59 protein-coding genes are annotated in these 55,040 nt (G+C 69.2%); 28 read left to right on the top strand and 31 right to left on the bottom strand.

The window, feature by feature from the left end:
- Window positions 1-45 precede the first annotated feature (45 nt).
- Together ACIBO2_RS32565 and ACIBO2_RS32560 are read left to right on the top strand one after the other, a co-directional pair.
- Complete coding sequence (locus ACIBO2_RS32565; protein ID WP_397301792.1) at window positions 46-459, top strand: hypothetical protein; 414 nt, start codon at window positions 46-48, stop codon at window positions 457-459.
- The gene (locus tag ACIBO2_RS32560) at window positions 456-1,049 is read left to right on the top strand and encodes a putative glycolipid-binding domain-containing protein (RefSeq protein WP_358543784.1); all 594 of its coding nucleotides are present in this window, start codon (window positions 456-458) and stop codon (window positions 1,047-1,049) included. The genes ACIBO2_RS32565 and ACIBO2_RS32560 overlap by 4 nt, the downstream gene beginning before the upstream one ends.
- 72 nt (window positions 1,050-1,121) lie before the next feature.
- On the opposite strand, the gene ACIBO2_RS32555 is transcribed toward ACIBO2_RS32560, so the two are convergent.
- Window positions 1,122-1,859: a VOC family protein gene (locus ACIBO2_RS32555; protein ID WP_358543786.1), complete on the bottom strand. Its 738-nt coding sequence runs from the start codon at window positions 1,857-1,859 to the stop codon at window positions 1,122-1,124.
- 288 nt (window positions 1,860-2,147) lie between these two features.
- On the opposite strand from ACIBO2_RS32555, the gene ACIBO2_RS32550 reads away from it, so the two are divergent.
- From ACIBO2_RS32550 to ACIBO2_RS32540, 3 genes are read left to right on the top strand one after another with little or no spacing between them, the layout of a single operon-like run.
- Window positions 2,148-3,110 (top strand): D-alanine--D-alanine ligase family protein, encoded by a 963-nt coding sequence (locus ACIBO2_RS32550; RefSeq protein ID WP_358543788.1) that lies wholly within the window; start codon window positions 2,148-2,150, stop codon window positions 3,108-3,110.
- Window positions 3,107-4,483 (top strand): UDP-N-acetylmuramoyl-tripeptide--D-alanyl-D-alanine ligase, encoded by a 1,377-nt coding sequence (gene murF / locus ACIBO2_RS32545; protein WP_358543791.1) that lies wholly within the window; start codon window positions 3,107-3,109, stop codon window positions 4,481-4,483. Before ACIBO2_RS32550 ends, murF begins: the two co-directional genes overlap by 4 nt.
- 24 nt (window positions 4,484-4,507) lie before the next feature.
- Window positions 4,508-5,203 carry an aspartate/glutamate racemase family protein gene (locus tag ACIBO2_RS32540; protein ID WP_358543793.1) on the top strand — a complete coding sequence of 232 codons (696 nt, stop codon included), beginning with the start codon at window positions 4,508-4,510 and terminating at the stop codon, window positions 5,201-5,203.
- An 8-nt stretch (window positions 5,204-5,211) separates the two neighbouring features.
- Here ACIBO2_RS32540 and ACIBO2_RS32535 read toward each other — a convergent pair whose 3' ends face one another.
- From ACIBO2_RS32535 to ACIBO2_RS32520, 4 genes are all read right to left on the bottom strand, one after another.
- The gene (locus tag ACIBO2_RS32535) at window positions 5,212-7,227 is read right to left on the bottom strand and encodes an ATP-binding protein (protein ID WP_397301787.1); all 2,016 of its coding nucleotides are present in this window, start codon (window positions 7,225-7,227) and stop codon (window positions 5,212-5,214) included.
- 47 nt (window positions 7,228-7,274) lie between these two features.
- Window positions 7,275-7,568, bottom strand: coding sequence for a hypothetical protein (locus ACIBO2_RS32530; RefSeq protein ID WP_397301785.1), 294 nt, complete (start codon window positions 7,566-7,568; stop codon window positions 7,275-7,277).
- Window positions 7,569-7,731: 163 nt separating this feature from the next.
- A complete protein-coding gene (locus tag ACIBO2_RS32525) occupies window positions 7,732-7,887 on the bottom strand; it encodes a hypothetical protein (RefSeq protein ID WP_397301782.1) in 156 nt (51 codons plus the stop codon).
- A gap of 66 nt (window positions 7,888-7,953) precedes the next feature.
- Window positions 7,954-8,655, bottom strand: coding sequence for a GntR family transcriptional regulator (locus tag ACIBO2_RS32520; protein ID WP_358543802.1), 702 nt, complete (start codon window positions 8,653-8,655; stop codon window positions 7,954-7,956).
- 120 nt (window positions 8,656-8,775) lie between these two features.
- On the opposite strand from ACIBO2_RS32520, the gene ACIBO2_RS32515 reads away from it, so the two are divergent.
- The 6 genes from ACIBO2_RS32515 (at window position 8,776) to ACIBO2_RS32490 (ending at window position 15,048) form a co-directional block, all read left to right on the top strand.
- A complete protein-coding gene (locus ACIBO2_RS32515) occupies window positions 8,776-10,065 on the top strand; it encodes an alpha-L-fucosidase (RefSeq protein WP_358543804.1) in 1,290 nt (429 codons plus the stop codon).
- Complete coding sequence (locus tag ACIBO2_RS32510; RefSeq protein ID WP_358543806.1) at window positions 10,052-11,404, top strand: extracellular solute-binding protein; 1,353 nt, start codon at window positions 10,052-10,054, stop codon at window positions 11,402-11,404. The genes ACIBO2_RS32515 and ACIBO2_RS32510 overlap by 14 nt, the downstream gene beginning before the upstream one ends.
- Window positions 11,404-12,327 (top strand): sugar ABC transporter permease, encoded by a 924-nt coding sequence (locus ACIBO2_RS32505; RefSeq protein ID WP_358543807.1) that lies wholly within the window; start codon window positions 11,404-11,406, stop codon window positions 12,325-12,327. Before ACIBO2_RS32510 ends, ACIBO2_RS32505 begins: the two co-directional genes overlap by 1 nt.
- Complete coding sequence (locus ACIBO2_RS32500) at window positions 12,324-13,196, top strand: carbohydrate ABC transporter permease (RefSeq protein WP_358543809.1); 873 nt, start codon at window positions 12,324-12,326, stop codon at window positions 13,194-13,196. The genes ACIBO2_RS32505 and ACIBO2_RS32500 overlap by 4 nt, the downstream gene beginning before the upstream one ends.
- Window positions 13,197-13,210: 14 nt before the next feature.
- A complete protein-coding gene (locus ACIBO2_RS32495; protein WP_358543811.1) occupies window positions 13,211-14,299 on the top strand; it encodes a mandelate racemase/muconate lactonizing enzyme family protein in 1,089 nt (362 codons plus the stop codon).
- A 224-nt stretch (window positions 14,300-14,523) separates the two neighbouring features.
- Complete coding sequence (locus ACIBO2_RS32490; RefSeq protein ID WP_358543814.1) at window positions 14,524-15,048, top strand: hypothetical protein; 525 nt, start codon at window positions 14,524-14,526, stop codon at window positions 15,046-15,048.
- 131 nt (window positions 15,049-15,179) lie between these two features.
- Here the strand turns inward: ACIBO2_RS32490 and ACIBO2_RS32485 are convergent, their stop codons facing one another.
- The 8 genes from ACIBO2_RS32485 to ACIBO2_RS32450 form a co-directional block, all read right to left on the bottom strand.
- On the bottom strand, window positions 15,180-15,866 hold the full coding sequence (locus ACIBO2_RS32485; protein ID WP_357956429.1) for an FCD domain-containing protein: 687 nt from the start codon (window positions 15,864-15,866) through the stop codon (window positions 15,180-15,182).
- 114 nt (window positions 15,867-15,980) lie between these two features.
- Window positions 15,981-16,586, bottom strand: coding sequence for a tripartite tricarboxylate transporter permease (locus tag ACIBO2_RS32480; protein ID WP_397301775.1), 606 nt, complete (start codon window positions 16,584-16,586; stop codon window positions 15,981-15,983).
- Window positions 16,472-16,900, bottom strand: a complete 429-nt coding sequence (locus ACIBO2_RS32475; RefSeq protein WP_397301773.1) for a tripartite tricarboxylate transporter permease — start codon at window positions 16,898-16,900, stop codon at window positions 16,472-16,474. Before ACIBO2_RS32475 ends, ACIBO2_RS32480 begins: the two co-directional genes overlap by 115 nt.
- Window positions 16,901-16,902: 2 nt before the next feature.
- A complete protein-coding gene (locus ACIBO2_RS32470) occupies window positions 16,903-17,373 on the bottom strand; it encodes a tripartite tricarboxylate transporter TctB family protein (protein WP_397301770.1) in 471 nt (156 codons plus the stop codon).
- 25 nt (window positions 17,374-17,398) lie between these two features.
- Complete coding sequence (locus ACIBO2_RS32465) at window positions 17,399-18,340, bottom strand: tripartite tricarboxylate transporter substrate binding protein (protein ID WP_397301767.1); 942 nt, start codon at window positions 18,338-18,340, stop codon at window positions 17,399-17,401.
- 50 nt (window positions 18,341-18,390) lie between these two features.
- Window positions 18,391-19,803 carry a sulfatase gene (locus ACIBO2_RS32460; RefSeq protein WP_397301764.1) on the bottom strand — a complete coding sequence of 471 codons (1,413 nt, stop codon included), beginning with the start codon at window positions 19,801-19,803 and terminating at the stop codon, window positions 18,391-18,393.
- 214 nt (window positions 19,804-20,017) lie between these two features.
- Window positions 20,018-21,292 carry an alkyl sulfatase dimerization domain-containing protein gene (locus ACIBO2_RS32455; RefSeq protein WP_358543824.1) on the bottom strand — a complete coding sequence of 425 codons (1,275 nt, stop codon included), beginning with the start codon at window positions 21,290-21,292 and terminating at the stop codon, window positions 20,018-20,020.
- Between the two features lie 12 nt (window positions 21,293-21,304).
- Window positions 21,305-21,877 (bottom strand): DUF3159 domain-containing protein, encoded by a 573-nt coding sequence (locus tag ACIBO2_RS32450; RefSeq protein ID WP_397302551.1) that lies wholly within the window; start codon window positions 21,875-21,877, stop codon window positions 21,305-21,307.
- Between ACIBO2_RS32450 and ACIBO2_RS32445 the strand changes: the two genes are divergently transcribed.
- The 4 genes from ACIBO2_RS32445 (at window position 21,796) to ACIBO2_RS32430 (ending at window position 25,095) form a co-directional block, all read left to right on the top strand.
- A complete protein-coding gene (locus tag ACIBO2_RS32445) occupies window positions 21,796-22,110 on the top strand; it encodes a hypothetical protein (RefSeq protein ID WP_397302570.1) in 315 nt (104 codons plus the stop codon). The genes ACIBO2_RS32450 and ACIBO2_RS32445 overlap by 82 nt on opposite strands.
- Window positions 22,111-22,142: 32 nt before the next feature.
- Window positions 22,143-22,517 carry a TetR/AcrR family transcriptional regulator gene (locus ACIBO2_RS32440; RefSeq protein ID WP_397301760.1) on the top strand — a complete coding sequence of 125 codons (375 nt, stop codon included), beginning with the start codon at window positions 22,143-22,145 and terminating at the stop codon, window positions 22,515-22,517.
- Between the two features lie 272 nt (window positions 22,518-22,789).
- Window positions 22,790-24,214: a rifampin monooxygenase gene (gene rox, locus ACIBO2_RS32435; RefSeq protein ID WP_358543939.1), complete on the top strand. Its 1,425-nt coding sequence runs from the start codon at window positions 22,790-22,792 to the stop codon at window positions 24,212-24,214.
- A 419-nt stretch (window positions 24,215-24,633) separates the two neighbouring features.
- Entirely contained in the window at window positions 24,634-25,095 is a 462-nt protein-coding gene (locus ACIBO2_RS32430; protein ID WP_358543830.1) for a hypothetical protein, read from the top strand.
- A 289-nt stretch (window positions 25,096-25,384) separates the two neighbouring features.
- On the opposite strand, the gene ACIBO2_RS32425 is transcribed toward ACIBO2_RS32430, so the two are convergent.
- Complete coding sequence (locus ACIBO2_RS32425; protein WP_358543832.1) at window positions 25,385-26,380, bottom strand: winged helix-turn-helix domain-containing protein; 996 nt, start codon at window positions 26,378-26,380, stop codon at window positions 25,385-25,387.
- Between the two features lie 252 nt (window positions 26,381-26,632).
- Here ACIBO2_RS32425 and ACIBO2_RS32420 point away from each other — a divergent pair, with 252 nt between their 5' ends.
- Entirely contained in the window at window positions 26,633-27,571 is a 939-nt protein-coding gene (locus ACIBO2_RS32420) for an ArsR/SmtB family transcription factor (protein WP_397301756.1), read from the top strand.
- Window positions 27,572-27,684: 113 nt separating this feature from the next.
- Here the strand turns inward: ACIBO2_RS32420 and ACIBO2_RS32415 are convergent, their stop codons facing one another.
- Entirely contained in the window at window positions 27,685-27,816 is a 132-nt protein-coding gene (locus ACIBO2_RS32415; protein WP_358543836.1) for a hypothetical protein, read from the bottom strand.
- 484 nt (window positions 27,817-28,300) lie between these two features.
- Between ACIBO2_RS32415 and ACIBO2_RS32410 the strand changes: the two genes are divergently transcribed.
- Together ACIBO2_RS32410 and ACIBO2_RS32405 are read left to right on the top strand one after the other, a co-directional pair.
- Window positions 28,301-28,792 carry a hypothetical protein gene (locus ACIBO2_RS32410; RefSeq protein WP_358543838.1) on the top strand — a complete coding sequence of 164 codons (492 nt, stop codon included), beginning with the start codon at window positions 28,301-28,303 and terminating at the stop codon, window positions 28,790-28,792.
- Between the two features lie 418 nt (window positions 28,793-29,210).
- The gene (locus tag ACIBO2_RS32405) at window positions 29,211-30,248 is read left to right on the top strand and encodes a hypothetical protein (protein ID WP_358543841.1); all 1,038 of its coding nucleotides are present in this window, start codon (window positions 29,211-29,213) and stop codon (window positions 30,246-30,248) included.
- A 1,065-nt stretch (window positions 30,249-31,313) separates the two neighbouring features.
- Here the strand turns inward: ACIBO2_RS32405 and ACIBO2_RS32400 are convergent.
- Entirely contained in the window at window positions 31,314-32,516 is a 1,203-nt protein-coding gene (locus tag ACIBO2_RS32400) for a ferritin-like protein (RefSeq protein WP_397301752.1), read from the bottom strand.
- A gap of 170 nt (window positions 32,517-32,686) precedes the next feature.
- On the opposite strand from ACIBO2_RS32400, the gene ACIBO2_RS32395 reads away from it, so the two are divergent.
- The 3 genes from ACIBO2_RS32395 to ACIBO2_RS32385 all read left to right on the top strand — a co-directional run bounded on the left by ACIBO2_RS32395 (window position 32,687) and on the right by ACIBO2_RS32385 (window position 34,734).
- Entirely contained in the window at window positions 32,687-32,890 is a 204-nt protein-coding gene (locus ACIBO2_RS32395; protein WP_358543851.1) for a hypothetical protein, read from the top strand.
- A gap of 6 nt (window positions 32,891-32,896) precedes the next feature.
- Window positions 32,897-33,139, top strand: a complete 243-nt coding sequence (locus tag ACIBO2_RS32390; protein ID WP_358543854.1) for a hypothetical protein — start codon at window positions 32,897-32,899, stop codon at window positions 33,137-33,139.
- A gap of 233 nt (window positions 33,140-33,372) precedes the next feature.
- A complete protein-coding gene (locus ACIBO2_RS32385; protein WP_397301748.1) occupies window positions 33,373-34,734 on the top strand; it encodes a hypothetical protein in 1,362 nt (453 codons plus the stop codon).
- Here the strand turns inward: ACIBO2_RS32385 and ACIBO2_RS32380 are convergent.
- A complete protein-coding gene (locus ACIBO2_RS32380; RefSeq protein WP_397301745.1) occupies window positions 34,710-36,074 on the bottom strand; it encodes a hypothetical protein in 1,365 nt (454 codons plus the stop codon). The two genes, ACIBO2_RS32385 and ACIBO2_RS32380, sit on opposite strands and share 25 nt — an antisense overlap.
- Window positions 36,044-36,313 (bottom strand): hypothetical protein, encoded by a 270-nt coding sequence (locus ACIBO2_RS32375; protein WP_397301743.1) that lies wholly within the window; start codon window positions 36,311-36,313, stop codon window positions 36,044-36,046. Before ACIBO2_RS32375 ends, ACIBO2_RS32380 begins: the two co-directional genes overlap by 31 nt.
- Window positions 36,314-36,481: 168 nt before the next feature.
- On the opposite strand from ACIBO2_RS32375, the gene ACIBO2_RS32370 reads away from it, so the two are divergent.
- A complete protein-coding gene (locus tag ACIBO2_RS32370) occupies window positions 36,482-36,940 on the top strand; it encodes a S26 family signal peptidase (protein ID WP_358543941.1) in 459 nt (152 codons plus the stop codon).
- Between the two features lie 48 nt (window positions 36,941-36,988).
- On the opposite strand, the gene ACIBO2_RS32365 is transcribed toward ACIBO2_RS32370, so the two are convergent.
- The 7 genes from ACIBO2_RS32365 to ACIBO2_RS32335 all read right to left on the bottom strand — a co-directional run bounded on the left by ACIBO2_RS32365 (window position 36,989) and on the right by ACIBO2_RS32335 (window position 43,578).
- Window positions 36,989-38,281, bottom strand: coding sequence for a cytochrome P450 (locus ACIBO2_RS32365; RefSeq protein WP_397301740.1), 1,293 nt, complete (start codon window positions 38,279-38,281; stop codon window positions 36,989-36,991).
- A 250-nt stretch (window positions 38,282-38,531) separates the two neighbouring features.
- Window positions 38,532-38,753 carry a hypothetical protein gene (locus ACIBO2_RS32360; RefSeq protein WP_358543868.1) on the bottom strand — a complete coding sequence of 74 codons (222 nt, stop codon included), beginning with the start codon at window positions 38,751-38,753 and terminating at the stop codon, window positions 38,532-38,534.
- Between the two features lie 28 nt (window positions 38,754-38,781).
- Entirely contained in the window at window positions 38,782-39,300 is a 519-nt protein-coding gene (locus ACIBO2_RS32355; protein ID WP_358543871.1) for a hypothetical protein, read from the bottom strand.
- 28 nt (window positions 39,301-39,328) lie between these two features.
- On the bottom strand, window positions 39,329-39,787 hold the full coding sequence (locus tag ACIBO2_RS32350) for a DUF6294 family protein (RefSeq protein WP_358543874.1): 459 nt from the start codon (window positions 39,785-39,787) through the stop codon (window positions 39,329-39,331).
- 126 nt (window positions 39,788-39,913) lie between these two features.
- A complete protein-coding gene (locus ACIBO2_RS32345; protein ID WP_358543876.1) occupies window positions 39,914-40,561 on the bottom strand; it encodes a response regulator transcription factor in 648 nt (215 codons plus the stop codon).
- Complete coding sequence (locus ACIBO2_RS32340; RefSeq protein ID WP_358543878.1) at window positions 40,558-42,822, bottom strand: GAF domain-containing sensor histidine kinase; 2,265 nt, start codon at window positions 42,820-42,822, stop codon at window positions 40,558-40,560. Before ACIBO2_RS32340 ends, ACIBO2_RS32345 begins: the two co-directional genes overlap by 4 nt.
- Before the next feature lie 132 nt (window positions 42,823-42,954).
- Window positions 42,955-43,578 (bottom strand): LysE family translocator, encoded by a 624-nt coding sequence (locus tag ACIBO2_RS32335; protein WP_358543881.1) that lies wholly within the window; start codon window positions 43,576-43,578, stop codon window positions 42,955-42,957.
- Between the two features lie 109 nt (window positions 43,579-43,687).
- On the opposite strand from ACIBO2_RS32335, the gene ACIBO2_RS32330 reads away from it, so the two are divergent.
- Window positions 43,688-44,647 (top strand): LysR family transcriptional regulator, encoded by a 960-nt coding sequence (locus ACIBO2_RS32330; protein ID WP_397301734.1) that lies wholly within the window; start codon window positions 43,688-43,690, stop codon window positions 44,645-44,647.
- Window positions 44,648-44,758: 111 nt separating this feature from the next.
- On the opposite strand, the gene ACIBO2_RS32325 is transcribed toward ACIBO2_RS32330, so the two are convergent.
- Window positions 44,759-45,427 carry a TetR/AcrR family transcriptional regulator gene (locus tag ACIBO2_RS32325; protein WP_397301731.1) on the bottom strand — a complete coding sequence of 223 codons (669 nt, stop codon included), beginning with the start codon at window positions 45,425-45,427 and terminating at the stop codon, window positions 44,759-44,761.
- A 124-nt stretch (window positions 45,428-45,551) separates the two neighbouring features.
- Here ACIBO2_RS32325 and ACIBO2_RS32320 point away from each other — a divergent pair, with 124 nt between their 5' ends.
- The gene (locus ACIBO2_RS32320; protein WP_397301729.1) at window positions 45,552-46,499 is read left to right on the top strand and encodes an NAD(P)-dependent alcohol dehydrogenase; all 948 of its coding nucleotides are present in this window, start codon (window positions 45,552-45,554) and stop codon (window positions 46,497-46,499) included.
- A gap of 123 nt (window positions 46,500-46,622) precedes the next feature.
- Here ACIBO2_RS32320 and ACIBO2_RS32315 read toward each other — a convergent pair whose 3' ends face one another.
- The 4 genes from ACIBO2_RS32315 to ACIBO2_RS32300 all read right to left on the bottom strand — a co-directional run bounded on the left by ACIBO2_RS32315 (window position 46,623) and on the right by ACIBO2_RS32300 (window position 49,614).
- Window positions 46,623-47,399, bottom strand: coding sequence for a hypothetical protein (locus ACIBO2_RS32315; protein ID WP_397301726.1), 777 nt, complete (start codon window positions 47,397-47,399; stop codon window positions 46,623-46,625).
- A gap of 70 nt (window positions 47,400-47,469) precedes the next feature.
- A complete protein-coding gene (locus tag ACIBO2_RS32310; protein WP_358543894.1) occupies window positions 47,470-47,931 on the bottom strand; it encodes a dihydrofolate reductase in 462 nt (153 codons plus the stop codon).
- Entirely contained in the window at window positions 47,928-48,725 is a 798-nt protein-coding gene (locus ACIBO2_RS32305; protein WP_358543897.1) for a thymidylate synthase, read from the bottom strand. Before ACIBO2_RS32305 ends, ACIBO2_RS32310 begins: the two co-directional genes overlap by 4 nt.
- 247 nt (window positions 48,726-48,972) lie before the next feature.
- The gene (locus ACIBO2_RS32300) at window positions 48,973-49,614 is read right to left on the bottom strand and encodes a TetR/AcrR family transcriptional regulator C-terminal domain-containing protein (protein ID WP_397301723.1); all 642 of its coding nucleotides are present in this window, start codon (window positions 49,612-49,614) and stop codon (window positions 48,973-48,975) included.
- A gap of 72 nt (window positions 49,615-49,686) precedes the next feature.
- Here ACIBO2_RS32300 and ACIBO2_RS32295 point away from each other — a divergent pair, with 72 nt between their 5' ends.
- Together ACIBO2_RS32295 and ACIBO2_RS32290 are read left to right on the top strand one after the other, a co-directional pair.
- Complete coding sequence (locus tag ACIBO2_RS32295) at window positions 49,687-49,935, top strand: hypothetical protein (protein ID WP_358543902.1); 249 nt, start codon at window positions 49,687-49,689, stop codon at window positions 49,933-49,935.
- Window positions 49,932-50,891 (top strand): zinc-binding dehydrogenase, encoded by a 960-nt coding sequence (locus tag ACIBO2_RS32290; RefSeq protein ID WP_358543904.1) that lies wholly within the window; start codon window positions 49,932-49,934, stop codon window positions 50,889-50,891. The genes ACIBO2_RS32295 and ACIBO2_RS32290 overlap by 4 nt, the downstream gene beginning before the upstream one ends.
- Window positions 50,892-51,051: 160 nt before the next feature.
- Here ACIBO2_RS32290 and ACIBO2_RS32285 read toward each other — a convergent pair whose 3' ends face one another.
- Window positions 51,052-52,752 carry a tannase/feruloyl esterase family alpha/beta hydrolase gene (locus tag ACIBO2_RS32285; protein ID WP_358543907.1) on the bottom strand — a complete coding sequence of 567 codons (1,701 nt, stop codon included), beginning with the start codon at window positions 52,750-52,752 and terminating at the stop codon, window positions 51,052-51,054.
- A gap of 1,323 nt (window positions 52,753-54,075) precedes the next feature.
- On the opposite strand from ACIBO2_RS32285, the gene ACIBO2_RS32280 reads away from it, so the two are divergent.
- Both ACIBO2_RS32280 and ACIBO2_RS32275 read left to right on the top strand, forming a co-directional pair.
- Window positions 54,076-54,450 (top strand): hypothetical protein, encoded by a 375-nt coding sequence (locus ACIBO2_RS32280; RefSeq protein ID WP_397301719.1) that lies wholly within the window; start codon window positions 54,076-54,078, stop codon window positions 54,448-54,450.
- 10 nt (window positions 54,451-54,460) lie between these two features.
- On the top strand, window positions 54,461-54,904 hold the full coding sequence (locus tag ACIBO2_RS32275) for a peptidase inhibitor family I36 protein (RefSeq protein WP_397301716.1): 444 nt from the start codon (window positions 54,461-54,463) through the stop codon (window positions 54,902-54,904).
- Window positions 54,905-55,040: the final 136 nt, after the last annotated feature.

Genomic DNA, 55,040 nt, shown 5'->3' with positions numbered 1-55,040 from the left:
CGCGATCACCGAGTTCGACGTCGGCACCACCGACGCGGCGCCACGATGACCTACCACCTCACGGCGTACTCCCCCTGGGAGGGGTACCGGGTGATGTTCAACGGCACCCGGGGGCGGCTGGAATTGGAGGTCGAGGAGACGCAATGGGCCGATCCGGGCACGGGCGTCACCGCCGGGTCGGGGGCGCTGCACGGCGACGTCGCCCCGCCCAACTCCGGCGGGGCGCGGATCCGCGTGCGTCCTCTGTGGGCGCCCCCGCGCGAGGTCCCGGTGACGGTGGTCCACGAGGGGCACGGCGGCGCCGACGAGCGCATGCCGGCCGCGATGTTCGACGGCGCGGCCTCCCCGGTGGCGCTCGCGGACGAGCGGGACGGCGCCCGCGCCCTGGTGATCGGACCGGCCGCCAACGAGTCGTTCGCCACCGGGGAGCCGGTCAGCTGCGGCACAATTACCCGGTGATCTTCACCTCTCCGCCGGAAACCGCGGCCTGGCGGCACCACACCGCCCGCACGGGCTTCGAGGTCGTCTACTTCCAACCCACGCGGGGCGGCCATCTCATCGAGGGCCGCACCACGGCCGTCGAGGAGGGCCAGACCTGGGCCGTCGGCTACACCATCGAGGTGGACGCCGGCTGGAGGACCCGGCGGGCACAGCTCACCAGCCGTTCCATGGCAGGTGTGAGGGAAACGGTCCTGGAGTCCGGCGACCCGGGGAGCTGGCGCGTCGACGGTGTGCCGGCGCCCCACCTCGACGGCTGCCTGGACGTGGATCTGGAGTCATCGGCCATGACGAACGCGTTCCCCGTGCACCGGCTGCTCCTGGCCGTGGGCGCCGGCCAGGACGCCCCGGCCGCCTATGTACGGGCCGTGGACCTGACCGTCGAACGCCTCGACCAGCACTACACCCGGATCCCCGATGAGGGCCGTCGTCAGCGCTATGACTACGCCGCACCGGTGTTTGACGTCGCCTGCCGCCTGATCTACGACGAGTCCGGATTCGTCCTCGACTATCCCGGCCTGGCCTCGCGAGTGGACCTCCGAACTCGCTGACCGTGGCGGGCGCGGCCGTACCGCCGAGAGAGTAGTGGCGCCAGGCGGCGCGCAGGCGGGGCAGGTTCCGGGTCAGGCCCGGCCGAGGACGCAGAACTCGTTGCCTTCCGGGTCGGCCAGGACCTTCCATGGGACGTCGCCCTGGCCGACATCGGCGGGCGTCGCGCCGAGGGTCCGCAGCCGGGCCACCTCCGCCGCCTGCTCGTCGATGGGGTCGGGCAGCAGGTCGATATGGATGCGGCTCCACACGGTCGGCACGCCGGACCTGCGGAGGAACTCAAGATACGGGCCGACGCCCTTGGCGGAGCGCAGCGTCGCGTGATCGTCGGTCACCTCGTGCACGCTCCAGTCCGTGGCCTCGCCCCAGAACCGGGCCATGGCCCGCGGATCGTCGCAGTCGACCACCATCGCGGCGATCGGCCCGGTGTCCCGGTAGATCTCCCGAGGCTCCAGCACGCAGAACACGTTGCCCTCCGGGTCGGCCAGAACCGTCCACGGGACGTCGCCCTGGCCCACGTCGGCGGGTGTCGCGCCGAGCTCCTTCAGGCGCGCGACCAGCTCCGCCTGATGGGCGGCGGAGGTGGTGGCGAGGTCGAGGTGCACGCGATACTTCACCGTTTCGGGGTCCGGCACGGCGACGAGATCGATGTAGAAGGCGTCGGGGTCCGGCCAGGAGAAGCCCTCGGGTTCGAGGTTGGTCACGCCGGGTCCCTCGCTGGAAAGACCCCAACCGAGCGCCTCCGCCCAGAACCGGCCGAGCGCCGAGTCATCCCGAGCCTTGAAATTCACCTGAACAAGTCGCAGCGCCATGCCGCCGATCCTATGCCCAACCCATTAACCAGGATTAACCACGCACCTTCGGCTCAACCGGCGGTAACGGGCAGGCCGGGGACTTCGCCGAGCGGCCGATGGCTTTGGGCGGGTGCGGAGGCGGTGGCGGTGGCGGTGGCGGATGTAGCGGCACACTGCGGGCGCGCTTTGGTCAGGAACTGGGCAGCGAATGGCCTGGGAAGTGATCAGGCGAAGAGCCGACACTCGGCGGGCTGGTTCTACGACGGCGCACACCGTGCTGTCGCCGTGCCGCTGAGGAAAGGCTGAGTGATCTTGACCGAACGCGTACGCGTGGCTGTGCTGGCGGGTGGGCCGTCCGCCGAGCACGAGGTGTCGCTGCAGTCGGCGCAGGCCGTGCTCGATGCCCTGCCGAGGGACCTGTACGAGCCCGTCGCCGTCATCATCGACCGGCAGGGCAGATGGCCGGTGGAGCTGCGAGGCGATCTGGCGGACGTGGTCTTCCCCGTGCTGCACGGGCCGTTCGGCGAGGACGGCGTCGTCCAGGGTCACCTGGAGACCCTGGGCATCCCGTACGTGGGCTGCGGCGTCATGGCCTCCGCCGTGGCCATGAACAAGGTCGCGATGCGGCGCGTGTTCCTGGCGGAGGACATCCCGGTCACCCCGCACGTGTGGTTCACCGCGCACGAATGGCGCACCACCACCGACTACTGGGGTCTGGTGAAGTCGCTCGACTGGCCGATGTACGTCAAACCGGCCAGCATGGGCTCCTCCATCGGCATCTCACGTGTCACCTCCATGGAGGAACTGCGCGCGGGCGTGGAGCTGGCGCTGGCCTACGACCGGGTGGTCATCGTCGAGCAGGGCGTGAGCGCGCGCGAGGTCATCTGCGGCGTGCTCGGCGACTATGACACGCCGGACGCTTCGGTGTGCGGCGAGCTCATCGTGCCCGGCGACTGGCTCGACTATGAGGCCAAATACCTCAGCCAGGCCGAGATCGCCACCATCCCCGCCGTGCTGCCGGAACGGGTGGCCGAGGAGGCACGCGAGCTGTCCCTGCGCGCCTTCCGGGCGATCGGTGGCTACGGCCTGTCCCGGGTCGACTTCCTCTATGAGGAGGACACGGGACGCCTGTACGTACTGGAGATCAACACCATGCCCGGCTTCACCTCCCGTTCCGTCTACGCCAGGTCCTGGGCCGCGAGCGGTGTCCCGTACCCGGACCTGCTGCGCCGCCTGATCGACCTCGCGTTCGCCAGGAGCGGCTCATGATCCCCATGACGCTGAACGAGATCGCGCGGGTCGTCGGCGCGAGCCTGCATGACGTGCCCGACCCGCGGGCGCTGGTGACGGCGCCCGCGGCGGTCGACTCCCGCGAGGTGGTGCCCGGCGGCCTGTTCGCCGCGACGGCCGGCGCCCGCGTCGACGGTCACGACTACGCGGCCGGTGCCATCGCGGACGGCGCCGTCGTCGTGCTGGCCGCGCGGCCCGTCGGCGTGCCCGCCCTGGTGGTCGAGGACGTCCAGCTCGCGATCGGCCTGCTGGCCAGGCACCTGCTCGAACGCGTCAGCCCGATCGTGATCGGCCTGACCGGCTCGGTGGGCAAGACCACGACCAAGGACCTGCTGGCCCAGGTGCTCGAACGGCGCGCCGCGACGGTCGCCACCAACAGGTCGTTCAACAACGAGCTCGGGCTGCCGCTCACCGTGCTGCGTGCCGACGCCACCACCCGATACCTGGTGCTGGAGATGGGCGCGAGCCGGAAGGGCGACCTGACGTACCTGACCGGGCTCGCGCCTCCCCAGGTCGGGCTGGTGCTCAATGTCGGCACCGCGCATCTGGAGCGTATGGGAGCCGGGCCGGCCGACGTGGCCGAGGCCAAGGGCGAGCTGGTCGAGGCGCTTCCGGAGGACGGGTTCGCGCTGCTCAACGCCGACGACCCGTACGTCATGGGCATGGCCGGCCGCACCAAGGCCCAGATCCTGTTGTACGGCAGGTCGGCGCGGGCGCGGGTGCGAGCCGAAGGCGTACGGATGGCCGACCGGGCGCGAACCGCGTTCGAATTGGTGACGCCCGCCGGCCGTGCCCCGGTCGAGCTCGACCTCATAGGCGAGCACCAGGTGAGCAACGCCCTGGGCGCCGCCGCCGTCGCCACCGCACTCGGCCTGGGCGTTGCCGAGATCGCCGAAGGGCTGACCGCCGCGCGGCGGCGCTCCGGGGGCCGGCTGGAGATCGTCGAACGACCTGACGGCATCACCATCGTCAACGACGCCTACAACGCCAACCCCGAGTCCATGCGGGCCGGGCTGCGGGCGGTCAAGGCCCTGGCCGGCACTCGTCGTACCGTCGCCATACTCGGCGCGATGGGCCAGCAGGCCGACGCCTCCCGCGCCCGGCACGCGGAGATGGGCCGGCTCGTCGCCGACCTCCGCTTCGACGTGCTGATCACGGTCGGCGCCGGGGATCCGCTCGCGATGGCGTGGGCGGCGGAGACCGCGAACCAGGGCGTGGCCGTCCACATCGTCGAGGACGTGGCCGAGGCCATCAAGCTGGCCACCGCGCTCCTCGAACCGGGAGACGTGGTGCTCGTCAAGGCCTCCAGCGAGATCGGGCTCAGCGCCTGCGCCCGTGCGCTGACCCAGTGACTGTCCAAAAGGAAATGGAGTTCCATGCGCACTATCGGGCTTATCGGCGGGTTGAGCTGGGAATCGACGGTGATCTACTACCAGATCATCAACCAGCGGGTACGCGAGCGACTCGGCGGCAGCCATTCCGCCGACAGCCTCATCTGGTCGGTCGACTACACGCGGGTCGAGGACCTCATCTTCGCCGACCGCTGGGACGAGGTGAGTACGCTGCTGACCGGGGCGGGCGGGAAACTGGCGGATCTGGGTGCCGAGGTCCTGCTCATCTGCAGCAACACCTTCAGCCGGGTGAGCGACGACGTGCAGCGGGCAGTGAGCGTGCCCGTACTGCACATCGCCGACACCGTGGGCACCGAGATCCGCGCCAGGGGCATGCGCAAGGTCGGCCTGCTGGGCACCCGATTCACCATGGAGGAGCCCTTCTACCGGGATCGGCTGGCCGCCCACGGCTTCGACGTGGTCGTGCCGCGGCGTGAGCAGCGGGAACTGGTCCATCACGTGATATTCGACGAACTGGTGCGCGGGGTGCTCCGGGAATCGTCCAGGGACGCCTACGCCCGGATCATCGATGATCTCGCGGCCGACGGCGCTGAAGGCGTCGTCCTCGGTTGCACGGAGATCGAATTGCTGATCAGTGAGAAGGACAGCGCCATCCCGGTGCTGCCGAGCGCCCGGCTGCACGCGGAGGCGGCGGCCGGCTTCGCTCTTGCCGACTCTTAGGTGGATCGCTACGCCGGTGCGCCGTACAGCTCCCGGTGCCACAGGTCGGCGCGGAGACGTTCGATGCCGGCCGCCAGATGGCGGCGGTAGGTGCTGAACGGCAGGCCGAGCCGTTCCGCGGCCAGCTCCTGGGTGGGCGTGCCGCACAGGAACGTGACCGACAGCGCCTGATGGAACTTGACCGAGCGCGGATCCGCACGCAGGTCGTCGATCACCTGGCGCAGCAGGTCCCCCAGCGCCGCGGCCGGATCCCGCCCGGCCCGCTCGGCGATCAGCCTGGTGCGCGTCAGCGGGGAAGTGGCCAGCGCGTCCGGCCGCGACAACTGGCGCAACGCCTCGCGGACCGCCTCGGCGAACTCCGCCCGCGACAGCACCGCCAGCTCCGCCGTCGCGGCACCCGGGCCGCCGGCGGGCAGCCGGTTCATCCGCTCCAGCCACGCCCGCGCCGGCACCGCGCGCCAGTCATGGACGAACAGGGTGTACGCGTCATCCCCCAACCGCGGCTGCTCGGAGATGTCACGCATCCCGTAATGCCGTAAAAGCTCCGCCCACACATGGTTCGGATGCCGTGCCGCGATATATGACCAGGCCATCCGCTCGGCCCGCAGACAATCGCCGATCACTCGCCACTGGATCACCTCCATCAGAGGCGAGTTTCCGCGATACGTCGGCAGCGTCCATACCCGGCTGACCGCCATATGTTCACCGGTGCGCAACGGCGTGGTGGCACGGGCGTGCGCCCACGCCATGGCCACGATGGGATCGGCCGTCAGCTCCTCCTCATCGAATCGCGCCAACCGCAACCACGCGGCGAAGGCCACGGGCTCGCCGGTTTCGCTGCGCCGATACAGCCGGAACGCCTCCGGCTGACGTTCCGCCCAGAAGGCGGCGCAGCGCGCGGACGCCGCGCCCTCCGCCGCCGTCGCCACCCGGAGCAACGTGTCGACGTCCTCCTGGCGCAGCACCTCTTCCTGGAACTCGCCCTCGTCGTGGCGGCCGTGGAAATCGGCCGACGCCCCGTTGCGCGGGTAGAGCAGTGCCGCCACGGCGCCGGGCACGTCCGCGTCGCTCGCCGTACGCACCTTGTCCGCCAGATGGGCGTGAACGCGCTCGCGCATCACCGCGTACCCCTCCGGATCCCGCCATCGCAGGTCAGCCTCCACCACCTCCCGCACCACGTCATGCGGAAACAACCCGAGACCGCTCGACTCCACGAACGGCAACCGCCGCAACCACCGGAACAACGTCCCGGCGTCCTGCGGCAGCACCGCACGCAGCAGGTCCTCCGTGGTCGTGTACGCGTGCGCGCAGATCTCCAGAGCATGCCGATGGGCCGCCGAAGGCACCTCGCCCACCAACTGATCCAGCAACGTGGCCACCACGTCCTGACGCGGCGTCCACCGCCGGCCGCCCCCGCCGTCCTTCACCGCCACGGCCGCTCCCAGCAGCAGTGCCAGCGGATGACCACCGGCGAAGGCTGACAGCGGCCCACGCGACTCGGGCGGCACCCCGCAGGAGTCCATCAGGGCCTGCGCGTCCGCGGCCCGCAGGTCGCGCAGCGGCAGCACCTCCAGCGCCCCAGCCCATCCCGGGTCCGCCCGCCAGCGCAGATCCGGCGGGTAGCGCCCCGCGATCACCACCAGCGCCCCCACGGGCATCCGCGGCAGGAACCGCTCACGCAGCCATCCCTCCAAGCCCTGAACGCATTCGAAGGAGTCGATCAGCAGCACCGCCCCCGCATCACGAAAGACCGGTTCCGCCTCAGCCTCGAACGCCCCCGGTGAGGGCTCCGACATGCGCCCGTCCACCATGGACACCGGCCGCCCCATCACCGCGGCCTCGTGAGCGAACCGCCGCAACAAGGCCGACTTCCCGATGCCACCGGGGCCGTGCACGAACAGCACGCTGCAGCCGCCGCCGTACAACGCCGCCTGGAAAACCGCGAGCTCTTCCTCCCGCCCGGCGAACGCCCTCTCACGCGCCGCTCGCAGGTGCCATCCCAGCAATCCAGATCCGTCGTTCATGACGAACTACGATCGGTGCCGAATGTGCGCGCGCCGTCCGCCGCATGTCACCGTTTCTCGACGGCGGCGACCGCGCGGGCTACGGCAGCATGCCCACCAGCGCGGCCAGCTCGGGGTCGCCTTCGTACCGTCGCCGGTGCTTCGGCGACGAGCCGGTCCCGGACCTGGTCATCGAGGGGGAACGGGCTCCGCGTCGCCAGCAGCACCTTGGCGTCCTCGTCACTCAGGCCGCCGACGGCCAGCTTCGGCAGCTCGCCGAACCCCTCCGCCGCGTCCGTCGGCCGCACCGCGAAGATCATCGCTACCGGGTCGGCGGCGATCCGGCGGGCGAGGAAGACCATCGCCCTGGGCCAGCCCGCAGAGCGTCGCGATGCCGGTCCGGCAGCCCGTCGAGCTGCTTCAGCATCGGCACGCACAGCTGGTGCAGCGCGGAGTACGGCAGTTCCTGCTCGAACTCCGACCGGACGTCCGGACCACCCGGAACCCGGGCGCCGCGTTGCGGGCCTACTCCAGCAGCGCACTCTTGCCGATGCCCGCCTCGCCTTCCAGCACCAGCGCGCCGCCCTGTTCCGTACGCGCGGCGCCGGTCAGCTCGTCGACGCGTCGCTTCAAGCCGTGCCGGCCGACGAGCGGATCGGTGGTGAGCGCAGGAGTCCGCATAACGGGAATCCGCATAACGGGAATCCGCATAACGGGAAATGGTAGGGGATCGCGGACCTGGCCGGGTCAGGTTTCGTAGGCGCTCGTCAGGCGTGACCGCGACGCCTCCAGGTGGGCGGTCATGGCGCTCGCCGCCGCCTCCGGATCGTTGCGGCAGATGGCGTCGAGCACCGCGCGGTGCTCATCGGCGGCGTGACTGGCGATCCCATGGCGGAAGTAGAGACGGTAACCATGGGTGTGCGCGCGGAATCTGCGCAGCGTGTCGGCGATGAGCGGGCTGCGACTGGCCTCGGCGATCGCGTTGTGGAACAGGGCGTCCAGTTCCGCGAAGCCGCGATACGCCTCGTAGGTGTCGCCGACCAGCGGTGACATCATCTGCTCCAGCGACCCTCGCATGGCGCTCACCTCGGCGGTCGTGGCGTACCGTGCGGCACGCGCGGCGGCGGACGGTTCGAGGAGCAGGCGGACGTCGTACAAGTCGTCAAGGGCGGCCCGGTCGAGCAGGGGAGCCACCAGATAGCCCGTGTTCGGCCGGCGGACGACCAGCCCCTCCGACTCGCAACGCGCGAGCGCTTCGCGGACCGGCGTCTGCGACACGTCGAGTGCGCGGGCGAGCCCGTCGATCGACAGCTTCGCCCCAGGCTCCAGGTCGTGATCCATGAGCCGGGCCTTCAGCGCCTGGAAGACCGATTCGCGGACGCTGACCTTGGCCGGCTCGTCCGAACCCGAGCCGCCGGACGCGCCCGCCACCGGCGTCGAGTCACTCATCTCCCCTCCAAATGAACTTCCGTATTCGTGGTTGACAGATGCCCGAAACGCCCTGCATCCTCATGCAAATCGTATCGTATCCGATCTGGGCAAGTCTGCCCAACGCAGAAGGATGAGCTCGTGACCATTCCCGACTGGTTCGGCGAGGCGGGTTTCGGCCTGTTCGTGCACTGGGACCATGCGAGTCAGCAAGGCGTGGAGATCGGCTGGCCCCTGGTCGGCCACTCGATCCTGCCGGACCGGACAGAACCCGAAGCCGACATGACCATCGCGCAATATCAGTCGAGCGCGGCTACGTTCGACCCGCGGCGCTGGGATCCGCGCGGCGTCGCGCGGCTCGCGCGCGACGCGGGTGCCCGCTACGTGGTCTTCACCGTCCGCCATCACGCCGGGTACTCGATGTACCACACGAGGCAGTCGGAGTACTCCATCGCGGCCTCGCCGTACGGGCGTGACATCACCCGGGAGTTCTTCGACGCGTTGCGCGCCGAGGGCCTGCGTGTCGGCGTCTACTACTCGCTGCTCGACTGGAACCATCCCGACTACCCGGCGTTCACCGACGCCGATCGTCCCTACCCGCACGAGCGTTACCGGCGGCCCGCGCCGGAGCAGTGGGCGCGATACCTCGGCTACGTCAAGGGCCAGCTCACCGAACTGCTCACCGAGTACGGGCCGATCGACCTGCTCTGGTTCGACGGGGAGTGGGAACGCACCGGGGAGGAGTGGCACGCCGCCGAGCTTCGCGAGTTGATCAAATCCCTGCAGCCGGACGTGATCATCAATGACCGGCTGCCGGGCCAGGGCGACTACGCGACACCCGAGCAGGGCATGCCGCGCCGGCCACCGGGCGGCCCGTGGGAGCTGTGCCTCACCATGAGCGAGAGCTGGGCCTACCGGCCCGGCGACCTCGACTACAAGAGCCCCCGGCTGCTCGCCTCCTACCTGAGCGAGGTCGTCTCCCGGGGCGGCAACCTCCTGCTCAACATCGGGCCGCGGGGTGACGGGTCGCTGGTGCCGACCGAGGTCGCCACGCTCAAGCAACTCGGCGGCTGGCTCGCCGGCCACGGCGAGAGCATCGTCGGGGCCGCGCCCGCGCCGCAACGCCTCGACTTCCACGGTCCGGCGACGCAGCGCGACAACACCATCTACCTCCACCTGCTGCTGATACCGCAGGACGTGCTCGTCGTCAGGAACGTTCCCATCGGCTCGGTCGTCGGCGTCCGCCTGCTCGGCACCGAGCAACCGCTCGAGTACAGCCTCAACGAGGAAGTGCACAAGGCGAACGGCGCGGACGACGAGCCGCTCGGCGAACTGTTCATCACCGTGCCGCCACCGACCGGCGCACTCATCGACGTCATCGCCATTGAGCTGTCAGCTCCCTGGAAGGACGGCTCCCATGCCACTGTCTAGAACTCTCAAGGTAGTCAGGCCCGTCCTCGCGGGCGTCCTGCTCGCGGCCGTCGGCGTCGCGTGCGGCACCGGCACCGGACCGGGCGGCGGCGACGGCAAGTCGCTCCGGATCCAGATCCCCACCGGACCGCTGGCCAGCGCCATGCAGCAGGTCGGCAAGGACTTCGAGAAGGCCAACCCGGGCACGGTGGTCACCTTCGAGGGCGTCGACTCCGGCAGCTCCCGCGGCCCCAACGTGGCACTGCTCAGCTCGACCGGCACCCCGGACATCGGCTACCTCCAGCGCAGCACGGGCGTCTGGTCCGCGCTGTTGAAGAACAAGCAGCTGACCCCGCTGGACGACGTGTGGAAGGCCGCGGGCCTGGCGGACAAGTACTCCAAGAGCCAGGCCGACTACTACACGACCGACGGGCACCACTACGGCGTCCTCTACGAGCAACTGCTGATCAACCCCGTCTACTACAACAAGGCGGCCTTCGCGAAGGCCGGCCTCCCCGACCCGGCCGACCACCAGGTCGCCTCCGTCGCCGACTTCGAATCCATGGTGGGCAAGGTCAAGGCCGCCGGGTACGAGGGGTTCGGGGTGGGCGGTTCGAGCCCGTACGACCTGGGGCACACGCTGGACGCGCTGCTGCCCACCGCGGTGCCGGCCGAGGACTACGACGCCATGCTCACCAACTTCAAGCCCGGATCACCCACGGACGTCAAGTACACCGACCCCGGCTTCGTGAAGGTGCTCCAGACGATCCAGGACTGGCAGAAGAAGGGCATCTACCAGAACGGGATGCTCGGCATGGACACCGACCAGGCCCAGGGGCTGTTCACCAGCGGAAAACTCGCGATGCTGCAGGGCGGCAACTACACCTACTCCAGCCTGAAGGAGGCCAAGCCGTCGTTCGAAATGGGCTGGTTCCTGCTGCCCCCGCTCACGCCGGGCCGCAAGACGCCGTTCGACGCCTTCAACGGTGACACCCTGGTGGTCCCGGCCAAGGCGGCGAACCCGGATCTGGCCAAGAAGTTCCTTCAGTTCTTCATGACCGACAAGTACCAGGTCAGCGTCATCGCCGCCACCGGCTCGCTCCCGGTGTTCAGCTCGATCCCCGCGTCGAGCCTGTCGAACCTCGGCGACCTGGTGCAGCAGCAGTTCGAGCTGTCGCGGTCCGTCGGATTGGTCAACATCTGGGACTCCACCGTGCCCTCCACCCTCGGGCAGGCGTTCTCCGTGCCGGTGCTGCAGAAGCTCGTGGCCGGCAAGCTGACCCCGCAGCAGGCGGCCCAGCAGTACCAGTCGGCGCTGGAGGACCTGCAGTCCGGCAAGGTGTCGGGAGCGTCGGACTGATGATCGCCGACAAAGTCGTCCTGGCGACGACCGCCACGGCGCGGCCGCCGCGCCGGAGGGCACGGATCTTCCCGATCGCGGCGATGGTCCCGGCCTTGGTGCTGCTGCTCGTGCTCGTCGCCTACCCGATCACCGGATCCGTGCGCATCAGCCTCGGTTCCTGGGACGGCATCGGCTCGGTCGCCTACCACGGCCTGGACAACTACCGGCGCCTGCTGCGCGATTCGCTGGTCTGGCAGTCCATCGGGACCAGCCTGCAGTTCTTCGTCGGGACCGTGGTGTTCACGGTGACCCTCGGCACTCTCCTGGCCAACGCGATCAGCCGGAAGGTCCCCGGCGCCCGGATCTTCAAGGTCGTCTGGTTCCTGCCGGTGATCATCCCGGTCAGCATCGCGGGCATCTTCTGGTCGAACGCCTTCCAGCCCACGACGGGCGTGGTGAACTCACTGCTCGGCCTGATCGGGCTCGGAGACGATCACGCCTGGCTGGCGTCGTCCTCGACGGCACTGTACGCGGCGATCTTCGTCGCGGTGTGGACGCAAACGGGGTACGCGATGCTGATCCTGCTGGGCGCGATGGAAGCCATCCCCGAGGAGGTGCACGAGGCGGCGACGCTCGACGGCGTCGGAGCGGCCGGCCGGCTGTTCCGGATCACCTTGCCGAACATCGTGCCGATGCTGGGCACGATCACGACGCTGACCTCGGTGTTCTCCTTCAACGCCTTCGGCGTCATCTACGCGATGACCCGAGGCGGTCCGGGTAACTCCACGAGCATCCTGCCGGTGCTGGTCTACAAGCAGTCCTTCGTCGACCAGGACTACGGCTACGGCTCGGCCACCGCGGTCCTCACCACGCTGATCGTCGCCGTCATCGGGATCACGGTCATGCGGATCTTCCGCCAGCAGACCCTGGACGCGCGATGACGGCGCCGCGGACTCCAAGCCGGAGGCGATCGGCCTGGCGGCACGGCCCGCTGTGGTACGTCGGCTACACGCTCCTGCTGGTCTGGACGGCGATCACGGTGGTGCCGTTCGTGTCGATGCTGCTGCTGTCGCTGCACCCGACCAGCGACATCTACGCCCACCCGCTGGGGCTGGGCGGCCAGTGGGTGCTGTCGAACTACGCCGACGCCTGGCGGGGCGTGGTCGGTGGCGCGCCGCTGTCGACGTACATCATCAACAGCGTGCTGGTGGCACTGTGCAGCCTGGCCATCGGCGTGACCTGCGGCAGCCTGGCCGGCTACGGCCTGGCCCGCGCGACCAGGGGCCTGTCGAACGCGGTCAGCCGCGTCATGGTCCTCGCCCTGAGCGTCCCGCTGGTCGTCGCGCTGATCCCGACGTTCGAGCTGCTGGGCAGGTATCAGCTGCTCAACAGCGTGGCGGGCATCTCGCTGGTGTACGCGGCGTTCATGACGCCCACCATCGCCCTCATCATGCGGTCGGTGTTCGCCGCCGTGCCGCGGGAACTGCTCGAAGCGGCCAAGATCGACGGTTACGGGGAGCTGGCCGCGCTGCTCCGCGTGGTCCTGCCCATCAGCAAGGGCGGCTTCGTCTCGGTCACGCTGCTCGGGCTCATCTTCGTGTGGAGCGAGGTCCAGTTCGGCGTCGTCCTGCTGACCCGCCCGCAGGACCGCACACTGTCAGTCGGCCTGCTCTCCTTCCAGGGCCAGTTCGTCAGCGACCAGGGGGCCTTCTTCGCCGGCCTCGTCATCGCGACCTTCCCGATCGTCATCCTCTTCCTGATCTTCCAGCGCTACGTCACGAGCGGCATCACCCTGGGTGCGCTCAAGTGAAGAAAGCACATGACATGCCCCGAATCGAACGAATCGACGTCCAGCTGGTCGACCTGCAACCGGCGGCCGTCCGCGTCGACGCGATGCAGTCCTTCGTCAAGCAGGAGACGGTGCTGGTCACCGTGCACACCTCCGACGGGCTGTCCGGCACCGGGTACTCCTACACGATCGGGACCGGCGGGCGGGCCGTCACGTCACTCATCACCGAGCACCTGGTCCCGGCGCTTCTGGGCCGGGACGCCCGGCCGGTCGAGGCGCTGTGGCGGCACATGCTCGACCAGACCCGCGCGACCACCGTCGGGGCCATCACCTCACTGGCGTTCGCCGCCGTCGACACCGCGCTCTGGGACCTGCGCGGCCGCCGTACCGGTGAGTCGCTGTGGCGGATGGCGGGCGGCGCGCACGAGCGGCTACCCGTCTACGACACCGAGGGCGGCTGGCTGCACCTGCCCGTGGAGGAACTGGTGGACGGCGCGAAGCGGGCCGCCACAGCCGGGCTGCGCGGGGTGAAGGTCAAGGTGGGCAGGCCGTCGCTCGCCGAAGACGCCGAACGGCTCGCGGCCGTCCGCGAGGCGGTGGGACCGGGTTTCGAGGTCATGGTCGACGCCAACCAGGCGTTCACCTCCGCGGAGGCGATCCGGCGCGCCCGGACCTACGAGCCGCTCGGCATCGCCTGGTTCGAGGAGCCGCTGCCGGCCGACGACCTGCACGGACACCGGAGACTGGCGGCCTCCACCTCGGTGCCGGTGGCGGTCGGCGAATCCCTCTACTCCGTTCAGCGGTTCGGCGACTACCTGGCCGCGGGCGCGGTCGGCATCGTGCAGGTCGATGTGGCCCGCATCGGCGGGATCACCCCGTGGCTGAAGGTCGCCCACGCCGCCGAGGCGTTCAACGTCGCGGTGAGCCCGCACTTCCTCATGGAACTGCACGTCAGCCTGGCCGCCGCGGTGCCGAACGGGATGTACGTCGAGTACATCCCGCAGTTGCGGGCGATCACCCGCGGCTCTCCGGTGATCGAGGACGGCGAGATGACACCGCCCGACGTCCCCGGCATCGGGATCGACTGGGATCCCGATGCCCTCGACGACCATCGCGTCGCCTGAGCCGCCGTTAGCCGGCAGAGTGTCGGTATTAAGGTCGCTACCTTAAATGGGCGAGTCGCATATCCTATTTATGGCGGGAGTATCGCAGTTGTAGCAGAAACTTGCAATATGCGTGATAAAAAATGACATTCGTGCTTTTAGGCAACAATAGGCATTTCTCGGAGGCAGGGGCCCAGTAATGATGAGCCGTGATGGCCCCCCACATCGATTCGACAGGAGCGCCGATGAGAAGACTGCTGACCGCCATCGTCGTCGCGGCGGCCGCCGTCATGTGCCTTTCTCCCTCCCCGGCAGAAGGATCGACGCGGATGCTCGGCCCCAGCTCGAACGTCTGCGCGAACGCCCCCATCCCCACCGGCTCGATGCCGACGGCCTACTTCGACTGGTACCAGTGTGGCCAGCCCGGCACCATCTACTACAACGCGAAAACCGTCCAGGTCATCAGCGACACCGCCGCGGGCGGCACGGTGACCACCTGTATCACGCCTCCGCCCCCGGCCGGGTTCTATGCCACGGCGCTGTCCTACTCCTTCAACTGTGAAATCAGCAAGACCCCCAACGGCGTCCTCAATAACCAGCAGACCCTCACCAATATCAACGGTCTGCCCTCCGGCCGCACACTCATCATCTGCGGCGTCCAATCGGCGCCGCCCGGCTGGACCGTCGTCGCCGTCGTACAGACCTACCTGTGCGTATATCCCCGGGGCGGCGGGATCGGCGACAACGCCGTATCGATCCGCAAGCTCTGAGACTCACGCGCTCACCGAGCCTGACACCCCAGCCGAGGAGGTGTCAGGCTCGGATCATCCAGCAGTTGAATGCCGGCGCCTACCTCTACTCCTGGCACTATGCGTGCTGCTCGAGAGATGCGCCAGGCTCCCTACAGCAGTCTCAACGCGCTGCGGACATCGCTGAGGAGGGTGGTCATCGCCCGCTCGGCGGCGTCCGGGTCTCCGGCGCAGATGGCTTCCATGACGGCCTCGTGATAGCCGATGGTCTCGGGGACGGGGTAGTCGGAGCGGCCGTGCGTCGGTGACTCCCTGAGGACTTCCGCGATCGGATCGGCGAGGGCGGTGTACATCCCGTTGCCGGAGGCACCGAGGATGATCCGGTGGAACTCGATGTCCGCGGCGAGGTAGCGCATCGGGCGGTGCGTCGTGCCGTAGCGGCGCATGTCCTGCGCCGCGGCACGGAGTGCGGCGCGCTCGTCGGCGGAGGCCCGCAGGGTGGCCAGGTGCGCCGCGATCGGCTCGATGCCAAGGCGCAGCTCGGTGAGAGAGCGAAGCTGGGCGGCGCGGTGCTTGCTGTCCAGGCGCCAGCGGATCACCCGGGTGTCGTAGACGTTCCACTGCTGCTCAGGCGAGATGCAGATGCCGGTGCGGCGCTGTGAGGTGACCATGCGCAGCGATTCCAGGATGCGCATGCACTCGCGCGCCACCCCTCGCGAGACGGAGTAGCGCTGTTGCAGGCTCTCCAGGGTGAGGACGGATCCGGCGGGCAGTTCTCCGCTGACGATGTCTGAACCCAGTGCGTCGAGAACCGCCGAATGGAGAGTCGCAGCCGACATACGATCACCCTACTCGTCACCGGGACGGCCATTCGCCGTCCCGCCTTGGGGCCGGGCCGTTCGGACGACGTCGCGCCAGGGACGCGTGCCGGGCGGAGCGGGTACGGTCACTGGTCAGTTCTCCGCTTCGAGAGTCCTGCGGCGCTGACGGACCAAGGGCAGCGCCGTACTGACGAGGACAAGTATCGTCAGGGCGAGCAGCACGACGGCCGTCGGCGAGGAGGCGAAGATGCCGAAGCCGCCGTCGGAGAGCACCAGCGACCGGCGGAAGTTGGTCTCGAAGATCGGGCCCAGGATGAAGGCCAGCACGATCGGCGCGGGCGGGACGCCGATGCTCCGCAGGAGATAACCGGCCAGACCGGCGGCCACCATGACGGCGACGTCGAAGGTGTTGCCGTTGATGGTGTACGCGCCGACGATGAGGATCGCCACGGTGAGCGTGGACATCACGGCGGGCGGGATCTTCGCGATCCGTACGAAGACCGGCAGCAGCGGGATGTTCATGACGAGCAGGATCAGGTTGCCGACCACCATGGAACCCACCACGCCCCAGAAGATGTCCGGGTGGTCGGAGATCAAGGTCGGCCCCGGGGTGACGCCCTGGATCAGCAGTGCGCCGAAGATGACGGCGAGCACGCCGTTCGGCGGGAAGCCGAGCGTGAGCAGCGGGATGAAGCTGGAGATGCTGGCGGCGTTGTTGGCGGTCTCCGGGCCGGACACCGCCTGTGGGACGCCGTGGCCGAACCGCTCCGGCGTACGGGAGATGAGGCCGCCTCGCCGGGGATGCGCAGCAGCACCGAGGTGATGGTGCCGCCGTACATGGCGCCGTAGTAGACGCCGGCCAGCATGATCACCGCGGTGGACGGCTCCAGGCCGAACGTGATCGGGAGCAGCAGCGCCACGGTCGGCGCGGGGCCCAGGCCGGGCAGGACCCCGACCATCATGCCGACGGACACGCCGAGCAGGACGAACAGCAGGTTCTGCGGGGCGAGGGCCACCTGCAGCCCGTCGGCCAGATTCTGGAGGATGTCCATGACTACCGGATCCCGGTCAGGGTGCCCAGCGGGGTGGGCACGTGGAGCAGTTCGATGAAGACGACGACGATCCCCGTCGTGATCGCGGCCGCTCCGATCAGGCTGCGGACAGGGGCGGTCCTGGTGATCACGATGAACCAGTAGAGGCAGGTCAGCGCCGTGGTGACGGTGAGCCCGAGCAGGGTGACCATCGGCGGCGTCAGCGCCAGCAGGGGAAGGGCCGCCGCGACGGCGAGCCCCTCGGCGCGCGTGATACGGCTGACCCCGTCGATGACGACGCCCGGGTTCAGCAGCGCTGCCAGGGTGAACGCGAGGGTGGCGGCCGAGATACAGCCGATCCAGAACCCGGGACCGGGTTCGGCGGGGCTGCCGAAGTCGAGTGTGGTGAACGCGCCGGTCGTGGCGACGGCGGCCAGGAGCGTCAGGAGCGCGAAGCCGATCCGGCCGGACCGGAGGTCGGAAGAAGCGGCCATGTCAGCCGCGCTTCTTGGCATAGTCCTAGGCCGCCTGCCGCAGCAGCGTGGTGACCTGGGCGCCGTCCATGAAGGAGGCGGGCGCCACGCCCTTGCCCAGACCGGTGACGACCTTCTCGGAGGTCATGCAGGTCTTCATCGCGCCCTCCAACCGGCCGACGACGTCGTCCGGGGTCTTGGGCTGGGCGGCGAGGAACCAGAAGGAGTCGGCGTACGGGAGATCGGCGTACCCCAGGGACTTCAGCGTCGGCACGTCCGGCATGGTGATGATCGGCTCGGTGGCGGCGGTGGCGAGCACGCGGACCTCGCCTGATCGCACGCGGGGGAGTACGACCGCGGCGTCGGCCGACAGGTAACCGGCCTGCACCTCGCCGGAGAGCACGGCCGTCATGGTGCCGCCGTTGCCGTCGAACGGCACCGGCGTGAGCTGCAGCCCGGTGGAGCCGATCAGCGCGGTGGCGGAGATGCCCGGGACGCTTGTCTTGCCCGGGATCCCGAGCTTGACGGCGCCGGTCTTGGCGGCTGTGAAAAGGTCCTTCGCCGTCGTGAAGGGGGAGGCCTTCGGCACCACGAGGACGACCGGCGCCGTGCCGATCATCCCGACCGGCCGGAAGCTGTCGACGGTGTAGCCGACGTCGCCTTCCAGGATGGGCGGCAGGACGGCGTTGGCGGCGGTGGTCGACACGAGCGTGTAGCCGTCGGCCTTCGCGCGGGCGAACACGCCGTTGCCGACGGCGCCGGACCCGCCCTCGCGGTTCTCGACCACGATGGTGGCCTTGAGCTGCTGTTCCAGGCAGGGTGCCAGCACGCGCGTGGACAGATCGGTGGACGACCCCGCCGGGACGGGGACGATGATGGAGATCGATTGCGAGGGATAGCCGGAGGAGGACGGGGCCTCGGTCAGGGAACAGCTCGTGACGAGCAGCAGTCCGGCCGACGCCGCGGCCGGGATGGTACGCAACCTCATGGTGCGGATCTTTCTCGAGGTCGCCCGCGCCGGGGAGGGCGCGGGCTCGGTCATTTTGATACGCCGGGTGGGAACACGTGGGTGTCGTGGTCCGGGATGCGCGGCAGCCATTCGGCGCTCCAGCGCTGTTCGATGCCGTCGCGCCAGCTCGTGGCCGCCGCGGTCAGCTCGGCCACGAGGCCCGGGTGCTCGGCGGCGCGGTTCACCGTCTCGCCGGGGTCGTCGGCGAGATCGGCGAGGAACACCGGCTCGGCCGGGGGCAGGCCCTCTTCGAGCTGGCCGTCCAGGACGAGCTTCCATCGGCCGCGCCGGGTCGCCGTCTGCACGCCCTGCTCCCAGAACAGGTGCTCGTGCGGTGATCGGGCGCCGCCGGTGAGCACGGACAGCATGTCGTGGCCGTCGCACTCGTACCTCTCCGGCTCCCCGCCCGCCGCGGCGAGCACGGTGGGGAACACGTCCATGGCGGCCAGCGGCTCCTCCACCACCTGCCCCGCGGGGATCACGCCTGGCCAGCTCACGATGCCCGGAACGCGAATGCCGCCCTCGAAGAGGCTGAACTTGTGGCCCTTCAGCCCGCCGGAGCTGCTGGCGCGGTACGGGGTCTGGCTGCCGTCCATCCAGTTGCGGATCTCGCGGGACGGCCCGTTGTCGGACATGTAGAGCACGAGCGTGTTGTCCAGCACGCCTTGGCGATCCAGCTCGTCCATGACCGCGCCGACGGCGTCGTCCAGCGCGCTGATCATCGCCGCCATGATCATCTGATCCCATGGCAGGTGCGCGAAGCGTTCCTTGTACTTCGCCGGGGCGTGCAGGGGGTAGTGGGGCGCGTTGAACGGGACGTACAGGAAGAACGGCGACCGCGCCGCGGCGGCCTCGCGCACAGCGCGCGTCGCGCGGTCGGCCACCAGATCGGTGAGGTACTCGCCGTCGAGGTAGACCTCGCTCCCGTTCTCCCAGAGGTCATGCAGCGGCGTGCCGAAATAGGTCTCGCCGTTCATGCTCACCCGGCGGTTGTTCGGGCTGTAGTGGATGTGCGAGTAGTAGTCCACAGCCCCGGCCAGGTGCCCGAACGTCCGGTCGAACCCGTGGGCCTCCGGCCGTGATTCCGGGGTCAGGCCCAGGTGCCACTTCCCGACCAGTTCGGTGTGGTAGCCGACCTCCCGCAGTGCGCTCGCGAGCGTCGGCACGTCCTGGCTCAGGCCCGGCGTCGTCCGATACCCCTGCAGAATCGACCGTACGCCCGCGTTCCCCGGATATCGGCCGCTGAGCAGGGCCGCCCGTGAGGGTGAGCAGACCGGCGAGTTCGAGTACCAGTTGGTCAGCAAGGCACCCGAGGCCGCCAGCGCGTCCAATCGCGGCGTTCGCACCGTGGGTGATCCCATGCATGACAGGTCGCCATAGCCGTGGTCGTCTCCGACGAAGATCACCACGTTTGGCCGGTCAGGTCCCGGGCTCACAGCCATCGATCCGTACTCCCCATTCCTTGCGATTGCCGGGAAAGGTAGCATCTTCGGCTGAAAGGTACAATCTTTTGGCGCGAACGTGGCCATGCCGCGAGCGCGGATGGGTGAGCGACTCAGTTCCGATGCGCAGGCGGTTCTGGGCGTTCGTCGGTCCAGCCGATCGCCTGGTACGAGGTGGAGACACGGACCCCCGGACAACCAGGCTCGTCGCGAGCTAGGTAATCGCACCAGGGTCGTTCAGGATGTCCCGCGATTCGGCCTCGGCCCAGCTGAAGATGCCGATCGACATGGTGCTGCGCTCCTGGGCGGCGCGGAGCGCGTAGACCTCGGCGCGGGCGGTGTGGACGGCCTTGTCCTCCGGGGCTGCGTCGCCGGCGAGCTGGGCGAGGTGGCAGGCCAGCCGGTGCTCGCCGGCGCGGGACAGCTCCAGTGCGCGGTCGGCGAGGACCTGGGCGCCGCCGGCGAGCGCGGCGAGTTCGGTGGCGAGGGCGGCGTCGGTGGCGGGCTTGAGGTGGGCGGGGTTGCCGTCGTACCAGCCGGCGAACTGGCGCCATACGTTGCGGACGATGAATTCCGGCTCGTCGTAGAGCGGCTGCAGGTAATGCAGCGCGGCCAGATCGTCCGGCACCCGCACCCGGTGCAGGGTCTCGACCAGCGTCGCGCCGTCGTTGAGGCAAGCGAGCGTCTGGTCGACGAGGGTCTCCAGGTAGCGGGCGGTGTTCTCCAGGGCCTCGCGTACGTGATCGGCGCCGACGACGGGGATGCCGTGGCTGCCGAGCATCAACTCGGCGTCGAGCGAGGCCATCCAGCGCAGGGCGGCGGCCCAGTCGACGGGATAGCGCTGCACCTTCTGCGGGTTGCCGGCGTTCGGGGAGACGCCGAGGAACAGGTCGCCGGGGAAGAGGATCCGCCGCTGGGGGAGCCAGCCGACCACGTGGTCGTCGGTCTCGCCCCGGTGGTGGGTGAGTTCGAGGCGCAGGCCACCGGTCTCGACCACATGGGTGTCGGAGAAGGTGACGTCCGGTTCCCGGTATTCGGCCGGCCAGACGAGGTCGGGGATGCGGAACTGGCGGCGGTTGATGATCGTGTTGTAGCCCTGCGTGTCGGCGTAGCGCCGGAAGCGCGCGAGTACGTTCTCGTGCGCGATCACCTGCGGGCGAGGCACACCGTGAGCATCGGCGGCGGCGTCGAAGGGGCCGAGTCCGCCGACGTGGTCGACGTGACCGTGGGAGTAGACGGCGTGGGTGACCGGCCCGGAATCCCACGCGGTCACCCGCTCGTGCAGCTTGTCGGCGAGCAGCTTGACGCCGGTGTCGAAGAGTACGACTCCGTGCTCGTGCCGGAGGGCGAAGGCGTGCCCGAAACCGGGCACCATCAGCACCCCGTCGGCGACCTCCTCGGCGTCAGCCATGACGGGTTCCGCTATGGAGGCCGGCTCGCGCCGACCGGCCCACATCTCATCGGCCAGCTTGAGAATCGAGGAGGTCATGACGGGTCCTTTCTACAGCGGCTTTCGGGCGTGACAGTCGCCACTTGATGATCGCGGTGCGGCGGCAGTGGCGTACAGGCCCCGCCGCGCGGCCCGGCGTACGACCACGACGGTGAAGGCGGCCATCGCCGGCAGCGACGGCTTGCTGAACAGTGCGCTGACCAGCGTGAGTCCGACGAGTGAGTTCGCCGCGTAGAGGTAGCCGAGCGGCACGAGGTGACTCACCCACAGCACGGCCCAGCCCGCGGTCAGGCGGACGTGGCGGCGCCGGGCGGCCGGATCGCCGGCCGTCCGGGACGGCTCTGTCCCGGCCTTGCGGCAGACCGCTTCGGTGAGCGGCCGCCCGATCAGCAGCGAGACGGCGCACGCCACCAGGCCGGCGGCGTTGAGGACGAGTTCGGACCCGCCCCGCGGCCGGGCTGCGGCTCGTCGACGGGGGCCACCGCGAGCTGGCCACTTTCTCCCGCGAGCGGAGGACGGCCGCGGGGCTTCCGCGGGCCAACATGTTCGACCAGCGGCGCACCCTCCGCAGCGTACGAGGCGCGCTCCTCCCGCTCGTCCGCCTGCCGGGCCCGGACGGCGAATCCGTGCTGGTCGACCGGGTGCTCGGCGAGCGCCCAGCGGTCGTCGCGCTCCCCGGCACCGACCTCGCGGCCGTCCCCGACGCCCTGCCCTCGGCCTGGCTGACCGTCGATCCGGAGGGCGGCGAAGGCGAACGGTTCCTCGCACGCTGGCTGCGGAACGCCGGCGTCGCCTGGGTCAGCGTCGACCCCGACCGCGTGATCAAGGCCGCGGGACCGTCCGGGCTACCGCGGTGAGTAACGGGCTCGCCCCGGCTACGATTTCGACCATGCCGGCACAGCAGTCGTCGCGTGGAGAGAGGCGCAAGCTGCGCACCCGAAGGGCGCTGATCGAGGCCGCGCAGGAGATCTACGCCGAGCGCGGTGACTTCGAGGTCAGCATCCAGCAGATCACAGATGCCGCCGACGTCGGCGTCGGCGTCGGTACGTTCTACAACCACTTCTCGTCCAAGGCGGAACTACTCGACGCGGCGATCGCCGAGGCGCTCGAGACCCACGCCGCCTGGCTGGAGAGGCTGCTCGCCGACGTCGACGACCAGACCGTGCTCAACGTCCTGCGGATGTTCGGCATGGCAGAGTCGGAGGCCTGCCGCATCGTGGCACTGCCGCTCCCGGCCGACGAGCCTCCGCCCGGGTCGATCTGAGAGTCGCTGGAAAAGGATTGGACGGGATGATGCTCGGGCTTGTAGCTTGCAGTCGACCGTGACACCGCCCCAGGAGGTGAGACCCATGAACGCTGTATCGATGTGGGTGCTCCCCCTTCCGGTCACGGCCGGCGATTGACGTAGGTGTCGCCGGGAGCGCCTCGCCAACAAGGCACTCCCGAAAGGCAACACCTATGCACTCTCCGCAGTTCCCCGCCGAGCCGACGTCGGACATCTCCGGGCTCCGGTCGCCGGCCTCCGATCGCGCGCCCATGTTCGACGTGATCATTGCCGGGTGCGGCCCGACCGGCGCGATGCTGGCCGCCGAACTTCGGCTGCACGATGTGCGGGTACTCGTTCTGGAGAAGGAGACCGAGCCTAAGTCGTTCGTCCGCATAGTCGGTCTGCATATTCGCAGTCTTGAGCTGATGGCGATGCGCGGACTGCTGGATCGCATGCTCGAACACGGAAGACAGCGTCCGGCCGGCGGATTCTTCGCCGCCATCCCCAAACCCGCGCCCAAGGGCCTGGATTCCGCGCACGCCTACCTGCTGGGCATCCCGCAGCCGGTCATCGAACGCCTGCTTGAAGAACACGCGATCGACCTGGGCGCGCAGGTCCGGCGCGGTCGCGCGGTGGCCGATCTCGAGCAGGACGACGAGGGCGTGACCGTCGAGCTGGCCGACGGCGAACGGCTGCGTGCGCGCTATCTCATCGGCTGTGACGGCGGGCGCAGTACGGTGCGCAAACTGCTCGGCGTCGGCTTCCCCGGCGAGCCCTCGCGGACCGAGACGCTGATGGGCGAGATGGAAGTGGGCGTGCCGCAGGAGGAGATCGCCGCCAAGGTGGCCCAACTCCAAGACACCCATAAGCAATTCTGGCTCAGGCCCTTCGGCCAAGGCGTCTACAGCGTCCTCGTCCCCGCCGCTCAAGTAGCCGACCGCGCGGAACCGCCCACGCTCGACGATTTCCAGCAACAACTGCGCATCATCGCCGGAACCGATTTCGGCGTGCACTCCCCGCGCTGGATGTCCCGCTTCGGAGACGCCACCCGGCTGGCCGAACGCTATCGGGCCGGGCGGGTGTTCCTGGCCGGCGACGCGGCACATATTCATCCACCCATCGGCGGACAGGGCCTCAACCTGGGCGTCCAGGACGCGTTCAACCTCGGCTGGAAACTGGCCGCCCAGATCCGCGGCTGGGCACCGGAGACACTCCTGGACACCTACCAGGCCGAACGTCATCCCGTCGCCAAGGACGTACTGGACAACACCCGCGCCCAGATGGAACTGCTTTCCACCGAACCGGGCCCGCAGGCCGTGCGCAGGCTGCTCACCGAACTCATGGACTTCGACGAGGTGAACCGCCACCTGATCGAGAAGATCACCGCGATCGGCGTCCGCTACGACTTCGGTGCGGGCCCCGACCTGCTTGGCCGCCGCCTGCGCGACATCGACCTGAAACAGGGCCACCTGTACGATCTGCTGCACCGCGGCCGCGGCCTGCTGCTGGACCGCACCGAACGCCTGGCCGTCGGCGGCTGGTCAGACCGGGTCGACTACCTCGCGGATCCCACCGCGGCACTGGATGTCCCGTGCGTCCTGCTACGCCCCGACGGCTACGTCGCCTGGATCGGCGACGATCAGCAGGACCTGGACGACCACCTCTCCCGCTGGTTCGGCAAGCCCGCCAACTGATCCCTCCTGGTGTCGGCTCCGGGTCGGCGGTGTCGTACGTCCCGGTGCCCGATGATCGTCGCGGTGGCGGCGGCCCTCGCGCTGCCCGCCACCGCGCTTCCTGCCTGTCTCGCCCATGGCCCCGCGTCCGGCCGAGGCCATTGGCGTGCGAGTAGCGCGAGGGGGTTCCAGGAGTTCATCAGCGGGACCAGCTCTTTCGCGTTGTTCGGAATCCGTAGTAGCCGGAGAGGCAGACATTCCGTAGACATTCTGTAGACGCCGAATATACGGGCCTGCCACCATTCATGTGGCCCCTGAGGTGGTAAAACGGCACAGTTGCGGCGAGTATGGATTTTTACGCAGAACAGCGGCAGGAAACCTCCTACGTTCATGTCCGTCCGGAACGACCACTGGGCATCACGACTAATCAGGAGGACGGAATGCGAAAGATTCGCAGCATTCTCGCCGGGGGCGCCGTCGTCGGCTCCCTGGCAGCGGGACTGGCCCTCGCGCCGGCCGCGAACGCCGCGACGACCGGGGTGGCGGCGACCACGGCGACCGCGACAGCTGCCAGTTCGAACGGCTTCCGGTGGTACTCGGGCTTCGGCCGGGGCGAGGACCGGGGCGACCGCAGCTACATCAAGGGGGAGTGGCACCGCGATCGGTCCGGTGACGTCGTCTTCGTCTTCGCCATTGTGATCGTGGACGGGGACGACGACTACAACTGGGTCCGCTTCAAGTGGCAGGACGATGACGGCGACGTGCACTACCGCTGGGTCAAGGCCTTCGAGGGGCGCCGTTACTCCTACCGGTTCGACCGGGACGACTACCGCAATCTCCGCATCGGGCTCTACGGGAGCGAGAGCCGGGGCGGCGACTTCGGAGGCTGGCACAAGTTCTAGCCACCGCTGAACCCGAGGCCGTCCGTCTCCCTCACCGGGGAACGGACGGCCTTTCCCTTTCGGCGTCGGGGCGAGCTCCGACGATGCGGTTGGCGAGCCGGCTGATTCGGCTCAGCGACCCGGCGGGCTCAGTGGAAGACATACTCACCCTGGTCCGCGCTCAATGACGCCAAGGTCGTCCCGTCCTACTTGCTCGCCCCCGTCATCGCCGACAAGTCCGACTGTGAGCAGACCACCACACGGCGGACCAGCTGAACTGACCTCCGAGAGGCTTGAGCGGTGACGCACCCTACTCGGTCAGGTCGTGGTGGTGGCCGTTGAGGAGGGCGGTGCCCAGATGGGTGGCGGAGTGGAGCACCCTCTGACCGTGACGCTGGCTCGTCACCAGCCCGGCTTCGCGCAGGGTCGTGACCTGGCGGCTGGCGGTGGAGGGCGGGACGCGCAGCTGCCGCGCCAGCTCGGACGTCGTGCACGCGCCGAGAGCGACGACCTCCAGCACCCGGGCACGGGTGAGTCCGAGCAGGTCGGCCAAGGTTCGCGGGGGATCAGCGCCCCCGCCGTGCGCCCACGCCGGGTCATGCTCGATGGGATAGACCAGAACCGGCGGGAGCTCCGGATCGCGCAAGGTGACGGGGGCCTGGCGGCAGAAGAAGGACGGCTGCAGGATCAGCCCGCGTCCCTCCAAATGGATGTCGTGCTCGGCCGGGTAGGCCAACTCCAGCACCGGGTACGACCAGCGCGCCGACGGGTGCAACGTGGCGAACACCGCCTCCCAGCCGCCCTCCGACAGCAGACGGGAGCGGCGCGTCCGGTCCTTGCCGACCTCCACCCGGATCTGGGACCAGTACGGCGACAGGCACGCTTGGAAGTAGGCGCCGGCCGCCGTCGCGATGGCTTCCACCTCCTGCGTACCCCCGGCCGCCAGGCCGTGGGTCCAGGAGGGCAGCCGGGTGGTGGAGTGCCTGTGCGACAGCTCCGCCAGGTCGGCGCGCAACCGGTGACGGGGCGTGCGGCGCAGGGCCTCCATACCGGCCTCCAGCGAGCCGGACTCCGTTCGCGGAGTGAGGAAGTCGACGGTGTAGCCGCGGGGCGGCGCGAGGGTGGTCAGCCGCCCGGTGGGCGACGGCACGCGGCGGAGGGCGCGTCGCTTCCACTCGCCGTAGACCACGCTGTGCTCGCGGCGACGCAGCCGGTTCAGGCTGAGCATCAGCTCCCACATCGTGTCGGGTTCCCGGGCGATCCGGGTCCGCGCCAGATCGGCGCCGGTGAAGTGGATGCGCAGCACGCTCGTCAATCCTTCCGGGAGAGACCAAGTACGCCTGAATGAGCTGGTCGGTGGTCAGGCCTGAAACCGGGTCCGAGGTCCAGGGTGTGGCGTCGGGGACGGAATCTCCAGGAGATTCAGGCTGGCCTGAATAATGACGTCTGGGAAGAATCACCTCAGGGGATGTCAAATACGGGGGCGTCGATGGTTTATCGCGTTCACTTCACCAGTCAGGATCTTGCTCGTACGAGAGTGGCCGAGGCGCCAATGCCCTTGGCGGAGCTGCAGCTGGCGATACGGATGTTGCAAGACCGTGAAGCGGCGTGGTTGGACGGCTGGCGCCGACGGGTCATGCCCCGGCTGCCGAAGCACGCGCGCATGGTCTTATCCCTGGTTCCCGCGGTCGGGTGGGCACCGACCTTTCTCGGCCCGGCTAAGGCCGGCACCCTCCCAGAGCTGGTCGAGCAAGTGAGAGCGACCCCGTCCGACGTGATGAACAACGAACTCGCCGCGATGGCGGAGCTGCAGAGCGTCCCAACATGGGCTCGCCATCTCGGCGACGATGAAACGCTGCGTGGGCATCTGTGGGAGGCGCTCGAGCAGTTGTACGAGCAGCTACTGGGCCCCTACTGGCAGCGGCTCACCGGCTGTTTCGCGGCTGATCGCGCTGTCCGGACCCAGCATCTGCTCACCGGAGGCGTCGAGCGGCTGCTGACTCTGGCCAACCCGCGCTGGATGCGTTGGAACCCACCGGTGCTGGAAGTGCGGATGGCCAATGGCCTCGACCACGATCTGTATCTTCAGGGGCAGGGCATCGTGCTGGTGCCGTCGGCCTTCGCATCGCGCTCCATCGTCGACGACGACGAGAGCCAACCGCAGGTCACCTATCCCCTCCCCGGCGATCTGTCTCTCGACCGGTTGACCGCCCTGGTCCCTGAGCAGGTGGCCCCGGGCTCCACAGCCGCCTTGGCCGCGCTGCTCGGGAACACCCGCGCCGCCGTACTGAGCGTCATCGCCGAACATCCCGGCTGCACCACCACGGAACTGGCCGGGTTGAGCGGCACCACGCCTCCAGGTGCGAGCCAGCATGCCACCGTTTTGCGGGAGGCAGGGCTCATCCATACGACCCGCTACCGCAACACCGCGCACCACACCGCCACCACCCTGGGCATCGCCCTGTTGAACGGTCCGGACGGCACACGGCAGAACTGACCCGCCGACCACCTCCTCCAAGAAATCTACTTTGTAAAGGCGCTCGGGCGAAACAAAAACCCAAACACATAATCGAATAAATACCCTCATTTGACAGCAAGGATCACGGAGGGTCACGGGTAGAGCTGGTCGCCGGCCTCGCGGCCGCGGGTGGTCACCCATGGCGCTGTCGACATCCCCATTGCGTCGACGGGGGACATCCCGGTCACCCCGAGCGACTCCACGGGCCGAATGCGACCAGGCATGGCAGCAGATCGCCCCCGCTGCCCCCCGTTCGCCTCCTATCTGTGGACGCACTGACGCCCGAAGCCCAGGCTGCCTGGCACCGCCGGCGCACGCCGCCGCCTGCGTGCCACCAGATGTACGGCTCAGGCTGACTCGGGAGCCCAGGTGGGGTCACTCGGCGGCCATCAGGCCGCTGGCTCGTGGCGGCCGACCGGCGGGCGACCGCCACGCAGCGTGTGTGCGCCGACCCCGGTGCCCGGTGTCAGCAGGGCCTCGCCGTACGCGGGCAGAGGCCGCGGTGCGTGGCCTGCGACCACATCGCCCTCCTGGTCGCCAACAGATCAGGCTCCGCGAACGTCGCGCGGTGCTGACCACCTGGGCGCGCGGCCTCCTGGACGACCACGCCACGGCGGTTGTCTGGGCCCGGGTGCGGCCCCTCGACACTGCGGCCGCCGCCGGGCGAAGATCGGAAGAGTTCGGTTTGCCGTTCTACGGGAGGAAGAAGTGAGCGAGTACCCCCAGGATCGCCTGTACGCCGGTGAGCTGCACATGTGGGGCAACGGTGAGTGGTTCAGGCGCAACAGGAAGCTGGACACGCCTGGCGACCGGGTGAGGGTCGGCTTCACCGCCTTCTTCATAGGTCAGATCCCCGACAGAGAGCTGCGGGTGCGGTTGCCTGAGGTAGGTAGCTACGTCGAGCTGGGTGACTCCTTCGGTCAGGTCAGCTGGACTCAGGAGGGGGATGCTGATTCCGACGAGGAGTGGGAGGACGGGGATGCCGCTCCTGGCGAGAGCTGGAGCGATTTCTGCGCACCAGTCGAGGCGAAAGTCGTCGCCGTCAACACCGCGCTCGCCAACACTCCGGAGCTACTCATCAGGGACCCCTACGGCGAGGGCTGGCTGTTTGAGATGGAGATCCATGACCGCGAACCCAAGTCCGATTTCAATTGGGATGCGGACGGTTATGCCGAGTTCATCGCCCAGGATGCCGACTAGACCGGCAATATTCAGGGGCAACCCACATATATGAGCCTCTAGGGGGTGGCGCCTGCCCCATGATCGCCCTCGCTGCGATACCGCGCCGTCGCCCCCGGCCTGCGTGAGCGCGTCGGCGTCGGCTCGTCCACCAGCCAGCGCATCATCGCCATCACCGGGGGAGGCTCGGGCTCGACTACTGCGAGGCCGGCCCCTCTCTCCCACCCTGCCCTGCTATCGGCTGTTGATCATTACAGGGCCCGGGACTTCTCAGAGCCGAGGCCGCTCGGGAGAATTGTCATCAGGCTCTGGGGGTTTCGGTGACGTTATCGACGTGAGGCCGTGCCGAGTGCCTATGGGCGCGACGGAAACAATCGGGACTGCCCATCGCCGGGCCTTAGACCCACCGTGCCATCTCACGCGAACGAAGGAGATAAACATGTCAACATGGGAGAGCGTGTCGAAGCTGTCGGTGACGCTCGAGAGCGGCGGCGAGAATTGCGACATCTACGCGAATGGACAGAACAGGATCGGCGTGACGATCAACGTCGAGCCGACTGACAAAAACGGGGATCCCGTTCGGGTCGACCCCCAGCACCTAGCCGCTAATTTGTGGCTCATCGACTACGTCGATGGGTCGACACTCAACCGGGACGGCATCTCGGGCTGGGCCTATTCGGACGCCGCGAACGAGTTCACTGCAATCCCGGACGGGTCCAGCGAGGGCGCCGAAGCCACGATCGAAGGTGGCGGGACCGGGCACGTCTCGTTCTATGTGTACTGCTCACCCGAGGTGAGCCGGAAGTCGATCGGTGTCCGGGTCAGGACCGACTCCGGTGTTACCGTCAACAGTTCACAAACTGGGACATGCCACAGCAAAGTCACGCTCAATCCACGGCCGGCCAGAACGTACATGTTGAATGACATCGACTGGGATTGCTCGCGTACGTCAACTCAGGACGGGGAAAACACAAAGTATGTGACGACATATGCCTGGAACTACTATCTGTCCTTGAAGGGTGCAGCTAACTACTTCGTCACGTTCCAGGTGCGGGGCCACTTCACGGATTCTGGTTACGCCGGGTTATTCGCGTACAACATCACTCCGGAGAACCACAAAAATTTCTACGGCGGCTATGTCTGGCATGATGAGCCGCATGACTCCAGCACGGGGGAAATCGTCAATTTCCCCGAAGGGAACAACTGGTGGGATTTCGCGGAGATCTACGACAGGACATATCCCGAACGCTACCTGTGCTTCACTTGGGTGCACTCCACCACCGGTGGCAACGGATGGCACATCCCCAACGGGCCGCTAGAGCAATGGGAAGGGCATTTCAATCCGGAGATCATCGCGTTCGACAGGTACGGCAACACGGGCACGTTCTGGGTGGATGGGTCGGACATCACTGAGGCGCTCAACATCTACGACCGCCAAGGCCCCCCGTTCGGGTCACCGTCACCAGGCGCAAAATAGCGAGTCGGCTCAGGTCAGAGCCTTGATCGAAGGGGGCCTGATTATCTGGGGTGCCGAGAAGGCGTCAGGCATGTTCGGTAAGTAAGGTTGGCGCGTACTCCACGACCTCGGACGGCACCCGTTACGGCCTGCAGCCTGGTTCGCGCCCCGGGCCATCCCGGAGCCGGCCTCACCGGCGAGGAACAGGGGGTGCAGGGGGCAGCGGCCTCCGCATCGGCCGTCAGTGGGCGTAGTGCTGCCAGTACCTCGTTCAGAGTCCGGTCGGCCGACGGGCCGCCGTCCGGGCCCTGAGTTGCTTGGCGCGCCGTGAGGCCATCAGGCTGTCCTGGTGGCGGGCACAGTGCCGGGCTCGCCGTCAGACCACTCAACTATGCTGTAGGCGATGTGGTCGCTGTCGTGGCCGCGTCGATGCCGGCGGGAATCGAGGAGAGTTTGGCGTCGCGGTCGCGCTCGGCGTCGGTGTAGCAGCCGAACCGCACTCGGCAGCTCCCTGGTCCTGGACCACCTCGCACAAGTCCTCTTCGTCCACATGCCGCGCGCCCACGCCGACCAAACCGACCGCCTCACCGGCTGGCTGGGAGCACTCAACAACGACGGCATCGGCGCCGCACTCCGCGCCATGCACGCACACGTCGCACACCGCTGGACGCTCAAGGAGCTCGCCGACATCAGCCGCATGTCACGCTCGGCATTCGCGGCGACCTTCAAAACCCAGGTCGGAACCCCTCCACTGGAATACCTCATCCAATGGCGCATGAGCCTCGCCCGCGACGCCCTGCGCCGCGGCACCCGATCCATCACCGAACTGGCTGATGCGGGCCCGCAGGTAGGGCGCGCTGTGGCCGAGCCGATCGGCGGTGATCTTGCCGGGCCTTGGACGACCAGCTGCCGCACGATGGCCTCAGCTTCGCCACGAACCCCCTCGTCGCTCCCGGCGAGGCGAGCCCTGAGGAAGCCGGCCGCGCGTCGTCGGGGCGGAGAGATCTGCTCTGGTACGCAGGGCATCGGGTGCTCACGCGTACGGGGAGGCCGGTATGCCGGGCTGGAAGCGGCTGTTGGCGCGCCTCAGCCAGAACGGGGCGTCCGGCCATCGGGTCTCGATGCCGTAGTAGCCGTTGCGGTCCAGCAGGTAGGAGGTGTAGCGGGAGCGGGTGCGGCGCTGGAGGGCGGCGAGTGTGCCGTAATCGCCGCGATGTCGGCCACCGGCAGCGGCCGGTAGACGAACGCCGGCCCGGCGGTCGGCCCCAGCTCGGGATCGGCGGCCGGGCTCAGCGGGGTACGCATCAGCAGCGTCGCCAGGGCGGGCAGGGCCGCCCGCATGACGGGAAAGGCCGTCTGGAAGAACGGGCGCGGCGCGGTCGTCGTGCCGAACGCCTCGCCGAGCGCGGCCAGCACCAGCGTGTAGCAGTTGTCGAACAGATGGGACAGGCGGCGGAAGTCGCCGTCGAGGTCGGTGTCGGACGGGTTCGCCTGCATCGGGTAGATCGGCGGCAGGCTCACCTCGCCCTCGGCGATCCGCTGAAACCTGCGGTAGTGGGACAGCTCCCAGGGGGTTCCGATGATCGGGCCGTAGGTGCCGTCGGACCGCTCGCCGTAGTGGTCGTAGCCGCCGTACGGTTCCTCGTATGGTACGGGCGGCTGCTGGATCAGCGCCCCCTCGCCCTGCTGGACGATCTCCATGATGGCGGCCGTCACCGTGTCCAGATCGTGCACGATGTGCAGCTGGCCGCCACCCGGCCCGATGTAGGTGTCGTCCCGCTGGAACCCGGTGTCCTGCCCGAACACCCCCTTCTCGCCGAGTTTGTCGACGCAGGTGACGAAGCCCAGTTCGATCGCCTTGTAGAACTGTCCGATGGTGTCGTACGGCTCGTCCTCGGCGGGCGCGTCCGGGCTCGGCTCCGGCTTCTCGATCCGCATGAACACCGTGCGCGCGAGCGCCGGGGAGAGCGGCTGGAGCTGGACGAACGGCCCGCCGGCCGCGTGGCCCAGCAGGTTCGATGGGTAGCTGGGCACATACTTGCCTTCCAGCGAGGGGATGCGGCCGATCGCGTTCATGAGGTTGGCGACCTGCATCATGTGCAGCATCTCCTCGATCACTACCCCGCGGATGAGGCGGGAGGCCTCCGACGCCGGGTCGCTGATGGAGTAGAGGGCGCACAGGTACGGCGGGATCGTGGACAGCTCGATGCCCAGCGCCAGCTGGAGGTGGTCGCCGAGCTCCTGGAGGGATTGGATCGGCCGGTGGATCAGCGGCACGGGCGCGGTCATGACATGTCCTGCGAGGTCTCGGGGGTGAGGAGCACGACGGCGGTTCCGCCGAGGGCGGGGGTGCGGGGGTCGGCGGGATCACCAGGACGGCCTGCGGTGTCTCGATCCGCTCGGGCGCGGCGTAGAGGCCCTTCTGGTCGATCGCGCCCACCTGCGGCAGGATCCTCCACTTGGCCTCGGCCGGGTCGCCGCCGAGCGTCGCGGCGAAGGACAGCGTGCCGCCCGGTCCGAGCGGCGCGGGGGCGTACGGCGTGACCTGCATGGCGGCGGGCATGGACGGCAGGACGACGATCTGCGCCCGGCCGCTACGGTCGCCGATCCGCGCGCTGATCGTCACGGCGGTGGGCTTGTCGATCTTTTTGGGCGGGGTGTAGACGCCATTGGCGTCCACCGAGCCGAGGGCGGGGGAGAGCGACCAGACGGCGTTGCCGGCGGCCCCGGGCAGGACCGCGGTGAAGGTCTGCGGCTGGGAGCGGGCCGGCAGGACGGAGATGACCGGTGCGATCCGCACGTCCGCCGGGCTCACCACGACTGCCGCGTACGCCTGCTCCTTGTCCTTGCCGTCTGTGGTGGCGGTGACCACGACCACCTTGGATCCCGTCACCGCGGTAGGGGGCGTGTAGAGGCCGGTCGCGTCGATCTTCCCGCCGCCGCGCGGCACCGACCAGGAGACTGGCCGGTCGGCCGACAGCCGCAGCGTCTCCCCGGTCGACACGGCGGCCACCGGTGGCGTCACGGTCAGGTCGGAGGTCCGCAGCGTTCCGAACGCGACCAGGTCGCCGGGCACGTGCGCGCTCTCCAGCCGGGACGTCTGCCGGCCGGGGAACAGGAGGTTGGTCACGGCGAAGGCCCCGACGTGCGGGATGTCGAAGCCGAGCAGCAGGTCGCCGAGCTTGTGGCAGACCTGGGCGGAGATCCATTCGGAGACCACTTGCTGTGCCTCCTTCTTGTCGAACAGGTCGAACCCCACGTCCGGCGCGGTGTAGCTCACCTTGACCCCGCCGTCGGGCTGAAAGGAGATCACCGCGGTGACCGGGTCGACCGACGGCAGGTAGGAAATGTCCAGCTCGACCGTCATCGTGACCTGGCCGTCCTGGCAGTACGTGAACGGGGTGGAGACCTCCACACTCCACGGCTGCGGCCAGTCGTGCCGCCACTTGCCGGTGAGCCGGCCGGACTGGGCGGAGCCGGTGATGTCTTTCAGGGTCACCATCACCGGCTCCGGACCGCCGCACCATCCGGGCTGGACGGATCCGTTGGGCAGCGGCAATCGCGCCTGCATGTAGGCGCGCCCGCCGGTGGTCGACACCGACCACGCCTCGTCCCGGTCGCCGGCCGCCGCGACGGTGACGCCTTCACCGCCCCGCGCCAGGGCGTCGTGCAGGGCGATCGGCATGATCTCGCCGAAGAACACCCGGCTCGACACCAGCAGCGCCGCGTCCATCCCCGCGGGAACCGGGTTGGCCAGCGGGAGCGTCGTCTGGCTGTCGCCCTGCTGGTGGTACTTCGTGGGGACGAACAGCAGCACCCGTCCGGCGTCGTCCGGGTCGCTCTGGTCGCGCTGCGTGGCCAGCTCGAAGTCGCCGGCGGGGGTGAGGTCGGTGCTGTTGGGGGTGTAGTCGAGCGTGCCCAGGGCGTACCGGTAGCCGGTGGCGTGGTCGCGCAGGAAGCGGAGGAAATACGTGCCGAGCAGGGTGCCTGCCGCGTCCGGCATGCCGAGCCCGGCGAAGAAGTCCTTGCCGTCCTCGATCCGCAGGACGACGTGGGTCTGCTCGCCGACTTCCCCCTTCACCTTGGCGAGGGGCACCGTACCGGTGATCGTGTAGCCGTGTCCCTCGGTGATCCACTGGGTGGAGACGACGTTGGCCGTGGCGGCGTCGGCGACGACGACGCGGATGATCCCGGCGAGGACCGGAATCGTGAGCAGCGCCGCCTGCGGGTCCTGTTCGGGGTCGAAGGCGATCAGCGGGTGGTCGAGTACGACGTCGTCGAACTCGACCGCGTAGTCCCCGATGACCGGGACGCTGCCCGTCACCGGGGGCAGGTGGCTCCCGGTGCTCAGGTCCAGCACGAACTGGCGCTGGAACAGCTCGTTCACCTTGTGCGCGGACAGGGCGTACACCACGTCCCAGCCTTGCGTCACTCCCTTGCCTCGCAGCCGGGAGAGGATCTCGTCGCGGCTCGGTCCCGTGCTCATGATGTCGCCAACCTGTCGTAGTCGAAGTCGCCGATCGGGTCCCAGAGGCATATCTGCACGAACGAGGAGAGCCCCTCGGTCTCTTCGACCGCCTCTGGAAGCAGGAGGATCTGGCCCAGCCACGGCAGCGGCTGCGCGATGGCCTCGAAGACGTCCAGGCCGGACACTCCGGGGTCGTGGTCCGAGAGCTGGTAGGCGGCCCCGGCCACACCCGTGCCGGTGAGGGTGACGGCGAGGACGTAATCGATGGTCGCGTTCAGCTGGAAGTTCAGGGCCTTCAGCGCCGCGGGCACCTGCTTGCCCGCCAGGGTCAGGCTGCCCGTGATGATGTCCACCAGGACGAACGCCCCGTCGGAGAGGATGGGTGCCCAGAGGCCGATCCACGTCGCGTTGGTGATCCGCGCGCCTCTGGTCATGGACGACCAGTCCCACTTCCAGGCGAACTCGGGGCTGAAAAGGACCTGGACGACCCCGTTCGCCACCACGTCCAGCGCGTTGAAGAACACCGATTTCAGGCTGACGCCATCGCTTCCGGGGTTCGCCATGGCCGCGGCGGCGTCCTCCATGTTGATCGTGTCGGCGATCATGTCGATGATGATCAGCAGGCCGGAGGTGTAGAACTTCGCGTCGTCCAGCGCCGAGGCGCCACTCATCGCCTTCGCATCCGCCGTCAGGGAGGCGTCGTACGGCCCGCGGCCGGTCTCCATCAGGCAGGTGAGGGTGACGGGGGCGGCGAGCACGAGGCACAGGATCCGGCCCAGCGTCATCGGGTCGTCGCTCTCGTCCGGCCGCACCACGTGCTCCCAGAGCCAGCTGAGCACCGGCACGTCGGTCATCGGCGTGGTGAGCACGTCGAGCAGCCCGCGGATGATCGCCGCCGCGAACTCCAGCAGCACCACGGCGAGGATGTCGGCGCAGTCCACGGCCAGGTCGATCAGGTCGCGGAAGGCCGCCAGCAGATCCGCGACACGGATGTCGCCCGCCCGGGACGGGTCTCGGAACAGCGTCTCGCACAGCGCCGTCAGGTCCCGCACCGTCTGCTCGCCATCCTGAACGGCGCCCATGTCGTCGATCGCCTTGGCGATCTTCTCCGCGAAGCCGTCGGGAAGCCCCGGGATCACCGGGGAGGGCTGGTCGGGCAGGTTCGACAGCATCTTCGACAGCACGTAGTTGTGCTGCGCGGGGCTGCCCGACAGCGCCGCCGTCAAGGCGGGCGAGCGTTTGGTCCCAGGTGCGGGCAGCAGGCGCAGCCGGCCGTGTGTGATCTCGCCGATCGTGGTGTCGCCCAGCAGGGCCGCGACCGTGTCGAGCCCGGTGTTCAGCTCCGACTTCAGATCCCTGAAGAAGCGTCCGGCCGCCACCGGGGCGGCCTCCCGAGCCAGCCGGCGACCGAGGAGAGCCCGTCGGTGACATACCCGTAGAAGGCGTCCATGGTGCGCCAGATCGAACGCCAGTGGAAGGCGTCCTGCATCCAGTCCTTGAAGGTGTCGAAGGCGGCCCCGATCGTGTTGAGCACGCCCTGTATGAACGAGGCGGCCTCGGCCGCGCCCGCCAGGGCCAGGCCCTTCACCTGAGTCCAGATCCCCTCGGCGGACTCCACCAGCGCCGAGGCGGTCTGGCCGCTTGGATCGACGATGAAGTTGAGCAGCTTGACAGCGCCCGACTTGATCGAGGGTTGTTCTCTTGCGCAGGCGGCGTGCTGGCGCTGGGAGCCTGGCTGTGGTGGATCCGCCGACGCTACCTGGTGGCCACCGTTGACGGGCCGAGCATGGAACCCACCCTGCGCTCCGGGGACATGCTGCTCGTCCGCAGGACGAGGCGGGTCCACGCGGGTCAGATCGTGGTCGTCCGGATCGACGATCCACCGCCCATCGACGGGCTGCCACCGGGTCTCGAACCGGGTGGCGAGGAGGCGTTGCCGGAGAAACCGGATCATCCCGGTTGGCGGTTGCTCGTGAAACGGGCGGTCGCGGTTGCCGGCGATCCCGTACCGAGACAGGGCTTTCCGGCCTTTCGCGACGTGCCCGAGACCGTCGTGCCGCGGCATGCCCTGGTCGTGCGGGGCGACAATTCGGACACCAGCTGGGACTCCCGGGACTTCGGCTTCGTGCGAGGCGAGGAGTTCGTCGGTGTGATGGTGCGCCGCCTGGCACCGCCTCGGAGCACCGGCGCGAACCCGAGGCCAACGCGATCAACTCCGCGCTCGGCGGCGCCGCCAAGTTCGTGATCGACACCAGCCGCAACGGCAGGGGATCGGCCGCGTGTCCATGGCGACTCAGCCAAGCGATCGATCTTCAGCCGGTTCCATGAGGGTCAGCACGCCCGCCGGCTTGAGCAGTCCGCCGAACTCCGGGTCGCCGTGCCGTACCTGGAGACGGTAGTCGCGCGCCAGCAGCGACGTCAGCGCCATGAGCTGGATCTTGGCAAGCGGGGAGCCTGGACAGCCGCGCGGGCCCGCGCCGAACGGGAGGTAGCGGCCGCGTTTGGGCGTCTGGTGCCAGCGTTGCGGTGAGAACGCCTCCGGGTCGTCCCACCAGCGGGGGTCGCGGTGGATGAGGTAGGTGCAGACCATCACCTGCTGGCCGGTGTCCAGGGCGTACGGCCCGAGCCGAGTGGGTCGCAACGCCGTACGGCTGAGCATCCACTGGGGCGGATGCAGGCGCAGCACCTCGCGCAGGAAGCCGTCGGCGAGCGGGAGGGCGCGCGCGCCGACGGCCTGGCCGATCGAGAGGGGCCCGGCCGCCTCGTCGGCGATCTGCGCTGCGAGTTCCGGGTGCTCGGCCAGCCGGAGGGTGAGCCAGGAGGAGGCGGCGCCGGGGACACCGGGCGCGGTGAAGACCACCAGGCGCACCGCCGCCGCGACGTCGGCGTCGTTGTCGCTGATGCGGAGCAGCTCGTCGAGCAGGTCGCGCGAGTGGGGCGGCGGGGTGGCAGCGCGGCGGCCGGCGATCTCCTCCTTGATCAGGGCGCGCAGGGCCTCGTTGGCCCGGATGGCCTTCTTGGCGGCCGGGCGCGGGAGCCAGCGGACGCGGACCTCGCCGATCTCCAGGATCTTCAGGATTCCGTAGAAGGCCGCGAGGGAGGCCTCCGCGATCTCGGTGACGCGGGAGTCTCGGGTGCCGCCGCCGAAGCAGAACCAGGCCGTGGCCGTGCCGCAGATCGCGGTGGTGGCGGTGAACAGGTCGGTGGAGCGGCCCGCGTGGGCGCGGAGCTGGTCGCTCAGCTCGGCCACCTGGCGGTCGATGCGCTCCGGAGTGAGATGGTTGACCATCGCGCGGCTGGCCAGTCGGCGGCGGCGCATCAAGACAGGTAGGCGGGCCTCCTGCGCGGCTCGCGCCCGGCGGCTGACCACGATCGCGTTGTCGAGCATGTACGTGTCGTTGGTCTGGGTGAAGATCTGCTGGGCGGCATCAGGGTCGAGGACGACGACGGCGTGGGGTGCCAGGCGGATGATGTCGCCGTAGTCCGCCTGGTTGGTACGCAGCCAGGACATGCGGTCGCGCTCGTAGGCGGGGAGTTGGCCGACCAGCCACCGTCCGCGAGGGCCTGGGATTCCGGTCTCGGTCATACCAACCTCGGGGGGAGCGTGGGTGGGGCGGCGCGCGGCCGCCCCTGGGGACGTCAGTCGTTACTGCACTCCACGTGGGCATAGACGCCGTTGGCACGAGCACGACCCAGCCGTCCCACCAAGATCCGGAAATAGCGTCGCATGATGCACCTCCTTCACTCTTGGATCACGTTTTGACCTTAAGTCATCTTTTTTGGCTACAAAAGGTCCAGACGGGAAAGATCACTCGTCAGCGGATCCCGAGTAGGTGCTAGACGTGGGCGATGATCTCCAGCACGAACGGCGCGGCGACGACGAGCACGGCGATGACGATCAGCAGCGCGATCACGTTGCCGACGAAGCCCGACCGGCCGGAGCGGCGCGCCAGCCGCGCCGAGTCCTGAGTGGATTGGCGCGCCCACTGGGCCGCCCTGGCCGCGTTCTGGTTGGCGTTCTGCTGGCTCTGCCACGATGAGAAGTTCGGGTTGGTCATGACGATCTTTCCTTTCGTATCGTATGGATCAGGCCGGGCCGTCCCGCGACCTCCGTGCCGGGATGCGTGTCCGGATCGCGCCGGCGAGCAGAGCGGCGCCGAGGGGCCCGGCACCCAGGAGGTAGGGGGCTCCCGGATCGCCGGTGAGCGGGCCGAGCAGAGCGGCGAACGCGATGGCCGCTCCAGCCGCCGGCCGGACCAGTGCGGCGCGGGCGAGCCCGTACGCCAGCAACGCGATGCCGGCGGCGGCGGCATAGGCCAAGGCGAGCCGCGGGACCGGCTGCGCCGCGACCCACCGCCCGCCGGCGACCCGCAGCGTCGCCTCGACCATCCAGGCCGAGGCGACCACCCCGAGCAGGGCCAGGGCGACGGCGGCCCGCCCACGTCCGGCGTGCCGCGCGACGTCGCGGTACACCGTCGCGGTCGCCGCCACCCCGGCCCATGCTCCGGCCCCCCACATCACCTCGGCGGGTGCGGTCAGGGTCGCGGCGAGGCAGAGCATCGCCGAGGCCAGCAGCCCCAGCCCGCCGAGCGCCCGTGCTCTCATGTTCGTCGTCAGGGCGGGCGGTGCGGGCTCAGCAGTGCTTGCTCAGCGACATGTGCTTGATGAGCGGGAACAGGCCGGGGTCGAACTCCGCCTCGGTGTCCTTGATCTGCCACCGGTACGGCTCGGTGTGGCTGGGCATGTTCATGACGAACTTCGTCAGGTTCGTGGGGTTGGAGCGGGTGTGTCGCAGCCAGCCGAGCACGGCGCCGTTCTCGTCCTTGATCTTCGCCCACATCAGCCAGGCGTCGTCGTCATCACTGCTGGTGACCGTGCCGTCGAAGGAGGCCTTGCCGGTGGAGGTCAAGGTCCATCGGGCGCCCGAGAACATCGTGCAGTCGCCCGCCCGCATCGTTCCGAAGTAGAAGGTCTTGGTGGCCAGGGCGGTGGTGCCCTGCGCGTGGGCGGTTGCGGAGGTGGCGAAGGTCAGCCCCGCGATCAGGGCCGCGGTGGTCGATATGGCGCCCAGCATCCTTTGGCTCCCGCGCATGGGATCGTCCTTTCCTTGAAGGTGGCTCGTCGATCAGTCACCCTCAGGGTGGGCGGCGCCGCGTCCCGTCGTCATGGGTCCCGGGTCCCGGTCGATCCGGGAGGTTTTCCCGGGCGAAAGGGGCTTTCAGTGGGATTCGGGCGCTCCGCCGAGTCCCGCCTCGCGGGCCCGCACGATCGCCGCGGGCCGGTCGGCCAGCTGCAACTTGGTCAGCACGTTCGAGACGTGGTTGCGCACGGTCTTGCCGCTCACGCCGAGGCGCCGCGCGATCGCCATGTTGTCCAGGCCCCGCGCGACCAGCCCGAGCACCTCGTGTTCCCGCTCGGTGAGCTGCGGGAACGGGGAGGCCACGACGGCCTTGGAGAAGTGCGCGAGCAGCCGCGTCGCCACGCCGGCGCCGAAGACCGCCTCGCCGCGGGCGACCGCGCGGACCGTGGCCGTGATCTCCTCGGGGCCGGCGCCCTTGAGCGCGTAGCCGTGGGCGCCGGCCCGCAGGGCGGCAAGGACGTTCTCGTCGTCGTCGTACATCGTCAGGATCAGCGCACGCGTGGGCAGAGCGGCGGCCCGCATCCGGGAGGTGACCGTGAGCCCGTCGCCGCCGGGCATGTTGACGTCGAGCACCGCGACGTCGGGCCGGTGCTCGATCGCCGAGCGCAGTGCTTGCTCGCCGGTCGCGGCGACCGCGAGCACCGTCATGTCCTCCTCGGAGTCGAGCAGGGCCCGCAGGCCCGACGCGAACACGGGGTGGTCGTCGGCAAGGATCAGCCGGATCATCGTGCCCTCCCAGACTCGCCCAGATCCGCCGGCAGGAAGGCGCGCACACAGGTGCCCCCCTCGGGCAGGGAGCATATCGACCATTGCCCGCCGACCTCGGCGGCCCGCTCCCGCATGGAACGCAGCCCCACCCCGGGCGCCCGCGCAGGATCGAGCCCGCAGCCGTCGTCGCGTACCGTCACCTCGACGCCGCCGGCCGCCAGCGCGATCTCGGCGGTGCAGCCGGTCGCGCCGCTGTGCCGGACCGCGTTGGTGATCGCCTCGACGGCGATCCGGTAGGCCGCCGTCTCGACCGCGGCGGGCAGCGGCGGCAGGCCCTCCTCGCCGATGACCTCGATCGGCATCGCCCCCGCCAGGCTCGCCGCTCGGGAGCGTACCGCCGCGACGATGCCCAGCTCGTCCAGCGCGGGCGGGCGCAGCGCCTCGACCAGGCGCCGGATGTCGGTCAGCGACGCGCTCGCCTCCGCGGATATCTCGCCGAGCAGGGAACGCGCCGCCGAGTCACCCGGTACGGCGCGGGCCGCCAGCGCGGCCTTGAGCCCGATCGCGGCCAGCGTCGGTCCCAGCCCGTCGTGCAGGTCGCGGCGCAGCCGGCGGCGTTCGTCCTCCCGCGAGGCCACCACCTCGGCGCGGGAGCGGGCCAGGTCGTCGTGCAGCCGTACCGCCTGCACCGCGCTTCCCACCTGCTGGGCCAGCGAGGCGATCAGGCTGAGGTCGATGGGATCGAGCGGGTCGTCCGAGCCGCGCGCCGAGACGAGCAGGAGCCCGACGAGCGTCCCGTGGTAGCGCAGCGGCTCGGCGTGCACCTGGCCCGCCGCGACGCCGTGCCGGGCCGCCGGGTGGCGTTCGCCCGCGCCGTCCACCAGGTCGATCGCCACGTACGGCACGCGTAACGACCGGGCCACGGTCTCCACGATCGCCGGTAGCATCTCGGCGGGCAGCAGCACCGCCTGCAGCCGTGTCCCGAGGCGGGTCAGCGCCCCCTCCGGGTCGTGGCGGTCGCCGTACATCACCCGGTTGACGGTGCTCTGCGCAGCGTTGCGCAGCGGCGCCAGCGCGAGCGCCGCACTGGCCGCGGCGAGCGCGGCGGCCACGGTGCCCGACAGCCGCAGCACGCTGACCAGGATCGCGACCACGGCCGCGTACCCGGCGACCAGGATCGCGACCACGGTGGCGTAGACCAGCGAGCGGTTGGCCAGCCTCTCGACGTTGAACAGGCGGTGGCGGCGCAGCGCGACCCCGATCCCGGCCACGAACGGCAGTCCGGACAGGCCGAGCGCGCCCCACGGCAGCGGCTGCGTTCCGGTGATCAGTTCCGGCAGGTGCCAGCCCGCGATGCCGAGTACGGCCGTGGTCGCGCCGCCGCCCAGCATCCAGCGCGTCCGCCCGCGCATCAGCGGATCCGGGTTGCCGCGATAGCTGATCGCGCCCCAGACCGTCCCGGCCACCAGCGCCAGCGCCACCACCGCCGTCTGACCGCTGTGCAGCAGGCCGAGCCACCGCAGCGTGTCAGGCGCCATCAGCGCCGCGACCCCGCTCCACACGGCCATCGCGGCCAGGGGCGCGGCGTACGCGACGGCGATCGTCTTCCGGGTGCGGGGCGACAGAGGCTGGCGAGCCGTGAACGCGAGCACGAAGGCCAGGAACGCTCCCCAGCCGATGGAGTACGACACGATCGCGTTGATGTGGAACAGCCAGAGCTGAGGGCCGCCGGTGGCCAGCGCGAGTACGGGCAGTCCGACGGCGACGGTGAGCGTGCTGCCCAGCAGCCCGGCCGCAAGCACGAGCAGCGGGGCCGTCGCGGGCGCCTCGGGCCGCCGCAGGTACAGCGCGGCCGCCAGCCCCGCCAGCGCCAGGACGAACACGAGATTGCCCCAGCCCTGCACGAGCAGCGGGTACGGATAGGGCCGATCGACGCGCACCGCCACGACCGCGTCCTCACCGGCCACGCCGTACGGGACGCTCGCGCCCGGGCCAGGACGAGCGACGGCGCCGAGCCCGTCGGCCAGGCGCCGGCCCGCGACGGCGATCACCAGGTCCCCGGTCCGCAGCCCAGGCCCCGAGGGCGCGGCCGGCACGTCCACCACGACGCCGTCGAGCCGCCACGTCGACCAGCCCAGCCGCACGATGCTGCCGTCGGACGGGGCGTCCAGCGAGACGGCGGTCGCGACGACGCCCAGCACCACCAGGACGATCGCGACCCCGGCCGGAACCCTGCGCGAGCGTCGCACCGAAGCCCACCAGGACAGCCACGCGGACACACCCCCATCCTCACCGACAACCGGCCGCGAAACCACCGGCCCGCCGGACAGGACCGTCCTGAGCCAATGGCGGCCGGCCGACCGGTGGGTCAAAAGTCGAGTCGGGCGCTGGAAGAAGTACCGGCCCCGCCCTCAGATACCCGCCGCCACCGCGGCGCCCAGCCCCAGCAGGACGACGCCGGTGGTCACGCTGAGTCCCCGCAGGACGGTCGGCTGCGATACCAGGGCGCGCCCTCGGCTGACGGCCCAGGTGAGCAACGTGTACCAGGAGGCGCTGACGAGCGCCCACAGGGCTCCCAGGGCGACGGTCGACAGGAACACCGGGCCATTCGGGGTCACGAACTGGGGCAGCACCGAGACGGCGAACACGCCCGCCTTGGGGTTGCCGAGGTTGGTGATCAGGCCGGTGAGATATCCGCCCGCGAAGCCGGTGCGGCGCCCGCCCTCGAAGACCGGGGGAGTGGAGACGGTGGTGAGCGCGGTCCGTAGCGTGTTCACCCCGAGGATCATCAGCACGATGCCGCCCGCGATCCGGAGCACCGCGTACGCGGTGGGGCTGGCCAGCAGGACGGCGGACAGCCCGGCCGCGGCGGCCGTGGACCACAGCAGGAAGCCGGTGGCGTTGCCCGCGAGCGTGCCTCGGACCGTACGTTGCCCGCCTTCCAGAACCTGCCGGATCATCAGGGCTTGACTCGCGCCTGGCAGCATCGCCAGCAGCAAGGTGGTGGCGATGAAAACGGGCACATGCGTGGGCATGGGAAAGAACCCCTTCCGGGGATTGCGGCCGATGGGTGTCCCACGAGTCTTCCTCTCCCATACTCGTAAGAGAAGTTAAAAGAGAAGGGTGCAGCGTTAGGATTAGTGAATGCTGGTGGATCCGGGACAGCTGCGGCTTCTCGCGTTGATCGAGCGGCACGGCTCCTTGACGGCGGCGGCTCACGCGCTCCAACTCACACCCGCGGCGGTCACCCAGCAGGTGGCCAAGGCCGAGCGCGACTGGCAGGTGCCCCTGGTCATCCGTGGTCCTCGCGGAGCAACGCTCACCGCGGCCGGTGCGCTGCTCGCCTCCCACGGTCGAACCGTGCAGGAGGCATCGGACAAGGCCGAGGCGCAACTGGCCGCACTGCTCGGCCACCTCTCGCTCCGTCTGCGGATCGGCACGTTCCAGGCGGCTGCCCTGCATCTGCTGCCACCCGCCCTGACGGCCCTGCGGCACCGCCATCCGGACGCCGACGTCTCGGTCGTGGACGTGGTGTCCGGACGCGGAGCGGAGGAGATCAGCGCGGGGCGCCTGGACCTCGCCATCGTCGCGTCCTGGGGCACACCGCTCACGCCGCCCCCACACCTACGGGCCCACTCGCTGCTGTTGGACCCGATGGTCGTGGTTCTCCCCGATGACCACCCACTGGCCACCGGGCAGCCCGCGGACACCGAACTTCGCCTGGAACAACTGCGCGACGAATCGTGGGTTTCCATCCTGGCCGGCCATGCCGCCCGCGAACAGTTCCACGACGCCGCCCGCGAGGCCGGTTTCACTCCCACCGTGCGGTTCGAGACCGAGTCCTACGACGTCGCCCAGGCCCTCGTCGGCACAGGCATCGCCGTGGCCCTGGTCTCGCGCCTGGCCCTGACCCATGCGCCTGGCACCACCCATCGCGAACTGGCCCACCCCAGTCCCTACCGCCAGCTCTACGCCGTGACCAGAACCGACGCCGGCCTCACACCACTCGTGGACATGCTCATCGACCTCCTCCGTGATGTCGCCCGCGACATCACCGCCACCTGGGAGGCTCCCCTGCCATCGAACTCACCGCACGGAGCCTGAAAGCCCCCGGGTTCTGAATCGACACAGCCTGGTCCGGAGCGGCCGGTCCCGCTCCGACCGACCATCGACGCCGCCAGCTGGCTCGGCGTCGGCGTTTCACCCTGCCCGTAGCTACGCGAGCGCAGGGCCTATCGCCGCGGGAGGCGGGAGAGAGCCAGGGCGCTGTACCTGGAAAGCCTGAAAGAGATAGGCCAGCAGGCGCCGGGAGGCCGCGAGGGCGGCGTCTCTCGGTTGCCCGGTGAGGCCGCTGTTCGCCAGGAGTAGGAGGGTGATATCGGCGAGGTCGAAGTCGTCGCGCAGCTGTCCGGTCTCGCGGGCACGCTGGACCAGCCGCGCCAGAGCCTCTTCGGCACAGTCGCGTTCGTGATCGTGATCAAGGGCGTCGGGGAACTGATCCCAGAAGACGAAGGCGAAGCCGCGGTCGGTCACCTGCGTGGTGCACACCTTCTCCAGGAGTGTGTACAGGCCGTGCCCGGGATCAGGGTCGGCGAGGGCCTCGTCGAAGGCTGCCGCGCACACGGCGAGCTGCTCGGCGAAGGCGGCCGTGGCCAGCACGGTGCGGGTGGGGAAGCGGCGGTAGAGGGTTGCCACGCCGACGCCGGCGCGGCGGGCGACGGCGCTCATAGGGGCGTCAACACCCTGGGCCGCGAACACCTCGCGGGCGGCTTGGAGGATGCGTTCCCGGTTGCGCCGGGCATCGGCGCGCAGGCCCACCGGGTCCGCACCGCCGGGCACATCGCCGACGTGGCCGGACGGCTTGTGAGATGGCTGAGCAGGCAATGTCTCTCACTTCAAGCTAAATGGACGATGTCATCCACTTACGGGTTTAGCGTGAGCGTACCAGCGGGCGCACCCAGCGCCTCCGCGGCTTCGAAATGCGACACAGGACAAGATCATGAGCGACATGCGCGCAGCCCTCTTCGACCGATTCGGCCCCCCGGAGGTCCTCTATGTGGGCAAGCGGCCGACGCCGACCCCCGCGCCCGAGGAGGTGCTGGTGCGGGTGCACGCCGCCAGCGTCAACGGCGGCGAGCTGCTCGACCGGGCCGGGAGAACGCGCCTGGTAACCGGCCGCAACTTCCCCAAGACGAGCGGAATCGACTTCGCCGGGGAGGTCACCGAAGTCGGTTCGTCGGTCACCGGAGTACGTGAAGGGGATCGGGTGTGGGGGCTACTGGGGCGCAAGACGGGCAGCATGGCCGAGCACGTCGCCGTGCGCCCCCGCCAGATCGCCCCCGCTCCGCAGAACCTCACCCCGGTGCAGGCCATCTCACTGCTCGCCGGCGGGGCCACGGCGGTCACCGCCCTGCGCGACAAGGCCGCCATCAAACCCGGTGAGCGACTACTGGTACGCGGGGGCAGCGGAGGCGTGGGCAGCGTCGTGGTGCAGATCGGCAAGCTCTTCGGCGCCCACGTCGTCGCTCTCGCGGGCGCCAAGAACCTCGACTTCGTCCGCGGCCTGGGCGCCGACGAAGCACTCGACTACCGCACGACCCGCCTGTCTGAGCTGGGCCGCTTCGACGTCATCGTCGACACCGCCGGCACGCAGCAGTCCCGCTTGCGCCGCCTGCTGGCGCCCGGCGGGCGCATGGTCGCCATCACCCTCGACTTCAACAGGCCTCTGGCCGGCCTCGCCTCCATCCTCGCCTCCACCATCCACGGGAGCGGACGCATCCGCGTCTTCAGCGGCAACCCCGACACCGAGCTGCTGGCCCAGATCACCCGTTACGCCGAGCACGGCGACATCGTCCCTGTCGTGGACACCGTCCACCCTCTGGACCGGCTCGCCGATGCCCACCGGGCCCTGGAAGCCGGTGGAGTCCGCGGCAAGCACGTCATCCAGATCAGGTGAGGGGGCGAACACTCACGCAGGATACGTTGTCCATGACCTCCACGCGGCCGCGCAAGCTCCGGAAGGATGCGGCGGAGAACACTGAGCGGCTGATCGCCGGAGTCGGGATCGCTCACACGCTGATCATCCGAGGTCGAGGGAGTACCAGCCGTAGTGTGCGATGTGGCCGTTGTGCAGCAGCGCGGGATGGCCGTGAGGCAGGGGTTCCCCGGGAAGTGGCGGGATGGTGATCACCGACCAGTCCAAAGATCCATCAGCCGCCCGGACCAGTGGTTCCAGGCTCGCGTGGCTCAGCCGCTCACCCGAGGCGTACACCGACAGATGGTAGGCGCCGAGACCGGCGATCTCGGCGAACCAGTGATCGCATGCCCACTGCAGTTCTTCGGCGTCACTGACGACGAGCTGTTCACGGCATCCGGCCGTGCCGCTCCAGTACTCCCCTTGGACCAAGTAGTGGCTGAAGGGAGCCACCGGAAAGGGCACGCCCTCGAAAGCGGCCAACCCGCTGCGAGCGCCCGGATGCGCGGGGTCCGCTCGCAACACCTGCGCGTAGAGCCGCTGCGCCTCTTTTCGCATCCGTTCGCAGTTCCTCCTGGCCAGGTTGCCCTCCTCGTCCTCACCCTCCTCGTCGCAATCCTCCTCGTCGTCGAGCCCATAGGCGTAGGCGAGGGCATCGGCGTCACCGGTAAGGCGGGCGGCCAGCAAGACGGCAGCCTCGTGATCCTCAGGGCGCCCTTCCAGCGCGACACGAAACCACCACACGCACGGCCACTCATCATCGGACTCCTCCATCTCGGCCGGGAGAAGACTCAGGAGTCTGCCGTATTCGCGCGCGGCCTCGTAGTCGCCCGCCTGGGCGGCGCCTCGGACACTTTCCAGGTGATGTTCAACAAGGGTCATGCCCCAGGACCTTAGGAGTTTTTGCCCGGATAAGGGGACTTATCCGGGCGCGGCACTCGGACCCAGTCGTTCAGCGGTCCCGGGTCACGAACCGGTAGTGCAGTCCGGTCGACGATTCCTGCCACGGCCCGACGGAGTCCGGCGAGCGCCCCGTGTCCGGCGCGTACGTGTCTCCTGCGAAGAACTCGCGAATCTCGGTGACCACGATCCGGTCCGCGAACGGCAGCGCCGCCCGGTACACGGCCGCGCCGCCGATCACCCACACGTCCCCGGCCGCCGTGGCGAGCGCCTGCTGCAGGTCGGGGAAGGTCTCCACGCCTTCCTGTGGCGTGCGTGACAGCACAAGATTGCGTCTGTTCGGCAGCGGCCGGAAGCGCGGCGGCAGCGACTCCCAGGTACGGCGGCCCATGAGCACGGTCGCGCCCGCGGTCAGGGAGCGGAAGTGCTTCAGGTCTTCCGGCAGGTGCCAGGGCAGCGTGCCGTCGCGGCCGATCACGCCGTTGGCCGACTGCGCCCAGATGAGCCCGATCACACCGCCACCGGCGCCTTGATGCCAGGGTGCGGATCATAGCCGTTCAGCGTGAAGTGCTCGTAGGTGTAGTCGAACAGGCTGTCGGCCGGCTTCAGGCTCAAGGTCGGGAACGGCCGCGCGTGGCGTGCGAGTTGGGTGTGGACCTGGTCCTGGTGGTTGTCGTAGATGTGGCAGTCGCCTCCGGTCCAGATGAAATCACCGACGCCGAGGCCCACCTGCTCGGCGATCATGTGCGTCAGCAGTGCGTAGCTGGCGATGTTGAACGGCACGCCGAGGAACAGGTCCGCGCTGCGCTGGTACAGCTGGCAGGACAGTTCGCCGTCGGAGACGTAGAACTGGAAGAAGGCGTGGCATGGCGGCAGCGCCATCCGCTGGATGTCGGCGACGTTCCACGCGGACACGATGATCCGCCGAGAGTCGGGGTTCTCGCGGAGCGTGCGCAGCACTTCGCTGATCTGGTCGATGTGCCCCCCGTCCGGGGTCGGCCATGACCGCCACTGCACACCGTAGACCGGGCCGAGATCACCGTCCGGCGCCGCCCACTCGTCCCAGATCGTGACGCCGTTCTCCCGCAGCCAGGCGACGTTCGCGTCGCCGCGCAGGAACCACAGCAATTCGTACGCGATCGAGCGGAAATGGACCTTCTTTGTGGTGATCAGTGGGAAGCCGTCCGACAGCCGGTAGCGCAACTGGTGACCGAAGATCGACCGCGTGCCCGTCCCGGTACGGTCCTCCTTGCGGGCGCCCGTGTCGAGCACGAGGCGGAGCAGGTCTTCATATTGCGTATCCGACATGCGGCAAGTCTAGAAGCACGGTTCCTGCGGGCCGGCCAGCAGCGCCCGGTGGCGATGCCGCGACCCCGGGGCCCGCGAGCACAACGCGAATGAAAAGTACGCCGCGAAACGCGGACGGATCGGGTTGGCGTGACTGGTCGTCCCAGAGGTACCGGTCGGGTGTTTCATATGCGAGGGCCTATGAAACAGAGACGACGCCGGCTTGCTGTGTTGGGCGACCCGGGGCGCTTGTGCCAGGGCTGACCGGTCAGGACGTGGGGTCGGACCGCGCCGCGGAACCATGGATGATCTGTTCCAGACAGTCGCGGAACAGATCATCGACGCTGTGGCCAGCCTGGAAATACTCTGTCACGCCGGCCATCACGGTGGGGTACGCCGTGGCGTACGCGGCCATGTCGAAGCCGTCCAGGGCGTCCGCGTCGGGGCGGCCGGCCTGTTCCTCCAGGACGTAGCCGACGGTGAAGCGCAACACCGTCAATACGATCAGGCGAGCCTGCCGCAGGGGAATGCCCCGCCCGACCAGTGCGCTCATTGCCAGTTCGGAGATGGCGGCCATCTTGAGGGACAGCTGGGAGGCCGCGATGATCCGGGCTCCGTCCGGGTGGGCCAGCAGCGCGCGGCGCAGCCGCTCGGCCAGGCCGATCAGCCAGTCCGCCCAGCGCTCCTCCGGCGCGGGCGACGCCGGCTCGGGGAACTGCTGCTCGAGAATCGCCTCGGCGATCGCGGTGACCAGCGCCGCCTTGTTCGGGATGTGCCAGTAAAGGGTCGGCGACTGTACGCCGAGCCGGGCGGCCAGTTTGCGCGTGGTCACGCCGTCGAGACCCTCTGCGTCCAGTAGCGCGACGGCCTCGGTGACGATCCGCTGCTTGTCCAAAGCCAATTCCGGCACCTCCCTTCCGGAGTCTATCAGTGATAGAGTGCCCTATCAGTGATAGAGACTCGCGCGCCAGAGGAGGCGACGATGAGACACCAGCACTCGCTCCGCGACCTGCTGCACCGGGCGACCCATCGCATTCCGGGGATTCCCGCGCACACCGAGCGGCCGGCCGGGCACCAGGGCCAGGCCCGCCACGGCCATGGGTGGCGGCACTCGCTCACGCACCACCGTTCGCACGACCACGGGTTCAACCACTTCTCGGCCCGGCCGCCTCGTGTCCTGGTGGCGTGGCAGATGCGGATCGCTCGCTTGTTCGGGCAGGAGCTGGGATGAAGGCAGCGGTGCTCCACGAGGTCGGCGGCATCCCGCGCTATGAGGACTTCCCCGATCCGGTGGCCGACGACGGCGAGGTGATCATCGATGTCAAGGCGGTCGCCGTCGAGAACGTCGACAAGGCGATCGCGGCCGGTACGCACTACGCCGGCGAGAAGTACATCGGCCGGCTTCCGATGATCCCTGCCTTCGACGGCATCGGCGCTCTCCCGGACGGCACGCTCGTCGGGTTCGGCAACATCCGCCCGCCCTACGGCGCGCTCGCCGAGAAGGCCGTGGTGCCCCAGGGCTCCTACATGCCGATCCCCGACGGCATCGACCCGGCCGTGGTGGCGGTGATGGCCTCGGCCGTCACCGCCATGTCGATGAAGACGGCCGCGGGGTTCGTTCCCGGGGAGACGGTGCTGGTGCAGGGCGCCACCGGGGTCGCCGGGCGGCTCGCGGTCAAGGTGGCCCGGCTGCTGGGCGCCGGCCGCATCGTGGCCACCGGCCGCGACGACGACCAGTTGCGCGAGGTACAGGCCATCGGGGCCGACACGGTGATCAACACCGCGGTCTCCGACGAGGCGCTGGCGCAGGCGTACCTCGACGCCAGGGGGGACGGCTACGACGTCGTCATGGACTACCTGTGGGGCAGGCCCAGCGAGATCCTGCTGCGCGCGCTGGTGCCGCGGTCGTTCGCGTTCGCCAAGCCGACCCGGGTGGTCCAGATCGGCGAGTCGGTCGACACCGAGCTCGCCCTCGCCGGGTCGAGCCTGCGCACCTCCGGCGTGGAGATCTACGGCGCGGCCAAGGGACTCGACCCGCGGACCATGGACGAGGTGTACCAGCAGGTCGTGACGTGGACGCGGTCCGGCGAGCTCACCTTCGACGTGGAGAAGGTCCCGCTGAGCGACATCGCGACCGCTTGGCAGCGAACCGACCTCAAAGGCAGGCGACTCGTCGTGATGCCATGACCGGCCCGCGCCCACGACACTAGGGGTGGTTCACGAATTGGGCAGAAACGGGCTGCGGGCAGCGCGGTAGTTGCTGGTCAGCGTCGTTGGCGTGAGCGGGGCGGTGACAGGACCAAGTGGCCCTGGCCGTGGTTCTGGAGTAGGACGCCAAGCCGCCCAGCTAGCTCGGCCGTCGCGCCAGGGTGCAGGACCAGCGGCCGTCGTGCCAGCCGCAGGTCTGCTCGTAGCCGGAGCGGAACGACCCGAGCCAGGGGATGTCGTCCTCGTAGCGCGTGGGCGGCGGTGTCGGTGCGAAGTTGGCCGCGTCGTCAATGCTGCCGCTCCCGTCGTAGCGTGCGACGGCCGGATAGGGGTAGACCGGCCGGGTCCGTACGACGGTGTCGTCCTGGCGCTTCGTGGCGACGAGCCGGTCAGGTGCGACGCCGTTCTCGACCCAGGCGAGGGCGGGGGTGAGCGCGTCGAACGCGTCCGGTCCCTGACCGTCACCGCAGTGGGCGACGCCCGGCAGCATGAACAGGCGGGCGAACCGCTGCGTGGCGTCCGTCCCGCCCATGCGCTCGGTGAGGGCGTGGTAGTAGGCGATCGTCCCGTACGGCGAGATCGCCTGGTCTGCCCAGCCGTGCCAGAGGAGGAGCTTCCCGCCCGCGGCGCGGAAGGCCGTCAGGTCGGGATCGCTCGCGTCGTAGACGCCGGCCTGCTGGTTGATTTCGCGGAACGTCGCCGAGTCGTAGCGCAGGTCGCGCAGTGTCGCCGACGGCCGGGCAGAGGGGTAGGCGAGGTACTTCAGCGCGTTCGTCGCGTTGCCCTCGGCCACGGCCGGGGCGCCGGTGGCGGTCGGGGTGACCCAGCGGGCCCAGTTCGCTTCCGAGCCCACGGGCTCGCCCCCCGGGTACATCCGCCGGCCCCGCTCGTCGCGTGGCCCGTCGTACAGCTTGCGTACGGCATCGATCTGCGCGTCGGTGAGGCAGTCCGCGCTGTCGGTTCCTGTCGCGCAGCGCAGGCTCCGCGGATCGAAGGCGCAGGCACGCGGGTCGTCGATCTGGCCGTCGGCCAGGCCGTCCCGTGCGTCGCACTCGCGCATGACGGCGGCGTGCAGCGCGGGAAGCTTGGCGGCGGTCATGATGGGCCGGCCCCGCGCGTCGGTGTTGGCCGTGGCGTGCCAGCCCGCGGACCACACGATGAGCGACGTGAGCAACGACGCCGGGGCGCCGGCGATGATGCCGTCGAAGTCACGCGGGTAGCGCTGCGCCTCGGTCATCCCCTCGTGGCCGCCCTGCGAGCAGCCGTCGAAGTAGGAGTAGCGCGGGCCTTGCCCGTAGTAGAGCGCGATGAGCCGCTTGGCGACGAGCGCGACGACGTGGTCGGAGCGGTAGCCGAAGTCGACCCGGAGCTGCGGATCGGCACCGAACGTGCCGTCGAAGCCGGAGACGCCGACGTGCCCCCCGTTGCCGGTGGCTATGACGAAGTCGCCGCGGGTCAGCGGCACGCACCCGTCCGTCGCGTCGGCGTAGATGTCGACGCTCCCGCAGAACGCCCCGCACCCGGTCTGCAGATACCGCTGCCGCCACGTCTCGGTGGGAAGGAGCACGTCGAACTGGATCTGCGGCGCCGCGGTTCCCTTGACTTCGCAGGCCGCCCAGCCGACCGGCGAGGTCGTCGCGGTCGCGGACCCGATGACCGCCGGAGCGCCGGGCGTGCCCGACAGGTCCTGCCCGGCGAGGGCCGCGCAGTCGATCTTCGGCAGCACCACGGGAGGGCCGGAGGACGAACCGGGCGCCTCGGCGGCCACCCCGGCCACGGCCGTACGGGCCGCGGCCTGGCCACCGCCGGCCATCACGAGGACGGCGAGGACGGCGAGCACAACCGGTAGCGCCCGGACTCCAACGGTGCGGCCGGCGCGGCCCGGCGTCCGACCCCGTACACAAGCGAGCAGTTCTCGTGTCATCGCCATACTTGATCGTGAAGGAAGGCGGGGATCGGCGGCAATGGCTTTTGGGCCCGCTCCAGGTCGAGGTCGGTCGACCCGCATCCTCCGCGAGCCTTTGATCATGCCGGAGAGATAGCCAAGTCAGCGACAGTCACCGCTCGGAAACGATCAAGAACCGCAATCGTGATCTCGGCCTTCGAGGAGGCTGAGTGCCGAAATTAGCGGTAGCGACCTGCGGATTCTTCGCCTGTTAGCGATCCGTGACGCCCCGGAACTCCTACAGCTCCGGCCAGCCGCCACTGTGTTGATCAGTGGGTACGGCGGGGGTGCCAGGACCACGGTGACCCTTGGCGGTAGGCGCCTAGCTTTCAGCGTTGGCGTCGCCGGGCCGCGGGGTCGTGCTCGGCGGTGACGCGGGCCGAGGTTTCCTCGCCGAGGCGGACGTAGCGGCCGAGGCTGGCCCTCGGAGATCGAGAAGAATCACCGCAGGAAGCACAGCCACCTGGCAGAGACCTCATGCCCCCTCGCCGCTCCGGGCCAAGCAAATGCCACATGTGACCGACGAAGGAGAGGCATGCGCCTACCACCCATCGCCCTGAGCGTCACGGTGCAGCCGAGGTAGGCAAGGGCGTCCTGCACCCGCAGACCTGTGACATGCTCCTGGGCCCGCCGTTCAACCGTGGCGCCTGCGCACGGCCGGCCAAGCCCGCGCAGATCGACGCGCTCAACGGCGACGAGGACATCGTCACCGTCGCGATCGGCGGCAACACCCTCGGATTTCGCCACCATCCTGGCCAAATGCCGGGAAATGGGGGTGGAGCCGGGAGATCCGCCGAGCCCGAGCCCGGGGTGCAGCGGCTACTACGAGAACGGGGAAGGCAGGCAATGGCTGGCGGACAAGTTCGCCACCGGAGCCCGCCCAGCGGGGGCTTCGCAGCTTTGCCCGTTCTGCCTGCGCATCGGCCGCGCTCCAGCGCGCCGACACGGGACTTTACCCTTTGTTACAAATGCTAGGCAGATTTTGACAGGAAGTTTTACGCAATATAACGAAGACGCGTCCCCGGCAGTCGATCACCATAGGGGAGGCAGCATGAACCCTCTTCTTCCTCTGGAGGCGCAGAAATGTCCACACGTCTTCGCACACTCGTTTTGTCCGTCGCCCTCGCGTTATCAGTCGTTCTTATGGGCAACCCGGCCTCCGCCGCTCCGGAAAGGCCGTCCGTTCCCCTCAAAGGCGGCGCCACCCAGTCGTTCACGATGACCCTCACGAGAAAGGCTGACACCCCGAAGGGCGGCAACGCGGCGGCGGACGTCATTTACTGCGGCGGTTATCTCAGCCTCCCGTACGTCAACAGCCTGTACAACGACGTACACACCGAGATCGAGGTGCAGTGCACCGCCGTCGTCGACTCGATCGACCTGTACCTCAACCTCTACAAGGACGGGTCCACCACCACGACCACCAAGCGCTACAACCCGGCCAACTACGGGATCCATTACTCCAGCGCGCCGTGCCAGGGCACCACGAACACGTACTTCGCCGGCGGCACCGCCGTGTTCACCAAGGCCGGCTACGCCGGGTCCCCACTGACCATGAACGGCACAACCCCCGAAGTCACCCTCGCCTGCTGAAAGGATCACGATGCGACGCGCCGTCATCGGAATGCTCCTGGCATTCTGCACCCTCGCCCTGTTCTCCCTCCCGGCGAAAGCGGAGCCGGAGCCGTCTTACCTCCAAAAGTCCAAGGTTTCCACCACATTACAGAAGCCGACCATCTCCGGAATCATGGAGGACGGCGTCTGCAATTGGTACGACCTGTGCGTCTGGGAAAATCAGAACCTGACCGGCCGCATGGCGGACTTCACGTACATGGATACGACCGGACACCCAGACTGGTCCGCCAGCACGGCAAACGGATTCATCGCCAACAATGACGAGTCCGCCATCAACGCGCACCTGTTCCTGAACGCTTACATCTGCACCAACACATACCAGTCCGGCCAGTGCGGGCAGCTCGTACCGGGCGGTTACGGGAACACCGCGCCCACGTTCGCGAACAATTCCGAATCGCACTACTGGAACTGACCCCGTTCCCGGCGGGGGGGGGGGCGGGGCCCCCGCCCCCCGGGTTTGTGGGAAAAACCCCGCCCGCCACCCCCGGCCCGGGGAAAACCCCCCCCAGACAACCACCAACTACGGCCCACGCCCCCCCCCCCACACA

The sequence above is a fragment of the Nonomuraea sp. NPDC050022 genome, assembly GCF_044460705.1.
Classification (GTDB): domain Bacteria; phylum Actinomycetota; class Actinomycetes; order Streptosporangiales; family Streptosporangiaceae; genus Nonomuraea.
The sequence above is the reverse complement of the archived record's forward strand: the minus strand, read 5'-3'. Positions and strand labels throughout refer to the sequence as shown.

Coding starts and splice junctions, on each gene's coding strand:
- ACIBO2_RS32430 (WP_358543830.1), top strand. CDS start 24,634: ATGCGAAAGATTCGCAGCATTCTCGCCGGGGGCGCCGTCGTCGGCTCC.
- ACIBO2_RS32530 (WP_397301785.1), bottom strand. CDS start 7,568: ATGGTCTTCCTCGCCCGCCGGATCGCCGCCGACCCGGTAGCGATGATC.
- murF (WP_358543791.1), top strand. CDS start 3,107: ATGATCCCCATGACGCTGAACGAGATCGCGCGGGTCGTCGGCGCGAGC.
- ACIBO2_RS32565 (WP_397301792.1), top strand. CDS start 46: ATGACCTACCACCTCACGGCGTACTCCCCCTGGGAGGGGTACCGGGTG.
- ACIBO2_RS32305 (WP_358543897.1), bottom strand. CDS start 48,725: ATGTCGGATACGCAATATGAAGACCTGCTCCGCCTCGTGCTCGACACG.
- ACIBO2_RS32455 (WP_358543824.1), bottom strand. CDS start 21,292: ATGACCTCCTCGATTCTCAAGCTGGCCGATGAGATGTGGGCCGGTCGG.
- ACIBO2_RS32280 (WP_397301719.1), top strand. CDS start 54,076: ATGACCCTCACGAGAAAGGCTGACACCCCGAAGGGCGGCAACGCGGCG.
- ACIBO2_RS32315 (WP_397301726.1), bottom strand. CDS start 47,399: ATGACCCTTGTTGAACATCACCTGGAAAGTGTCCGAGGCGCCGCCCAG.
- ACIBO2_RS32440 (WP_397301760.1), top strand. CDS start 22,143: ATGCCGGCACAGCAGTCGTCGCGTGGAGAGAGGCGCAAGCTGCGCACC.
- ACIBO2_RS32275 (WP_397301716.1), top strand. CDS start 54,461: ATGCGACGCGCCGTCATCGGAATGCTCCTGGCATTCTGCACCCTCGCC.
- ACIBO2_RS32490 (WP_358543814.1), top strand. CDS start 14,524: ATGAGAAGACTGCTGACCGCCATCGTCGTCGCGGCGGCCGCCGTCATG.
- ACIBO2_RS32495 (WP_358543811.1), top strand. CDS start 13,211: ATGCCCCGAATCGAACGAATCGACGTCCAGCTGGTCGACCTGCAACCG.
- ACIBO2_RS32335 (WP_358543881.1), bottom strand. CDS start 43,578: ATGCCCACGCATGTGCCCGTTTTCATCGCCACCACCTTGCTGCTGGCG.
- ACIBO2_RS32360 (WP_358543868.1), bottom strand. CDS start 38,753: ATGACCAACCCGAACTTCTCATCGTGGCAGAGCCAGCAGAACGCCAAC.
- ACIBO2_RS32290 (WP_358543904.1), top strand. CDS start 49,932: ATGAAGGCAGCGGTGCTCCACGAGGTCGGCGGCATCCCGCGCTATGAG.
- ACIBO2_RS32540 (WP_358543793.1), top strand. CDS start 4,508: ATGCGCACTATCGGGCTTATCGGCGGGTTGAGCTGGGAATCGACGGTG.
- ACIBO2_RS32470 (WP_397301770.1), bottom strand. CDS start 17,373: ATGGCCGCTTCTTCCGACCTCCGGTCCGGCCGGATCGGCTTCGCGCTC.
- ACIBO2_RS32505 (WP_358543807.1), top strand. CDS start 11,404: ATGATCGCCGACAAAGTCGTCCTGGCGACGACCGCCACGGCGCGGCCG.
- ACIBO2_RS32345 (WP_358543876.1), bottom strand. CDS start 40,561: ATGATCCGGCTGATCCTTGCCGACGACCACCCCGTGTTCGCGTCGGGC.
- ACIBO2_RS32370 (WP_358543941.1), top strand. CDS start 36,482: ATGGAACCCACCCTGCGCTCCGGGGACATGCTGCTCGTCCGCAGGACG.
- rox (WP_358543939.1), top strand. CDS start 22,790: ATGTTCGACGTGATCATTGCCGGGTGCGGCCCGACCGGCGCGATGCTG.
- ACIBO2_RS32520 (WP_358543802.1), bottom strand. CDS start 8,655: ATGAGTGACTCGACGCCGGTGGCGGGCGCGTCCGGCGGCTCGGGTTCG.
- ACIBO2_RS32445 (WP_397302570.1), top strand. CDS start 21,796: ATGTTCGACCAGCGGCGCACCCTCCGCAGCGTACGAGGCGCGCTCCTC.
- ACIBO2_RS32475 (WP_397301773.1), bottom strand. CDS start 16,900: ATGGACATCCTCCAGAATCTGGCCGACGGGCTGCAGGTGGCCCTCGCC.
- ACIBO2_RS32400 (WP_397301752.1), bottom strand. CDS start 32,516: ATGACCGCGCCCGTGCCGCTGATCCACCGGCCGATCCAATCCCTCCAG.
- ACIBO2_RS32405 (WP_358543841.1), top strand. CDS start 29,211: ATGTCAACATGGGAGAGCGTGTCGAAGCTGTCGGTGACGCTCGAGAGC.
- ACIBO2_RS32330 (WP_397301734.1), top strand. CDS start 43,688: ATGCTGGTGGATCCGGGACAGCTGCGGCTTCTCGCGTTGATCGAGCGG.
- ACIBO2_RS32350 (WP_358543874.1), bottom strand. CDS start 39,787: ATGCGCGGGAGCCAAAGGATGCTGGGCGCCATATCGACCACCGCGGCC.
- ACIBO2_RS32320 (WP_397301729.1), top strand. CDS start 45,552: ATGCGCGCAGCCCTCTTCGACCGATTCGGCCCCCCGGAGGTCCTCTAT.
- ACIBO2_RS32415 (WP_358543836.1), bottom strand. CDS start 27,816: ATGCCTGGTCGCATTCGGCCCGTGGAGTCGCTCGGGGTGACCGGGATG.
- ACIBO2_RS32525 (WP_397301782.1), bottom strand. CDS start 7,887: ATGCGGACTCCTGCGCTCACCACCGATCCGCTCGTCGGCCGGCACGGC.
- ACIBO2_RS32460 (WP_397301764.1), bottom strand. CDS start 19,803: ATGGCTGTGAGCCCGGGACCTGACCGGCCAAACGTGGTGATCTTCGTC.
- ACIBO2_RS32535 (WP_397301787.1), bottom strand. CDS start 7,227: ATGAACGACGGATCTGGATTGCTGGGATGGCACCTGCGAGCGGCGCGT.
- ACIBO2_RS32510 (WP_358543806.1), top strand. CDS start 10,052: ATGCCACTGTCTAGAACTCTCAAGGTAGTCAGGCCCGTCCTCGCGGGC.
- ACIBO2_RS32465 (WP_397301767.1), bottom strand. CDS start 18,340: ATGAGGTTGCGTACCATCCCGGCCGCGGCGTCGGCCGGACTGCTGCTC.
- ACIBO2_RS32500 (WP_358543809.1), top strand. CDS start 12,324: ATGACGGCGCCGCGGACTCCAAGCCGGAGGCGATCGGCCTGGCGGCAC.
- ACIBO2_RS32485 (WP_357956429.1), bottom strand. CDS start 15,866: ATGTCGGCTGCGACTCTCCATTCGGCGGTTCTCGACGCACTGGGTTCA.
- ACIBO2_RS32295 (WP_358543902.1), top strand. CDS start 49,687: ATGAGACACCAGCACTCGCTCCGCGACCTGCTGCACCGGGCGACCCAT.
- ACIBO2_RS32355 (WP_358543871.1), bottom strand. CDS start 39,300: ATGAGAGCACGGGCGCTCGGCGGGCTGGGGCTGCTGGCCTCGGCGATG.
- ACIBO2_RS32555 (WP_358543786.1), bottom strand. CDS start 1,859: ATGGCGCTGCGACTTGTTCAGGTGAATTTCAAGGCTCGGGATGACTCG.
- ACIBO2_RS32365 (WP_397301740.1), bottom strand. CDS start 38,281: ATGACCGAGACCGGAATCCCAGGCCCTCGCGGACGGTGGCTGGTCGGC.